General features: G+C 71.4%; 51 protein-coding genes (1 of these 51 running past the window's edge). 24 read left to right on the forward strand and 27 right to left on the reverse strand.

Annotated elements, in window-relative coordinates; translation table 11 throughout:
• Nucleotides 1–417, reverse strand: the 5' portion of a protein-coding gene (locus ACTMVF_RS25310; RefSeq protein WP_441273402.1) for a methyltransferase. 378 nt of this gene lie to the left of the window's left edge; 417 of the gene's 795 nt are visible here — the first part of the coding sequence; its start codon is at nucleotides 415–417; the stop codon falls past the left edge of the window.
• 314 nt (nucleotides 418–731) lie between these two features.
• Between ACTMVF_RS25310 and corA the strand changes: the two genes are divergently transcribed.
• Entirely contained in the window at nucleotides 732–1,859 is a 1,128-nt protein-coding gene (corA, locus tag ACTMVF_RS25315) for a magnesium/cobalt transporter CorA (RefSeq protein ID WP_441273403.1), read from the forward strand.
• A 99-nt stretch (nucleotides 1,860–1,958) separates the two neighbouring features.
• Here corA and ACTMVF_RS25320 read toward each other — a convergent pair whose 3' ends face one another.
• From ACTMVF_RS25320 to ACTMVF_RS25330, 3 genes are all read right to left on the reverse strand, one after another.
• Nucleotides 1,959–2,396 (reverse strand): CBS domain-containing protein, encoded by a 438-nt coding sequence (locus ACTMVF_RS25320; RefSeq protein ID WP_441273404.1) that lies wholly within the window; start codon nucleotides 2,394–2,396, stop codon nucleotides 1,959–1,961.
• Nucleotides 2,397–2,530: 134 nt separating this feature from the next.
• On the reverse strand, nucleotides 2,531–2,944 hold the full coding sequence (locus tag ACTMVF_RS25325; RefSeq protein ID WP_441273405.1) for a PPOX class F420-dependent oxidoreductase: 414 nt from the start codon (nucleotides 2,942–2,944) through the stop codon (nucleotides 2,531–2,533).
• 127 nt (nucleotides 2,945–3,071) lie between these two features.
• On the reverse strand, nucleotides 3,072–3,713 hold the full coding sequence (locus tag ACTMVF_RS25330; RefSeq protein ID WP_441273406.1) for a uridine kinase: 642 nt from the start codon (nucleotides 3,711–3,713) through the stop codon (nucleotides 3,072–3,074).
• 66 nt (nucleotides 3,714–3,779) lie between these two features.
• Here ACTMVF_RS25330 and ACTMVF_RS25335 point away from each other — a divergent pair, with 66 nt between their 5' ends.
• The 4 genes from ACTMVF_RS25335 (at nucleotide 3,780) to ACTMVF_RS25350 (ending at nucleotide 7,448) form a co-directional block, all read left to right on the forward strand.
• Nucleotides 3,780–4,022 carry a hypothetical protein gene (locus ACTMVF_RS25335; protein ID WP_441273407.1) on the forward strand — a complete coding sequence of 81 codons (243 nt, stop codon included), beginning with the start codon at nucleotides 3,780–3,782 and terminating at the stop codon, nucleotides 4,020–4,022.
• Nucleotides 4,023–4,087: 65 nt separating this feature from the next.
• On the forward strand, nucleotides 4,088–4,783 hold the full coding sequence (locus ACTMVF_RS25340; protein WP_441273408.1) for a DUF2293 domain-containing protein: 696 nt from the start codon (nucleotides 4,088–4,090) through the stop codon (nucleotides 4,781–4,783).
• A gap of 553 nt (nucleotides 4,784–5,336) precedes the next feature.
• A complete protein-coding gene (locus ACTMVF_RS25345) occupies nucleotides 5,337–5,816 on the forward strand; it encodes an anthrone oxygenase family protein (RefSeq protein ID WP_441273409.1) in 480 nt (159 codons plus the stop codon).
• A gap of 144 nt (nucleotides 5,817–5,960) precedes the next feature.
• Entirely contained in the window at nucleotides 5,961–7,448 is a 1,488-nt protein-coding gene (locus tag ACTMVF_RS25350) for a glutamate synthase subunit beta (protein WP_441273410.1), read from the forward strand.
• A gap of 30 nt (nucleotides 7,449–7,478) precedes the next feature.
• On the opposite strand, the gene ACTMVF_RS25355 is transcribed toward ACTMVF_RS25350, so the two are convergent.
• Nucleotides 7,479–8,000, reverse strand: a complete 522-nt coding sequence (locus ACTMVF_RS25355; RefSeq protein ID WP_441273411.1) for a carboxymuconolactone decarboxylase family protein — start codon at nucleotides 7,998–8,000, stop codon at nucleotides 7,479–7,481.
• A gap of 47 nt (nucleotides 8,001–8,047) precedes the next feature.
• Between ACTMVF_RS25355 and pdxR the strand changes: the two genes are divergently transcribed.
• From pdxR to ACTMVF_RS25375, 4 genes are all read left to right on the forward strand, one after another.
• Entirely contained in the window at nucleotides 8,048–9,541 is a 1,494-nt protein-coding gene (gene pdxR, locus ACTMVF_RS25360) for a MocR-like pyridoxine biosynthesis transcription factor PdxR (protein WP_441273412.1), read from the forward strand.
• A gap of 243 nt (nucleotides 9,542–9,784) precedes the next feature.
• Complete coding sequence (locus ACTMVF_RS25365; protein WP_441273413.1) at nucleotides 9,785–12,148, forward strand: PEP/pyruvate-binding domain-containing protein; 2,364 nt, start codon at nucleotides 9,785–9,787, stop codon at nucleotides 12,146–12,148.
• Entirely contained in the window at nucleotides 12,145–13,062 is a 918-nt protein-coding gene (locus tag ACTMVF_RS25370) for a hypothetical protein (RefSeq protein ID WP_441273414.1), read from the forward strand. The genes ACTMVF_RS25365 and ACTMVF_RS25370 overlap by 4 nt, the downstream gene beginning before the upstream one ends.
• A gap of 125 nt (nucleotides 13,063–13,187) precedes the next feature.
• Complete coding sequence (locus ACTMVF_RS25375; RefSeq protein ID WP_441273415.1) at nucleotides 13,188–13,892, forward strand: fused DSP-PTPase phosphatase/NAD kinase-like protein; 705 nt, start codon at nucleotides 13,188–13,190, stop codon at nucleotides 13,890–13,892.
• A gap of 96 nt (nucleotides 13,893–13,988) precedes the next feature.
• Here ACTMVF_RS25375 and ACTMVF_RS25380 read toward each other — a convergent pair whose 3' ends face one another.
• The 3 genes from ACTMVF_RS25380 to ACTMVF_RS25390 form a co-directional block, all read right to left on the reverse strand.
• A complete protein-coding gene (locus ACTMVF_RS25380) occupies nucleotides 13,989–14,777 on the reverse strand; it encodes an SAM-dependent methyltransferase (protein ID WP_441273416.1) in 789 nt (262 codons plus the stop codon).
• A gap of 130 nt (nucleotides 14,778–14,907) precedes the next feature.
• Complete coding sequence (locus tag ACTMVF_RS25385) at nucleotides 14,908–15,162, reverse strand: DUF397 domain-containing protein (RefSeq protein WP_403327012.1); 255 nt, start codon at nucleotides 15,160–15,162, stop codon at nucleotides 14,908–14,910.
• Nucleotides 15,163–16,023, reverse strand: coding sequence for a helix-turn-helix domain-containing protein (locus ACTMVF_RS25390; RefSeq protein WP_441273417.1), 861 nt, complete (start codon nucleotides 16,021–16,023; stop codon nucleotides 15,163–15,165).
• Between the two features lie 243 nt (nucleotides 16,024–16,266).
• Here ACTMVF_RS25390 and ACTMVF_RS25395 point away from each other — a divergent pair, with 243 nt between their 5' ends.
• The 3 genes from ACTMVF_RS25395 (at nucleotide 16,267) to ACTMVF_RS25405 (ending at nucleotide 19,551) form a co-directional block, all read left to right on the forward strand.
• Nucleotides 16,267–16,902 (forward strand): ATP-binding protein, encoded by a 636-nt coding sequence (locus ACTMVF_RS25395; protein WP_441273418.1) that lies wholly within the window; start codon nucleotides 16,267–16,269, stop codon nucleotides 16,900–16,902.
• The gene (locus ACTMVF_RS25400) at nucleotides 16,893–17,327 is read left to right on the forward strand and encodes a hypothetical protein (RefSeq protein ID WP_441273419.1); all 435 of its coding nucleotides are present in this window, start codon (nucleotides 16,893–16,895) and stop codon (nucleotides 17,325–17,327) included. Before ACTMVF_RS25395 ends, ACTMVF_RS25400 begins: the two co-directional genes overlap by 10 nt.
• Before the next feature lie 280 nt (nucleotides 17,328–17,607).
• Nucleotides 17,608–19,551, forward strand: coding sequence for an ABC transporter ATP-binding protein (locus ACTMVF_RS25405; RefSeq protein WP_441273420.1), 1,944 nt, complete (start codon nucleotides 17,608–17,610; stop codon nucleotides 19,549–19,551).
• Nucleotides 19,552–19,601: 50 nt separating this feature from the next.
• Here ACTMVF_RS25405 and ACTMVF_RS25410 read toward each other — a convergent pair whose 3' ends face one another.
• The 6 genes from ACTMVF_RS25410 to ACTMVF_RS25435 all read right to left on the reverse strand — a co-directional run bounded on the left by ACTMVF_RS25410 (nucleotide 19,602) and on the right by ACTMVF_RS25435 (nucleotide 27,538).
• Nucleotides 19,602–19,787 carry a hypothetical protein gene (locus tag ACTMVF_RS25410; protein ID WP_274238163.1) on the reverse strand — a complete coding sequence of 62 codons (186 nt, stop codon included), beginning with the start codon at nucleotides 19,785–19,787 and terminating at the stop codon, nucleotides 19,602–19,604.
• A gap of 154 nt (nucleotides 19,788–19,941) precedes the next feature.
• Entirely contained in the window at nucleotides 19,942–20,631 is a 690-nt protein-coding gene (locus ACTMVF_RS25415) for a DUF899 domain-containing protein (protein ID WP_441273421.1), read from the reverse strand.
• A 394-nt stretch (nucleotides 20,632–21,025) separates the two neighbouring features.
• The gene (locus tag ACTMVF_RS25420) at nucleotides 21,026–22,390 is read right to left on the reverse strand and encodes an amidohydrolase (protein WP_441273422.1); all 1,365 of its coding nucleotides are present in this window, start codon (nucleotides 22,388–22,390) and stop codon (nucleotides 21,026–21,028) included.
• 91 nt (nucleotides 22,391–22,481) lie between these two features.
• Nucleotides 22,482–24,437: an FUSC family protein gene (locus tag ACTMVF_RS25425; protein ID WP_441273423.1), complete on the reverse strand. Its 1,956-nt coding sequence runs from the start codon at nucleotides 24,435–24,437 to the stop codon at nucleotides 22,482–22,484.
• Between the two features lie 245 nt (nucleotides 24,438–24,682).
• A complete protein-coding gene (locus tag ACTMVF_RS25430) occupies nucleotides 24,683–25,477 on the reverse strand; it encodes a nucleotidyltransferase domain-containing protein (protein ID WP_441273424.1) in 795 nt (264 codons plus the stop codon).
• An 84-nt stretch (nucleotides 25,478–25,561) separates the two neighbouring features.
• Nucleotides 25,562–27,538, reverse strand: a complete 1,977-nt coding sequence (locus ACTMVF_RS25435) for a TIR domain-containing protein (protein ID WP_441273425.1) — start codon at nucleotides 27,536–27,538, stop codon at nucleotides 25,562–25,564.
• Nucleotides 27,539–27,576: 38 nt separating this feature from the next.
• Between ACTMVF_RS25435 and ACTMVF_RS25440 the strand changes: the two genes are divergently transcribed.
• From ACTMVF_RS25440 to ACTMVF_RS25455, 4 genes are all read left to right on the forward strand, one after another.
• Entirely contained in the window at nucleotides 27,577–28,206 is a 630-nt protein-coding gene (locus ACTMVF_RS25440) for a hypothetical protein (protein ID WP_441273426.1), read from the forward strand.
• Between the two features lie 160 nt (nucleotides 28,207–28,366).
• The gene (locus ACTMVF_RS25445) at nucleotides 28,367–29,083 is read left to right on the forward strand and encodes a hypothetical protein (RefSeq protein WP_441273427.1); all 717 of its coding nucleotides are present in this window, start codon (nucleotides 28,367–28,369) and stop codon (nucleotides 29,081–29,083) included.
• A gap of 589 nt (nucleotides 29,084–29,672) precedes the next feature.
• Nucleotides 29,673–30,104 (forward strand): RidA family protein, encoded by a 432-nt coding sequence (locus tag ACTMVF_RS25450; RefSeq protein WP_441273428.1) that lies wholly within the window; start codon nucleotides 29,673–29,675, stop codon nucleotides 30,102–30,104.
• Complete coding sequence (locus ACTMVF_RS25455; protein WP_441273429.1) at nucleotides 30,101–30,571, forward strand: GNAT family N-acetyltransferase; 471 nt, start codon at nucleotides 30,101–30,103, stop codon at nucleotides 30,569–30,571. Before ACTMVF_RS25450 ends, ACTMVF_RS25455 begins: the two co-directional genes overlap by 4 nt.
• 7 nt (nucleotides 30,572–30,578) lie before the next feature.
• Here the strand turns inward: ACTMVF_RS25455 and ACTMVF_RS25460 are convergent, their stop codons facing one another.
• Nucleotides 30,579–31,298, reverse strand: coding sequence for an aspartate/glutamate racemase family protein (locus ACTMVF_RS25460; protein WP_441273430.1), 720 nt, complete (start codon nucleotides 31,296–31,298; stop codon nucleotides 30,579–30,581).
• A gap of 5 nt (nucleotides 31,299–31,303) precedes the next feature.
• Nucleotides 31,304–32,791 carry an NCS1 family nucleobase:cation symporter-1 gene (locus tag ACTMVF_RS25465; protein WP_441273431.1) on the reverse strand — a complete coding sequence of 496 codons (1,488 nt, stop codon included), beginning with the start codon at nucleotides 32,789–32,791 and terminating at the stop codon, nucleotides 31,304–31,306.
• Nucleotides 32,792–32,973: 182 nt separating this feature from the next.
• On the opposite strand from ACTMVF_RS25465, the gene ACTMVF_RS25470 reads away from it, so the two are divergent.
• On the forward strand, nucleotides 32,974–33,648 hold the full coding sequence (locus ACTMVF_RS25470) for a GntR family transcriptional regulator (RefSeq protein WP_441273432.1): 675 nt from the start codon (nucleotides 32,974–32,976) through the stop codon (nucleotides 33,646–33,648).
• Nucleotides 33,649–33,681: 33 nt separating this feature from the next.
• Here the strand turns inward: ACTMVF_RS25470 and ACTMVF_RS25475 are convergent, their stop codons facing one another.
• Nucleotides 33,682–34,395, reverse strand: coding sequence for a uracil-DNA glycosylase (locus tag ACTMVF_RS25475; protein ID WP_441273433.1), 714 nt, complete (start codon nucleotides 34,393–34,395; stop codon nucleotides 33,682–33,684).
• Between the two features lie 50 nt (nucleotides 34,396–34,445).
• On the opposite strand from ACTMVF_RS25475, the gene ACTMVF_RS25480 reads away from it, so the two are divergent.
• Nucleotides 34,446–34,973, forward strand: a complete 528-nt coding sequence (locus ACTMVF_RS25480; RefSeq protein WP_441273434.1) for an RNA-binding S4 domain-containing protein — start codon at nucleotides 34,446–34,448, stop codon at nucleotides 34,971–34,973.
• A 106-nt stretch (nucleotides 34,974–35,079) separates the two neighbouring features.
• Here ACTMVF_RS25480 and ACTMVF_RS25485 read toward each other — a convergent pair whose 3' ends face one another.
• The gene (locus ACTMVF_RS25485; protein ID WP_441273435.1) at nucleotides 35,080–35,508 is read right to left on the reverse strand and encodes a DoxX family protein; all 429 of its coding nucleotides are present in this window, start codon (nucleotides 35,506–35,508) and stop codon (nucleotides 35,080–35,082) included.
• An 89-nt stretch (nucleotides 35,509–35,597) separates the two neighbouring features.
• Nucleotides 35,598–36,509 (reverse strand): acyltransferase domain-containing protein, encoded by a 912-nt coding sequence (locus tag ACTMVF_RS25490; protein ID WP_441273436.1) that lies wholly within the window; start codon nucleotides 36,507–36,509, stop codon nucleotides 35,598–35,600.
• A gap of 64 nt (nucleotides 36,510–36,573) precedes the next feature.
• On the opposite strand from ACTMVF_RS25490, the gene ACTMVF_RS25495 reads away from it, so the two are divergent.
• Nucleotides 36,574–36,870, forward strand: coding sequence for a DUF6343 family protein (locus tag ACTMVF_RS25495; protein ID WP_441273600.1), 297 nt, complete (start codon nucleotides 36,574–36,576; stop codon nucleotides 36,868–36,870).
• A gap of 34 nt (nucleotides 36,871–36,904) precedes the next feature.
• Here the strand turns inward: ACTMVF_RS25495 and ACTMVF_RS25500 are convergent, their stop codons facing one another.
• From ACTMVF_RS25500 to rpsA, 4 genes are all read right to left on the reverse strand, one after another.
• Nucleotides 36,905–37,285 (reverse strand): tetratricopeptide repeat protein, encoded by a 381-nt coding sequence (locus ACTMVF_RS25500; protein ID WP_441273437.1) that lies wholly within the window; start codon nucleotides 37,283–37,285, stop codon nucleotides 36,905–36,907.
• A 71-nt stretch (nucleotides 37,286–37,356) separates the two neighbouring features.
• Nucleotides 37,357–37,971 carry a dephospho-CoA kinase gene (gene coaE / locus ACTMVF_RS25505; RefSeq protein WP_403327050.1) on the reverse strand — a complete coding sequence of 205 codons (615 nt, stop codon included), beginning with the start codon at nucleotides 37,969–37,971 and terminating at the stop codon, nucleotides 37,357–37,359.
• A gap of 57 nt (nucleotides 37,972–38,028) precedes the next feature.
• The gene (locus tag ACTMVF_RS25510; RefSeq protein WP_441273438.1) at nucleotides 38,029–38,967 is read right to left on the reverse strand and encodes a PAC2 family protein; all 939 of its coding nucleotides are present in this window, start codon (nucleotides 38,965–38,967) and stop codon (nucleotides 38,029–38,031) included.
• A gap of 261 nt (nucleotides 38,968–39,228) precedes the next feature.
• Entirely contained in the window at nucleotides 39,229–40,728 is a 1,500-nt protein-coding gene (gene rpsA / locus ACTMVF_RS25515) for a 30S ribosomal protein S1 (RefSeq protein WP_441273439.1), read from the reverse strand.
• Nucleotides 40,729–41,104: 376 nt separating this feature from the next.
• Between rpsA and ACTMVF_RS25520 the strand changes: the two genes are divergently transcribed.
• The gene (locus ACTMVF_RS25520) at nucleotides 41,105–41,941 is read left to right on the forward strand and encodes a class I SAM-dependent methyltransferase (protein WP_441273601.1); all 837 of its coding nucleotides are present in this window, start codon (nucleotides 41,105–41,107) and stop codon (nucleotides 41,939–41,941) included.
• Between the two features lie 4 nt (nucleotides 41,942–41,945).
• Nucleotides 41,946–44,423: an ATP-dependent helicase HrpB gene (gene hrpB / locus ACTMVF_RS25525; protein ID WP_441273440.1), complete on the forward strand. Its 2,478-nt coding sequence runs from the start codon at nucleotides 41,946–41,948 to the stop codon at nucleotides 44,421–44,423.
• Here hrpB and ACTMVF_RS25530 read toward each other — a convergent pair.
• The 3 genes from ACTMVF_RS25530 to ACTMVF_RS25540 all read right to left on the reverse strand — a co-directional run bounded on the left by ACTMVF_RS25530 (nucleotide 44,413) and on the right by ACTMVF_RS25540 (nucleotide 47,527).
• On the reverse strand, nucleotides 44,413–45,405 hold the full coding sequence (locus tag ACTMVF_RS25530) for a DUF3068 domain-containing protein (protein ID WP_441273441.1): 993 nt from the start codon (nucleotides 45,403–45,405) through the stop codon (nucleotides 44,413–44,415). The genes hrpB and ACTMVF_RS25530 overlap by 11 nt on opposite strands.
• Nucleotides 45,406–45,445: 40 nt before the next feature.
• Complete coding sequence (locus tag ACTMVF_RS25535) at nucleotides 45,446–45,580, reverse strand: SPW_0924 family protein (RefSeq protein ID WP_441273442.1); 135 nt, start codon at nucleotides 45,578–45,580, stop codon at nucleotides 45,446–45,448.
• A gap of 204 nt (nucleotides 45,581–45,784) precedes the next feature.
• Entirely contained in the window at nucleotides 45,785–47,527 is a 1,743-nt protein-coding gene (locus ACTMVF_RS25540; protein WP_441273443.1) for a lytic transglycosylase domain-containing protein, read from the reverse strand.
• 346 nt (nucleotides 47,528–47,873) lie between these two features.
• Here ACTMVF_RS25540 and ACTMVF_RS25545 point away from each other — a divergent pair, with 346 nt between their 5' ends.
• Nucleotides 47,874–48,740 carry a DUF4184 family protein gene (locus ACTMVF_RS25545; protein ID WP_441273444.1) on the forward strand — a complete coding sequence of 289 codons (867 nt, stop codon included), beginning with the start codon at nucleotides 47,874–47,876 and terminating at the stop codon, nucleotides 48,738–48,740.
• A 643-nt stretch (nucleotides 48,741–49,383) separates the two neighbouring features.
• Here ACTMVF_RS25545 and polA read toward each other — a convergent pair.
• Complete coding sequence (gene polA / locus ACTMVF_RS25550) at nucleotides 49,384–52,110, reverse strand: DNA polymerase I (RefSeq protein ID WP_441273445.1); 2,727 nt, start codon at nucleotides 52,108–52,110, stop codon at nucleotides 49,384–49,386.
• Nucleotides 52,111–53,124: 1,014 nt separating this feature from the next.
• Here polA and ACTMVF_RS25555 point away from each other — a divergent pair.
• Both ACTMVF_RS25555 and ACTMVF_RS25560 read left to right on the forward strand, forming a co-directional pair.
• Entirely contained in the window at nucleotides 53,125–55,428 is a 2,304-nt protein-coding gene (locus tag ACTMVF_RS25555; protein WP_441273446.1) for an FdhF/YdeP family oxidoreductase, read from the forward strand.
• 55 nt (nucleotides 55,429–55,483) lie between these two features.
• Nucleotides 55,484–55,972, forward strand: a complete 489-nt coding sequence (locus tag ACTMVF_RS25560) for a hotdog fold thioesterase (RefSeq protein WP_441273447.1) — start codon at nucleotides 55,484–55,486, stop codon at nucleotides 55,970–55,972.

The following is a 55,972-nucleotide window of genomic DNA, read 5'->3' on the forward strand; positions in this document are numbered from 1 at the left end:
GATCAGGAGCCGGCCGCCGGGGCGCAGGGCACTGATCATCGAGCGCAACGCCCGTTCACGGTCGGGCACATGCACGAGCACGAGCCGGGCGTGCACCAGGTCGAACCCGTCCCCCGGCGGCTCGTCCACACCCACGTCGTGGACGCGGACCTCGACCGGCGGACGGCCGGCCGGGGTGAGCTGTGTGGTGTCGATGTCGGTGGCGACGACACGTCCGGTCGGGCCGACCTTCTTGGCCAGCCAGGCCACCACGGAGGTGCCACCGGCGCCCACCTCCCAGCAGAGCCAGCCGGGCCCGACGCCGAGCCGTTCGAGGTGTCGGAACGTCGTGGGGTCGAAGAGAGTGGCGAAGGCGTCGAAGCGCTCGCCCGCCTCGTCCTGCTGATTACCGAGGAGATACCCGTGGGTTCGCGTCATGATGCGATCATCCCAGTTGCCCGGCTTGTCCGGAGAGGGCGACGCTCGGCAGGGCGGTGCCGAATTCGGCAGGACGGCCCTGAATCCCGTAGGGCCGCCGCTTTCGAGTGGCGACGCCGGGACGGAACCTTCATCCACAGCCGGGAACAAAGCGGAACCACCTGCTCCCACAGGCTTACCCACGTCTCACACCCACCTGGCAAACTGGCGGGCCAGGGCGCACAGATGCGGCGCACCGCGAACGAACCGAAGGGGCTGGAGCGCCCCGGAGGCGAGTCGCACTTCAACGGGGAGATCCACGCAAGGAGATCCAGATGTCCATGGCAGGGAATCTGCGGAAGGTCACGGGCCTCAGCAAAGTCGGCGGCCTCCGCAAGGTGGCACGGCTGACTCGACGGCGCCCTCGCGTCGACCTCAGCCATCCCGCCAGGTCCCCGCTGGGCTCCTCGGTGGTGAACTGCGTGACGTACCGGGACGGCGTACGGGTCCCGGAGAGCGGCGATCTGGTCGACGTCGTGCAAAAGGTACGCAAACGCGGCGCCGGATTCGTCTGGCTCGGCCTCCATGAGCCTACGGACCAGGAGTTCGCGGGCATCGCCGAGCTGTTCTCCCTGCATCCACTCGCCGTCGAGGACGCGGTCGAGGCGCATCAGCGGCCGAAGCTGGAGCGCTACGACGAGACACTGTTCGCGGTGTTCAAGACGGTCTGCTACGTCGAGCACGAGGAACTCACGGCGACGAGCGAGGTCGTGAACACCGGCGAGATCATGGTGTTCGTCGGCCGGGACTTCGTGATCACGGTGCGGCACGGGCGGCACGGCTCGCTGGGCCCGTTGCGCGAGGAGCTGGAGTCGAGCCCCGAGCAGCTCGCCAAAGGTCCCGCCGCGGTGCTGCACGCGATCGCGGACCATGTGGTCGACGACTATCTGAGCGTCACCGACTCGATGCAGGAGGACATCGACCAGGTCGAGACGGATGTATTCGCGGAGAACGGCGCGCGGGCCGACCCGGGCCGGATCTACCAGCTCAAGCGGGAACTCCTCGAGCTGAAGCGAGCCGTGGTTCCGCTGAGCCGCCCGCTCGAGGAACTGGCCACGCGGCCCATCCGGGTGGTCGATCCGGAGATACAGGCCTACTTCCGCGACGTCTCCGACCATCTGCTGCGGGCCAAGGAGCACATAGCCGCCTTCGACGAACTGCTGAACTCGATCCTGCAGGCGCACCTGGCACAGGTCACGGTCGCGCAGAACGAGGACATGCGGAAGATCACGGCCTATGCCGCGATCGTCGCCGTACCGACGATGGTGTGCGGGCTGTACGGGATGAACTTCGACTACATGCCGGAGCTGCGCTGGACGTACGGCTATCCGCTGGTCATAGGCGTGATATCCGTGGCGTGTGTGACGCTGTACCGCGGCTTCCGACGCAACGGATGGCTCTGACGTTCCCCTCGGCCGGCCTCCGGCCGACTGCGGTGCGTCCCCGTCGGGCACGGTCGGCCGGACGGGGACGGCACATCAGGTGAGGGAACGTTCGCCGGGTCAGTGCGTCGTCGGCGCCGTGGTCCTGGCGTAGACGCTCTCGGCCCAGTGGGCGACCTCGTCCTCCGGCAGGTTCCGGGCCAGATCGGCCTCGCTGATCATGCCGACCAGGCGCTTGTTCTCGATGACCGGGAGCCGGCGGATCTGGTGCTCCTTCATCTCCCGGAGCACCTCGCTGATGTCGGCGTTGGCATCGATCCAGCGCGGGGTGCCGTGGGCCATCTCGCCGGCGGTGACCTTGCTCGGGTCGCGCCCCACGGCCACGCAGCCGATGACGATGTCGCGGTCGGTGAGGATGCCGCAGAGCCGCTCGTTTTGGTCGCTGATGGGCAGGGCTCCGACGCCCAGCTCGCGCATGAGCTGGGCGGCGCGGTCCAGGGTCTCGTGGGCCGGGATCCACTGGGCGCCACGGTGCATGATGTCTCCGGCAGTGGTCATGGAATACCTCCCGATGCCGGACGGCCGGCGCGGCGCAGGACGCACCGCTAGTCCCGGCGCCCTTCATTCTTGCCGTGCCACCCGACACCCGCACCTGGAACCGAGCGGTGACGGCCCCCGGCAGCGGGCGGCGATCAGGCCGAGAAGCCCACGATCTTCCGCGGGACGACGCGGATGATCACCCGGGTTTCGTCGTCCTTCTCGGCGGGCGGATCGATGCCCAGGTACTTGTGCGAGAGCTCGAAGGGGAGCCGCTTGGCGTCGTCCGGGAGTATCTCGGCGGTGCCGCGGATCTCGACGGAGGTGTAGGGGTTGGCGAGGTCGTAGACCGAGACGCTGATGCGGGGGTCGCGGCGGAGGTTGCGCACCTTCTGGCGGGCGTCGACGGAGGAGAAGAGCACGGTGTCGCCCTCGCGTTTGATCCAGACCACCGAGTTCTGCGGGGCGCCGTCGGGGCCGAGGGTGGCCACGCTGGCGAAGTTCCTGCCGTCGAGGAGGGAGCGGACGGAGTCGTCGAAGGAGATCGGATCAGCCGGGGAGGTCGTCATGGGTGACAGAGTAATTAAATGCACGTGCATATAGAAGTGGTTTTGCCGACTCGGGCTCAGCTACTCAAAGACTCAGCCACTCACCGCCCAGCCACCCAACCGCCCAGCCACCCAGCCGTCCTACCGCTCAGCCACTCCACGCCGGGTGCCGCGGATCGTCGGCACGCACCAGGACGTCCGCCATACCGGCAGGGTCGGTCTCGTGGTCGTAGCGCTCGAAGGCGGGGAGGGTCCAGTGCTCGGCCTCGGGGGTTCGGCGGCGCAGGGCACCGGGCGAGAGGAGGACATGGACGGTCAGGTCGAAGGGGAACCAGTGACGCAGCAGGAGGGGGCCGTGCAGCAACAGCAAGCCGCCGGGCGGGAGTTGGACGTAGGAACTACGGGTGGCTCGGTCGGTGACCGGGTCCCACAGGTCGGGCAGGACGCGACCGTCGCCGCCGGGTTCGAGAGGGCCGAAGACCTCCCGCCACAGGGCACCGGTGTCGAACCAGCCGTCGTAATAGGCGTCCACGTCCCGGTGGCCGTACTCCAGGCGGATCGAGGCGGGGCGCAGGAAGCCCTCCGTGCCGACGGTGAGCGAGGGGCGGCCGCGTATGCGCAGCGCCTCACCGACGCGCTCGGCGAGGTCTCCCGGACGGGCTGCCGGAGCACCGTCGAAGGCGATGCGCGGCCAAGGGCTGCCATCGGCCGGCTTCAGGTCGAACAGCCGCTCCGCCAGCAGGTCGCCGAGCCGTTCCCAGGTGATCGCTTCGAGTCGCACACGGCCCATGATGCGGCAGGACGCGGTCTGGGTGCGGCGCCCTCCGCGGCCCCATCACCGCCGTCGCTCCCACCCTTGCCCCCGCTCACCCTCACCCCTGCCCTCACCATCACCCTCGTCCAGGCCCTCGACCTCGCCCTCGTCCTGCCCCTCCTCCCCCTCCCCCTCGCCCAGACCATCCCCGAATCCGAGCAGACCGCCTCCTGGCCCGAACCGATCGCCCCCGAACCCGATCAGACCGTCCCGGACCCGACCACGCCGTTCTCCAGACACGCTCGGTCGCGTTCCAGACCCGGTCGGGCCGTCTGCCCGGCCTGATCAGACGGCTTCTTGACCCAGGTCAGGGAGTTCCCCAGGCCTGCCCGGAGGGGAATGAACCCCGTATGGCACCGCTCGCAACTCCCCCGCCCCGAACCGGCCTTCTCGTGATCCAGCCCCTCAAACGGCGGCACTGTGCGGAGTGTCATGCGGGACCGTTGCAGATGCTCGTGCCGGAGGAGGGTGCGCCGCGGTGTCTCGACTGTGCCGACCTCGGACATCTGGTGTTTCTGCCGCGCGGCGACACGGCGTTGACGCGTCGGTCCCGGGAGGAGAGCGCGCTGTCGGCGGTGGTCGTACGGTTCAATCGACGCAGGGGCCGTTATGAGCGGCAGGGCGTCCTCGTCGAGGAGGCGGGGCTCGCCCGCGCCGAGGAGCGGTGCCTGGCGGACGCGGAGGCCCGGCGGCGGCGTCGGGTGCGGGACGCCCGGCGGCGGGCGCGGGAGGACGTGCTGTTCACGGAGGCGTTCGCGGGGGAGATACGGCGGCTATTCCCGGGGTGCCCGGCGGGCCGGGCGCGGGACATCGCCGCGCATGCGTCGGTGCGGGGCAGCGGACGGGTGGGGCGGAGTGCGGCGGGGCGGGCGTTGTCCGAGGCGGCGGTGACGTCGGCGGTCGTGGCGTCCGTACGGCATATGGATACGCCGTACGACCAGCTGCTGATGAGCGGGGTGCCTCGACACGAGGCTCGGCGCCGGATCGCGGCGGCGGTGGAGTCGACGTTGCGGGCGTGGCGGGCGGAGGTGTCGGGGGTCGGCTGAGAGTCCTCCAGAGAGGGGGAGCCGGAGGAAGGCCGTGTCAGGTGCGGTCGTTCGGCACCGCTGGGCAGCACGGTCGCCGTTGGGCGCCGGGCGGATCGATCACCGGCGACCGACGTAGGCAGGAACAGCCGAGCCGATGCCGCTGGCCGCGCGGGGCCGGGACGCGAACCGCCGGGCACGTGAACTGCGGAAAGCGGACCGCGGGCAGCGACCGCCGTCGAAAAGCGAACCGCCGGGGACGTGAACCGCGGAAAGCGAACCGCGGACAGCGACCGCCGAAAAGCGAACCGCCGGAAGGCGAACCACGGGGAAGCGACCCGCCGGAAGGCGAACCACGGGAAGCGACCCGCCGGAAAGCGAATCGGCCCCTGCACGATGCCTGCCGTATCAAGGCCCACCGTTCGCGGCGGCGCCGGTCCTCCGCCGCCCGGCCGGCCGCTCGCGTACGTGCGCGCAACGCTCGGCCATGGTCACGGATCTAGTACAAGGTTTCACTGGTGGTGCTGTAGGGAGCCGGGCAGGATCCCGGCGGGATGCGGGAGTTGACGTTTACATGATTGATGGACCGTACTTCGTACTGATCGTGGTCGGTGTGGTCGGCACCGGTCTCGTGGCCGGGGTCTTCTGTGCCTTCTCGACCTTCGTGATGCGTGGGCTCGCCGCGCTGCCGCCCGCGCAGGGCGTGGCCGCGATGAAGGCGATCAATGTGGCGGCGTTGTTGCCGGCGTTCATGCTGGTGTTCATAGGGTCGACGGTGCTGTGCGCGGTGATCGCCGTGGTGACGTTCGTGCTCTGGCCGGACGAGGCGACGGTGGAGTTGCTGCTGGGCAGTGCGCTGTATCTGTTCGGCTCGTTCGGGGTGACCATGGTGGCGAACGTGCCGCGCAACGAGGCGCTGCTCAAGCTCGACGCGGGTACTCCGGAGGCGGCCGCCTACTGGCCGACGTACGTGCGCGAGTGGACGGTGTGGAACCACGTCCGCGCGGTCGCCTCGGCCGCCGCGACGGTGTCCTACGTGCTGGCCCTCAGCTGACCCGCCCCGCGTCACCGGGGAGAAAGCGCTGTCCCGCCACTCTGCGCCCGCGGCCCGTGGGACGTATCGTGGCCGGAAGAGTGCCGCCCGATGACGCACGGCTCCAACACGTCACACGCGCACGCGCACGCAAGGAAGACGGCCATGGCCGATCCCAAGGGTTTCATGACCACCCCCCGCCAGGAGTGGCCGCGCCGGCCCGTCGAGGAGCGGGTCAAGGACTGGGACGAGGTGTACGTCCCCGGGGCGCTGCTGCCCATCATCAGCAAGCAGGCCGACCGCTGCATGGACTGCGGCATACCCTTCTGCCACGACGCCTGCCCGCTCGGCAATCTGATCCCCGAGTGGAACGACCTGGTGTCACGGGAGGACTGGCGGGCGGCCGCCGACCGGCTGCACGCGACGAACAACTTCCCCGAGTTCACGGGGCGGTTGTGTCCGGCGCCGTGCGAGGCGGGGTGCGTGCTGGCGATCAACCAGCCGGCCGTCACGATCAAGAACGTCGAGTGCGCGATCGCCGACCGCGCCTGGGAAGAGGGGTTCGCGCCGCCGAGCCCGCCGGACCGGCTGTCCGGGCGTACGGTCGCGGTGATCGGGTCGGGGCCCACCGGGCTCGCCGCGGCGCAGCAACTGACCCGGGCGGGGCACACGGTCGCCGTGTACGAGAAGGACGACCGGATCGGCGGGCTGATGCGGTACGGCATCCCCGAGTTCAAGATGGAGAAGCACCATCTGGAGCGCCGGATCGAGCAGATGCGGGCCGAGGGGACCAAGTTCCGTACGTCGACGGTGGTCGGGCGGGACATCGGGGCCGCCGAGCTGCGGTCGCGCTACGACGCCGTGGTGATCGCCACGGGGGCCACGGCCTGGCGTGAACTTCCCCTACCCGGGCGGGAGTTGAGCGGCATCCATCAGGCGATGGAGTATCTGCCGCTGGCCAACCGGGTGTGCGAGGGCGATCTGGAGACCTCCCCCATGTCCGCCGCCGGAAAGCATGTCGTCATCGTCGGCGGCGGGGACACGGGGGCCGACTGTCTCGGCACCGCCGTTCGGGAGGGCGCCGCCTCCGTGACCCAGCTCGACATCTACGCCCAGCCGGGTGCCGAGCGGGACGAGGACGCCGAGCCCTGGCCGACGTACCCGAAGATCTACCGTCTGTCGGCCGCGCACGAGGAGGCGCGCGATCTGCGGACGGCACCCGCGGCGGACGCGGACGCGCGACTGTTCGCGGCGTCCACGCTCCGCTTCACGGGTGACGCCGACGGACAGGTACGGTCGCTGCACCTGACCGAGGTGGACGCGCGGCGCAGCCCGCTGGCGGGCACCGAGCGGACGCTGCCCGCCGACCTCGTCCTGCTCGCCCTCGGCTTCTCCGGGCCCGACCGGGGAGACGGGCTGATCGACCAGTTGGGGCTGGAGCTGGAGCCTCGCGGCACGATCACCCGGGATGCCGGGTTCGCCACGAACGTCCCCGGCGTGTTCGCCGCGGGGGATGCCGCCCGGGGGCAGTCGCTCATCGTGTGGGCGATCGCGGAGGGGCGGGCGGTGGCGGCGGCCGTGGACCGTTATCTGACGGGGAGTTCGCGGCTGCCGGCGCCGATCTCGCCGTACGACCGCCCCATGTCCGTCTGACGGGCAGTGCTCGCGGGCGCGAGAAACGGCTCACCGGCGTATCTGACGCCGCTCGTCCGTCCCCGCCACCTTTGCCGTCGCCAGCGCCACCCTGTTCCACGTGTTGATCGTGAGGATCAGGGCCAGTACCTGTGCCAGTTCCGCCTCGTCGAAGTGGGCCGCGGCCTGGGCGTAGACGTCGTCGGGGACCCCACCGTCGGCCACCAGGGTCACCGCTTCCGTCAGGGCCAGGGCGGCCTGTTCCTTCTCGGTGAAGAAGTGGCGGGCCTCGCGCCAGACGGCGACCATGTGCAGCCGGTCCTCGCTCTCGCCGGCCTTGCGGGCGTCGGCCGTGTGCATGTGGAGGCAGTAGGCGCAGTGATTGAGGTGCGAGGCGCGGATCTGGATCAGTTCGACGAGTGCCGGGTCCAGGCCCTCGCGGGCGGCCGCGTCGAAGCCGACGATGGCGCGGAAGACCTTCGGGGCGGACTTCGCGAAGTCGAGGCGGGTGCGGGCGGCCTCGGCCTCGTTGATGGACTCGGCGAGCTTGGTGTCGATCGTGTTCGTCGTCATGTGGATCAACCTACGGGCCGAAAAGACCGGCGGTAGGGTGCATTTCCATGGCAGAATCGTGGGTCAATTTCGCGGAGCGGATCGGTGCCGACCTGCATTTGGACCTGTCCGAGTCGCCCGAGGCATCCGGATCCCCCGCGCCGGGCGGGCGGCGGGCCGCGTTGACCCGTGCGCTGCGTGAGGCGGTACGCGAGGGGCGGCTCGCGCCCGGTACCCGACTGCCGCCGTACCGTTCGCTCGCCGCCGACTTGGGCATCGCCCGAAACACCGTGGCCGACGCGTACGCGGAGCTGGTGGCCGAGGGCTGGCTCACCGCCCGCCAGGGGTCCGGGACGAGGGTGGCCGAGCGCGCCGAGCCCCTGCGACGCGGCGAGCGAGTGCCCCGTAAGGCGCCTCCACGCGCGCGTGGGCCTCGGCACGACCTGCGGCAGGGCACCCCGGACGCGTCGGCGTTCCCACGTGCGGCCTGGCTGGTCTCCTATCGGCGGGCCCTCCAGCAGGCACCGAACGAGGTCTTCGGGCCCGGCGATCCCGCCGGACGCGTGGAACTGCGGGAGGCGCTCACCGAGTACTTGGCACGCGCGCGTGGCGTGCGTACGGAGCCGGGCCGGATCGTGATCTGCTCCGGCTTCGCGCACGCCCTGCGGCTGCTGTTCGGCCAGGACGGAGGCCCAGGCGCAGGCGGCGGCGCAGGCGGCGGCGTGCTGCGCGGCCCGCTGGCCGTGGAGGCGTACGGGCTGGGCTTCCACCGCGAACTCCTCGCCGCCGCGGGCGTACGGACCGTACCGCTCCCCCTCGACGAGGACGGCGCACGCGTCGACCGGCTGGGACGCGAACGGGCCGTACTGCTCACGCCCGCGCACCAGTTCCCGACCGGCGGCCCGCTGCACCCCGAGCGGCGTGCCGCCGTGATCGACTGGGCACGCGCGCGTGGGGGCGTGATCCTGGAGGACGACTACGACGGGGAGTTCCGCTACGACCGTAAACCCGTCGGCGCCGTCCAGGGGCTCGATCCCGAGCGAGTGATCTTCATCGGCTCGGTCAGCAAGAGCCTGTCGCCGGCGGTGCGGCTCGGGTGGATGGTGCTGCCGGAGCGGTACGTCGACGACGTACTCGTGGCCAAGGGCGAGCGGGAGGCGTGGGCGAGCGTCCTCGATCAGCTGAGCCTCGCCGACTTCATCGTCTCCGGGGCGTACGACCGTCATGTACGGCGGATGCGGCAGCGGTACCGGAGCCGCCGCGACCGCCTCGTCACGGCGCTCGCAACGCACGCGCCGCACATCGAGGTCACCGGTGTCGCCGCCGGACTGCACGCAGTGCTGCGGCTGCCGCCCGGCACCGAACGCTCCACGGTCAAGGCCGCCACCTGGCAGGGCATCGCCCTGGACGGCCTCGCCGAGTTCCGGCACCCGGACGCCGTGGAGACGGCCATGCCGGTCCGCGACGGCATCGTCGTCGGATACGCGACGCCCTCGGAGCACGCGTACGGGGCGGCGCTGGAGGCGCTGTGCGGGGCGCTGCCGCCCGGTAAGGGCCGCTAAGGGTGGATAAATCACGCATTCCCGGCATACCGTCGCATTCGGATTTGTTCTCGCATGTGTCCGAAAGGTGACTTCCGGGCTACATGGATCCGAACAGGAGTGGGATCATCGGAGCAGGAGGTGTGCTGACGTCGTACCCGGCCCGGGACGGCAGCAGCTCGCCCCCATCCTTCGTTCCGTCGTCAGGCGCAGGGCCATCCCAGCGCGTCCCCCCTGTTGGCGGTCGGTCCTGGAGGGTGTTCGATGACGACGCTCGATGAACGTCACGGAGAAGGCGCGCGCGACGGGGATGAACTGCGGGGCGACGTCACGCCGGCCAAGATCGAGACGTACGGCCCAGCCGTCGTCCCGCTGGACCTGCCCGGCACCGGCACCGCGCTCCCCCGGCTGATGGGATCCAAGGCCGCGAACCTCGCCCGCGCGGCCCGCGCCGGACTGCCCGTGCTTCCCGGTTTCGTGATACCGCACCAGGCAGTGCGCGACACGGTCGCCCTGCGGCGCGCCTGGGACGCCCTCTCCGACGGCGGCGCCCGCCCGCTCGTCGTCCGGTCCTCCTCGCCCCAGGAGGACACCGAGGAGTCGTCCCTGGCGGGCCAGTTCACCTCGGTGCTCGACGTACGCGGCTGGCGGGACTTTCGTACGGCCGTACAGACCGTGCTCGACTCGGCGCACCGGTCCGACGGCTCCACGGCACCGATGGCGGTGCTGGTGCAGCCCATGCTCACGGCTCGGGTCGGCGGGGTGATGTTCGGTGCCGACCCGGTCGCGGGGCGGGCCGACAGACTGCTGGTCAGCGCGGTGCGCGGCGGACCGGACAGCCTGGTCAGCGGGGCGCGGGCGGGCACCGACTACTGGCTGAGCGGGCACGGACGGCTCCTGCGGACGGAGTCTTCGGAGGTCCCGACGGAGCCCTCCGGCTCATTGCTCACGCGCGTCGAGCTGTTCCGGCTGGCGCGGCTGGCGCGGCAGGTCCGTCGGGTCTTCGGCGGACCGCAGGACGTCGAGTTCGGGTTCGACGCGGACGGGCGGCTGTGGCTGTTCCAGAGTCGGCCGATCACCGCGATGACGGCGCGACCGGCGCGCGGTGCGCGACTGCTCGGGCCCGGCCCGGTGGCGGAGACGCTGCCGGAGCAGCTGACGCCGCTGGAGGAGGACCTGTGGGTGGCGCCGATGGCCCGTGGGCTCGCCGCCGCGCTCGACATCGGGGGCACCGCGCCGCGTCGGCTGCTGAACTCGGTGCCCGTGGTCACGACGGTCGCCGGTCGCGCCGCCGGCGATCTGCGGCTCCTCGGCGCCGTGCCACCCCGGCACCGGTGGCTCGCGCTGCTCAACCCGGCACCCGGAGCGCGCCGGCTCACCGCGGCCTGGCGAGTGGGTCGCCTCGCGTCCGCCCTGCCCGGCCTTGCCACCGACCTCGCCGCGGACGTCGACCGCCACCTCGCCGGGATCCCGTCGCCCACGCGGCTCTCCGGGTCGGCCCTGGCCGCGGAGCTCCGCTGGGCCCGCCGGGTCCTGGTCTCCCTGCACGCCCAGGAGGCCCTCGCGGGAGCCCTCCTCGACGAACCGCCCAAGAGCCGCACGGCGGCCGGCACGGCCCTGGCCGTCCTGGCCGAGGCCCGCGCCCTGGGCATCCCGGACGACCAGGTGATCGCCACGAACCCGGTGATCCTGGCCCTCACCGCCCCGAACCTGCGCGGACGGCGGCAACTGCCGGGCGCCACGGCGACGCCGTCACCGCCGACGAACGACTCCGGCCAGGCCGCTCCGCAGGCCACGGATACGCACCGAACGTGGGCGACAGTGATCGCCCAGGAACCGGCGCCGGACGCCGCCACACGGGTGCGGACCACCCACGCCGCACCCACCCCGAACGGCAGCCGCCCGCCCGCTCCGCGCCCGCCTTCCACGAGCGCGGCCTTCGCCATCTACGCCACCCCACACACCGGCATCACACGGGCCACCTCGCACGCGGAGGCCTTTCCGTCCCCTACGCCCGCAGACGCCACGCCCCCCCACCACTCCCTCACCCCCCTCCCACCCCGCGAAGCCCTCCGCCTCCGCATCCGCTGGGTGCAGGAACTGCAGGTGCGGCTCGTGCGCGAGGTGGCTCGCCGGCTGGGGATCGGCCTGGAGCGTGTCGGGCTGTTGCGGTGGGCGGAGCTGGCCGCCGTACTGGACGGCGGAGCCCTGCCCGGCGATCTCCACGCGCGCGTGCCGCAGGCCGACTCGCCGCCGTTGCCGGATGCCTTCCGGCTCGCGGACGGTCAGGTCGTCGTCGCCGAGCGGGGAGGCAGCCGGGGCGACGGCGTACGGGGCGTGTCCGCGGGGCGCGTCGTCGGCACCGTGTGGGACGGGACGGGTCCCCGGCCGAGGGACGCCGTGCTGGTCGTGCGCACCCTGGACCCCGCGCTCGCCCCGCTGCTGCCAGGCCTCACCGGCCTGGTCGCCCAGACCGGCAGCGCGTTGTCCCACCTGGCAGTCCTGGCAAGGGAGTTCGGACTCCCCGCGGTCGTCGGCGCCACCGACGCCGTACGCCGGTTCCCGCCCGGCTCCCGGCTGACCGTCGACGGCACGGCAGGTGACGTACGACTGGGGGACGCGTCATGAGGAAGATCGCGTACGTCTTCGGAGCGCTGGTCGCCGCCGGCGCGGGCACCTACCTCGTCGTCTACCTGTACCGCTGGCAGTGGCAGCGGGCGATGATCTGCGGCGTCCTGCTGCTGGTCGTCGAGGTGTTGCTGCTCGGCCTGGTGACACTGGGGCGGCTGAACCGGATCGAGGAGCGGCTGCGCGACACCGACCGGCGGCAGCGGGAGCTGGACGCCCGCCAGGAGGACATACTGACGCGGCTGCGCGAGCCGGCCGCGGCGCACGAGGAGACGCGGTTCCGGTGGCTGGAGGACCCCGCGGAGCGGACGTACGTCTTTGTGCCGGTCCTCATGGTCGCCGGTGTCCTGCTGTCCGGGCTCGCCTGGGTGGTGCAGCGGGTCGCGTCGGCCACGGCGAAGCCCGCCGAGCGGCGCCTGGCCGGGCGGCTGGCCGTGCTCGCCGCACCCGACCCGGCGGCCTCCGACGACCTGGAGGACCTGCCACCGCTGGGCGGCGGACCCTCCCGGGGCCGTACCGCCCGTCTCGCCACCGTCGCCCTCGTCTGCGCCGCCCTGCTCGCCGCCCTGGTCGTGGGGCTCGCCGACCTCACCCAGACCCGGAAGGAGGAGGCCAACGAGAACGAGGCGACCTCCGTGGTCGTCCAGATCGAGTTGCGGGGCGTGGACATGTCGCCCGACGGGAGGGCGCTGGCAGCACAGCAGATCTGGGAGAGCTGTCGGCACTCCACGGCCGCACCGCTGCTCCACGCCACGCTGGGTGACCTGGGGGACGGCACGTTCGCCGGGGTCATACGGCCCGCGCTCACCGACCACGACCTCATGCGGCTGCGCGGCTGCCTGGAGGACGCGACCCTGGACCGCGCGCATCTCACGGTGGTCGGCGTCGGCGACGCGGAGGCGGACGAGGGCTGAACGTGCCCGCCCGCACGAACATGACAACTGAGACTAATCGCACAAAACGGACGTATCGCACAGTTGATCACATACCGCAGGTTACGATTCCAAGGACCCTCGTCCCCTAGCCCTCCGGGTCGTCCATGGCTGTCCTTACCGCAACCCTGCCCTCCCCCGCTCTGCGCAAGCGCCCGCTGTCCCGGCGCGCGCTGCGGATCCTCCTCGGCCTCGTCATCGGTTACATCGCCCTGTGGGCCGCCGGCGCCGGCAGCATCCTGGGCCTGTCGTTCCTGGCCCGCGAGGAGACTCCGGCGCCTACCGGTACGCGGTCCGTGCAGGGCGTGAACCACTTCCAGCCGGTGGACACCGACGGCCGGCTGTGGCGCGGCTCCGCCCCCTCCCCGGCCGGTTACCGGGCGCTGGCGAGCATGGGCATCACCACCGTCGTCGACCTGCGCGCCGAGGACCTGAGCGCGGCTGAGCTGGCCGAACCGCGTGAGGCCGGGCTGAAGGCCGTGCGCATGCCGATCCGTGACGGGCAGACGCCGTCGCCCCAGCAGGTGCAGCGCTTCCTCGACGTCGTCTCGTCGGCGTCCGGCCCGGTGTTCGTCCACTGCGGCGCGGGTGTCGGCCGTACGGGCGCGATGGTCGCGGCGTACCTCGTGAAGACCGGTGAGGAGTCGCCGTCGCAGGCTGTCCGGCGCAACCTCGCGGTCGGCCCGCCCTCGATCGAGCAGATCTACTACGGGCTGAACCTCAGCCCGGCCAAGGTGGAGCAGCCCCCGCTGCCGGTGGTGGTCCTCAGCCGCCTGGTGGACGCTCCGCGGCGCATGATGTCGTACCTGTAAGGAGAGCGTCGTACCTGCAAGGAGAACTACGGCTCGCCCGTAGGGCGACCTGCAGCTTGCCCGTGGGGGGGAACTACGGCTTGCCCGTGGGGGGAACTACGGCTTGCGCCCCACCGCCCCGTACCCGGGGATGACCCCGTCATCCTGTCCGGGTACGGGCTCACCCAGTTCGGGGTGCCAGTGGTGCGGCACCTCGACGCCGGGCTCTACGAGTTCGAGGCCGGCGAAGAAGCGGGCGAACTCCTCACGGGAGCGCAGGGCCAGGGTGACGCCGGCCGCCTTGAGCTTCTCGGTCGCCGCTTTCGACTCCTCCGGAGTGAAGTCGGCGGTCGCGTGCGTCACCACCAGGTAGCTGCCGGAAGGGAGTTCGGCCAGCAGCCGGGACACCAGCTCGTGCGCGCCGTCCTCGTCGGAGACGAAGTGCAGCAGCGCGATGAGGGAAAGGGCCACCGGGCGGCTGAAGTCCAGGACCTTCTTCGCCCCCTCGACGATCGCCTCGGGGCTGCGCACATCGGCCTGCAGGTACTCGGTCGCGCCTTCGTCCGTGCCGCGCAGCAGGGCCGCCGCGTGGGCCAGCACGATGGGGTCGTTGTCGCAGTAGACGACGCGCGCGTCGGGGACGACCCTCTGGGCGACCTGATGGAGGTTCGGCTCGGTGGGGATACCGGTGCCGACGTCCAGGAACTGACGTACGCCGTGCTCGGCGAGCCAGCGTGTGGCCCGGTGCATGAAGGCGCGGTTGACCCGCGCCATCACCGGGACGCGCGGGTCGAGGGCGAGCATCTGCTTCCCCATGGCCTCGTCGACGGGGTAGTTGTCCTTGCCGCCGAGATACCAGTCGTACATCCGCGCGGGATGCGGCTTGCTGGTGTCGATCTCGATCATGAGGCGCTCCGTAGGACGCAATGAATTATCAACTGGGCACCCAGTAAAGGAAGTTGTACGAGAGACGGGCAAGTGACTCAGTGACTCAAGTGCCTCAAGGAGTGCAAGGAGTGCAAGGAGTGCAAGGAGCTCACGAGAGGAGGAAGTCCGCCTCCCCCGCCTTCGCCCCCTCGATGAACGCCGTCATCTCGTCCGTGGTGTAGATCAGCGCCGGCCCGTCCGGGTCGGTCGACTGACGGACGGCGATCCGACCGTCGGCGAGCTTCATCGCCTCCAGGCAGTTGCCGCCGTTGCCGCCGCTCCACGGCTTGTGCCAGCCCTCGGTGCCCAAGTCCCGCGCGGGCATGCCGTTGTAGACGTGTATGCGCGGCTTGATGCGATCCATTCACAGCTCCTTGCGGAGATCCCGGAGGATCCCCTTCGTGCGATGTGCCGTAGCGGCCTGCGCCGCCATGCGGTCCATGACCTCGAGATGGGTCGCCACCTCGGTGCGCGCGTCGAGGTAGACGGCGCCGGTCAGGTACTCGCTGTAGACCATGTCCGGCAGTTCTGACATGGCAAATCGGAACAGCACGAAGGGCCCGTACGTGCCGGGGTGCGGCCCGTTCGCGAACGGGGCCACCTGCAGCGTCACGTGGGGCAGCTTCGTGGCCTCGAGCAGCCGGTCGACCTGGGCACGCATCACCTCCGGGCCACCGACCCGGCGGCGCAGCACGGTTTCGTCCATCACGACCCACAGCCGGGGCGCGTCCTCACGGGTGAGCAGTTGCTGGCGTTGCATGCGCAAGGCGACATGGCGCTCGATGTCATCGGGGCTGGTCCGGCCGATGGCCCCCGACCTCAGCACCGCACGCGCGTAGTCCTCGGTCTGCAACAGGCCGGGCACGAAGTGGGGTTCGTACGACCGGATGAGGCTCGCCGCGCCCTCCAGGCTGACGTACATCGAGAACCAGCCCGGCAGGATGTCGTGGAACCGCTGCCACCAGCCGGGTTTGTTGGCCTCCTCGGCCAGTTGCACAAAGCCGTCGGCCTCTTCGTCGGAGATGCCGTAGGCCTTCAGGAGCAGTTGGAGGTACGGGATCTTGAGCGCGACCTCGGCCATCTCCATACGGCGGACCGTGGCGGGGGCGACGCGGAGGATGCGGGCGGCCTCCTCACGCTTGAGCCCGGCGCGTTCGCGCAGGTCCAGCAGGCGTCGGCCGAGGACGACCTGACCGACCGTCGGCGCGGACCGCGGCTCGCTCACGCTCCACCTCCACGAATGAGTCCCGACAGGCCGGCTGAGTCCCGACATGAATCCCGACAGGCCGACGGCGCCATTCGAAGACCTATTCGAAGATCGCCGGTGAGAACCGGCGGATCCTCGGCGATCCCAACTGGCGCCGCTCGACATGCTGTTGCGAGCAGTGTGCCACGGCCTTCCACCGCGTCACACAGCACTCTGCAATTTCCAGAGTGACACTTGCCAAGTGTTCACGGCGGGGCGATAGTGGCAAGCGTGATTCCGTCCCCACCCTTAGGAACAGACGCCGCTGCCCCCCACGGCTTCGGCGCCGCCACGGGAGTCGGCCCCCAGCGGGGCGCCGCTGCCCAGCGCCGGTTCCGCTTCGAACTGGCCGCGCATCCGGGTTCTCCCGCGCAGGCCAGACGCCTGACCCGGGCTCGGCTGAACGGCTGGGCGGTGTGCGAGGACACCTGCGACACGGCGGCTCTGGTCGTGTCCGAGCTGGTCACCAACGCGATCGTGCACACCGCGAGCGAGCACATCGTCTGTGAGCTGCGCGACGGTGCCGAGCTGGTGCGCATAGCCGTGCGCGACGAAGGGTGTGCGCCGGGTGAGCCGCATCCGTTGGCCGCGCGGCCCGAGGAGGAGCACGGGAGAGGACTGCTTCTCATCGACGCCCTCTGCCACGCGTGGGGGACCCGGGAGCAGGAGTCCGGGCTCGTCGTCTGGGCGGATCTGCCGCGCGCGGCCGGGTTCCGGGACGCCTTCCCCGTGGACCCCGGGCCGTACAACGACCTCGGGTGGGGGTCCCGGCCCAAGCCGGGTCCGTCCGGGGGTTCGGGCGACGAGGACGAGGCGCAGGCGCGGCACGGCGGGGGACCGGGGCCCGCATGGCTGTGAGCGGCGCGTCCGGCGGCGGTCAGGTGCTGAGCCTGGACTCGCTGGTTCGGCTCCGCCGCGGCCTGCGTTCCGCTGCGGCTCCTCGGCGGCTGCTCGTTCCCGACGGGATGACGGCACCCCTGGGCTGCGACGCGGTGGCGGTGCCCGCCCGCTTCGGGCCTCTGGTCCTGGCTCGGCTGCCTCGTGTGGGGTGCGTGTACGCCGACGAGACGCACTGGTGGTGGATCGTGCCGGCCGACTCCGACTATGCGCTGGAGTGGCCGGCGGTGGTGCGGTACACGACGGGGGCGGTGGTGCCGGATACGCCTCGGCTGATTCATCGGCCGGACGGGACGGTTCCTTATACGCCGCCGATTCCGTTGTATTTGGTGTTGTGCCGGGTGACAGGGACGACGCCTGCGTGGTCTCGGCACATCAGCGCGTGAGGCTCCGCCGGTGGGGCGGTTTTCTCTCGCCCCGCCGCCCCTACCCGTCCCATCCTGAAGGGGCTCCGCCCCTGCGACCCGCTGAGGGCTGCCGCCCCTAGACCCCCGCTTCGGCCCTGAATGGGCCTCGTCCTCAAACTCCCCCAAGGGGGCACCTCAGACGGGCTGAAAGGGCGTACGCCCGCGCGTACCCCTCATCCCCCACTCGCGCTCTCCCCCCCAGCCCGCCCGCCCCGCCATAGTGGCCCTCCGTCAGAGGGCGGTCGGGGGAGGGGCTGGGGTGGGGAAGAAGCGCGGTGCTGGTGCAGCTGAGGTGTCCGAGTCGGAGCGGCTGCTCTTCGGGGGGCCTCTGCGGTACGACATGGGGTGGAATCAGCATCGGGACGCCTTTCTGGAGCTGAGCTTCCGGGCCATGGTGACGCGGCTGCCGTCGCTGTTGGCGTCGAGTTTCCGGCTCGCCTGGCAGGCCGATCGGCGGGCCGCGCGGACCGTGCTGGTGGCCGAGGTGGTGCGGGGGCTGGCTCAGGCGGTCGGGCTGCTTGCCGTGAACAGTGTGCTGGGGCGGCTGATCGGGGGCGGGGCGCTGGAGGAGCGGTTACGGGGTGCCGTTCCCGCGCTCGTCGCCATGGCCGTCGTGATGGTGGTCTCCACGTTGCTGCGGGCCGCTTCGACGTACGCCACCGGGCGGCTCGAGCCCAAGGTCGAGCGGGTGGCGACCGAGCTGTATCTGGAGCGGGCGGCGGCCGTGGAGCTGGCCGCGATCGAGGACCACGCCTTCCACAAGCTCCTGGACACCGCGCAGTACGGCGCCGCCTCCGCCCGCCGCATGATCTCGTACAGCACACGGGTCGTGAACGCGGGCATCTCGCTGATCGCCGCGGCCGGCGTGCTCACCGTGCTGCACCCCGCCCTGCTCCCCCTCCTCGCCACCATGACGCTGCCCAGCGCGTGGAGCGCCCTGACCAACGCGCGGCGCCGTTACGAGTCCTTCCACACCTGGGTGCAGCACTCCCGGGCCGGCCATCTGATCAGCGGGCTGCTCACCGAGCCCGCTGCCGCGCCCGAGATCCGTGTTCATGGTGTGGGGCCCTTCCTGCTGCGCCACTACCGGGCGATGTCGGAGACGGCGGAGGCGGAGCAGGCGCGGCTGGCCCGGCTGGCGGCGCGTACGGGGCTCATCGCGGCGGCGTGGACGGGGCTCGCGACCGTCGCGACGTACGCCACGCTGGGCGGACTGCTGCTCGCCGGCGCGATGGCGCTCTCCGTGGCGGGTACGGCCGTCATCGCGATCCGCACCGGCTCTTCGAGCCTCGACACCCTCGTCCTGGAGGTCAACGCCCTCCACGAGGAGGCCCTCTTCGTGGGCGACCTTCAGCGGCTGTACGTCGAGGCGGCCGAACGGGCGATTCCGGTCGGTGGGGCCGCCCTGCCCGAGGACCCACAGGAGGTCCGCTTCGAGAACGTCAGCTTCTCCTACCCCGGCGAATCCGCGCGCCCCGCCCTCGACGACGTCACGCTCACCCTCCCCCTCGGCCGGATCGTCGCCCTGGTCGGCGAGAACGGCTCCGGGAAGACCACTCTGGTGAAGCTGCTGGCGGGTCTCTACACCCCGGACCGGGGCCGCATCCTCTGGGACGGCGTCGACGCGGCCACCGCCGACCGGCACCAACTCGCCGAGCGCATCGCGATGGTGGCCCAGGACTTCAAGCGCTGGCCGTTCACCGCGCGGGTCAATGTGGCCGTGGGCCGCTCCTCCGCGCCCCTCACCGAGGAACGTCTGGCCGCCTCGCTCGCCGAAGCCGGCGCCGAGGACGTGGTGGCCGATCTGCCGCGCGGCCTGGACACCCTGCTGGCCCGGCACTTCAGCGGCGGGCACGAGCTGTCCGGCGGCCAGTGGCAGCGGCTGGGGATCGCGCGGGCCGCCTACCGGCGCGGCCACATCCTGATCGTGGACGAGCCGACCGCGGCCCTGGACGCACGGGCCGAGCTGGAGGTCTTCGAGAAGATCCGCGCGCTGGCCTCCGCCGGGCAGACGGTCGTCCTCATCACCCACCGGCTGGCATCCGTACGCCACGCCGATCTGGTGCATGTCCTCGACCAGGGGCGGCTCGTGGAGTCCGGCACGCCCGACGAACTGCTGGCCACCGGCGGTGTCTACGCCGAGCTGTACTCGCTCCAAGCGGAGCAGTTCACGACCCGGGTGCCCGCCCCGAAGGCCGGCTGATCAGCACGAGGACCCGACGGGGAGCGTGCCGGCCCGCCCCCGCCCTCATGTCACGCGGCGGCGTCAGCCGCGAGGTCACCGCGGACGATCACCAGGAACGCGTCCGTCGCGAGGTCCATGACGACCTCGGCGTCCAGACCCTCCATGCGCCGCGCGTGTGCGAACTCCTCCGCCGGCCACGACCCTCGCGGCCCGCCCGCGGGAAAGCGTTCGAGCACTGTTCGCCCGTTCACCATCCTGCACCTCCAGAAAGCGTCGTACTTGTAGGAGTTAACGCCTGCCGGAGGTGAAACGCCTCGCCCAGTGACGGGACTGAGACGTAGTTGACACTCGTTCACCGCGATGCGTGAGCGCCCGCTCACTCTCGATGATCCACCACTACGCCCCGTGTCACTCGTCGTACTCATCGTGATAACGGACGCGCTCACTACCCGCAGGCGCCCCAAGAGCCGACGCGCGCCCCTTGGGCTCCTCCCACTCCTCCTGCCGGCCCAGTGCGGTGAGGTCCAGGAAGCCGGTGGTCGAGCCCAGCCCGTCGAGGCCGCGCTCATACGTCGAGTAGGTGTGGAAGACGCTGTCCCGGTCCCGCAGGAAGCAGCTGACACCGGGCCGTTCCACCAGCTCGCCCTCGTGCTCCAGGGTCACCTCGAAGTCGTGGTTGAAGTCGCTGCCGTACGACGAGTACCAGGGCACCGTCCAGCCCATGCGCGCCTTGAACGGCAGGATCTTCGTGTACGGCGCCCTGGAGACGGCGACAAGGGTCGTCCCACGCGCCTTGAGGTGCGCCAGATGCCCGATCTGGTCGAGGAACCCAGAGCAGCTGCGGCAGCCGGCGTCCCATTCGGGGGCGAACATGAAGTGGTAGACGACGAGTTGCTGCCGCCCCTCGAACAGGTCGAGCAGGGTGGCCTTGCCGTCGCCGCCCTCGAAGACGTACTCCTCCTCGACCTCGACCATGGGCAGCCTGCGCCGCTCGGCGTTGAGCGCGTCACGCGCGCGCGTGGCGGCCTTCTCCTTGACCAGCAGTTCCTCGCGTGCCGCGCGCCACTGCTCGCGCGAGACGATCTCCGGAAGCGACATGGGGCACCCCTCCTGTGCAACGGTCCGTTCTGAGTGGTGACCGGGACGAGGGGCCGAACTCATCGCGGGAACCGGGGGATTTCAGGAGATCTCTTCGGAGTACGCCACCGGTGGCGCGAGCGGGCCACGCGCGCGGGGAGCGACGCCGGAGGTCCTCGTTTGCGAGGCCGCGCCGGGGAGATCAGGGGCTGCCCGACTGCGTCACGCCTTGGGCGAGCCGGCCGACCACGTCCAGGACTCCCTGTCCGAAGGCGGTCGGAGCGACCAGGATGCCGAACACCAACACGATGGCTACGGTGGTACGTTTCCGGCTTTCATGTGTAGCGTGAAACCACCCTGGGAGGCCGATCAACTACCGGCAGTTGGCGCCAAAACGCTTCTGTGAGGCCGGTTTTCAGGTGTTGTAATCCTGGATCCGCTCGCCATGGCTCCGGTCGAGAAGTGCGGGCATGCGCTCCCCCAACTCCCTTACGACGGCGGGCACATCGAGGGTGAGCAGTTCACGGTCCCGCATCAGAAACCGTCCGTCGACGATGGTCGTGCGGACGTCGGAGGAGCGGGCGCTGTGCACCAGGGTGGCGGCGAGGTCGTGGACGGGCTGGGTGTGCGGGCCGGTGAGGTCGACCAGGATGATGTCGGCGCGCCGGCCGGGTGCGATGCTGCCGACCACGTCACCGAGTCCGACGGCGCGGGCGCTCTGCAGGGTGGCGTGGTGCAGCGCCTGACGGGACGTCAGCCAGCGTGGATCGCCGGTGGCCGACTTCTGGATGAGGGCGGTGAGGGCCATCGACTCCCATACGTCGAGGGAGTTGTTGGAGGCGGCGCCGTCGGTGGCGAGGCCGACGGGGATGCCGATGTCGTGCAGGGCGCGTACGGGTGTGGTGGTGGGCCAGGCGAACTTCAGGTAGCCGCGAGGGGCGCTGGCGACGGCCGTACGCCCGCGGGCGTCGCGCAGGACCGGCAGGTCGCGGTCGAGGATGCCGGTGCCGTGGGCGATGAGGACGTCGACGTCGAGGATTCCGGTGCGCTTCAGGACCTCGATGGGGGTGACGCCATGGCGGGCGAGGCTGGTCTCGGCCTGGTCCCGGTTCTCGGAGGCGTGGAGGTGGACGGGGAGGCCGTGGTCGCGGGCGAGTTCGGCGGTGGCGGCCAGGTCGGCGTCGTCGACGGTGTAGGGGGCGTGCGGGGCGAGGGCGGTGGTGATACGGCCGTCGGCGCCGCCGCGCTGCCGTAGCGCGAACTCCGCCGATTTCTCCCGCCCTTGAGGCCCCTGGGAGGAGAAGAAGGCCTCGCCGAGGTGGGCCCGCATCCCGCACTCGGCGACGACTCCGGCCACGACGTCCATCGCGAAGTAGTGGTCGGCGAAGCAGGTGACGCCGCCCCGGATCATCTCGGCGCAGGCGAGCCGCGCCCCCAACTCCACGTCCCTCTCGGTGAGGTTGGACTCGACGGGCCAGACGACGTCGTTGAACCACTCCTCGGTGGGCAGGTCCTCGGCGACTCCGCGCAGGGCGACCATCGGGGCGTGGGTGTGGCAGTTGACGAGGCCGGGGAGGGCGACTTGACCGGGCGCGTCCAAGCGCTCGACGGCGGGTCGGTCGCGCACGGCGTCGGCAGTCGTGACGGCCTCGACGACCCCGCCCCGTACGACGATCGCGGCATTCTCCTCGAACCCGATCCGCTCTTGGTCGTCGTGCACGAGGACGGTGCATCCGGTGATGATGAGGTCGGCGGGAGCTTCTGCGGGAGAAGGCGTCATCACGCCAACGTACGACGCGGTCGCGGGGGCACGTGAGGTGAACCGCGCATCGGGGAGCAACCCGGTCCGCGTGCGGGCCACCGCGCCGACGTCAGCCGGCGAGCGGCACGTCGGGGGCCTCGGGGCCGCGTAGGCCGACCCGGTCGCGCTCCCGCGCGAGCTCATCGAGCAACTCGGCGAGGTGGGCGGTGTGCCAGGACGTGAGCCGGCCCGAGTCGTCGAGGTGCACGGCGCACGCGGTGGTCGTGTCCACGAGCTGTTCGAGGGTGGCGACGACGTCGTCCGCGCCCTCAGTGTGCCGGGCGAGGGCGGGGAGTTCCGCGGCGGCGAGCGCGATGGCGGTGCGGGCCTCGGCGAGCGTGCGGTAGGCCTCGCGGCGAAGCGTCCAGCGCAGGGCACGGTCGCCGGAACGGGCGGGTTCACGGCCGTCGGACGGGAGCGGGGTACGGGCGTCGGAGTCGCGCAGTGCCTGGGCGTCGGACTCCCGCAACACATGCGTGAGGTAGGCATGCGCGGCCCGGTTGGCCGCGGTGAGCCGTGCCCGTACTCCCCCACCCCGCTGCCCCGGCATCGGCAGATGCCCCACGACGAGGACGATCGCACAGGCCAGCAGAGTCTCCCCGATCCGGCTCGCGGAGGCCTGCGGCTCGCCGCCCACCATCACCAGGGCGAGGACGAGGACGGTCACGACGGCGGTCTGGGCGGCGAAGTGCCGAGTGGCCACGGGAATGAGGGCGCCACTGAGAGCCACGAGCGCGATGAGCCCTTCCGGCCGGGGCAGCACGGCCGCGAACCCGGCGAAGAGGAGGGCACCCAGCACCGTGCCGGCGGCCCGGCACAGCACCCGGGACGCGAGCGGCCCGAGATCGGGCTTGACGAGGAAGACGGCGGTGGCCGGGAGCCAGTACCAGTGCTCGTGCTGCCCGTACCACTGGGCGTGGTGCAGGGCCTGGGCGATGGCGGCGCTGGCCCCGAAGCAGAGGGCGACGCGCAGTCCGTACTCCCGCCCGCCGGCCCCGAACACGGCACGGACCAGGTCCTTGGGCGTACGACGCCGGGTGTGCAGGTCGCGGTTGCCCTTGCCCCGGTCGAAGGCCTCGGCGGCGTGCAGCAGGGCGTCGTCGAGGGCGCGCAGCGCGGGCGCGGACCGGGAGGGAGCGGGCAGGGGGCCGGTGTGCGTGTTGCCGCGTACGGCGGCGGCGAGGCGTCGGGGGCCTTCGGAGGCCCGGGCGGGCACGGGTTCCCCGGCCCAGGCGAGCGCGGTGGCGGCCTCGGCGAGGGGAAGGGCCGCCGCGTACTGCGCGTGCAACCGCCGCTCGGTGGACGAGGAGGCGTACCGCCGCAGCCGGGGCCCCGCGAGGGCGTCCTGCGCGTGATCGAGGGCGGCGGTGAGCGCCACGCGCCGGGCGGTGGCCTGCTCGGTGCCCGCGGCGTCGAGGAGTCCACCGACGGCGTCGTACACGGCGGCGACGGCGTCCCGCTCCCCGTCGAACCGGAAGTCGCCGGCGAGGGAACCGGGCGTGGGCAGCACCAGCCGCAACGCGAGCAGCCATACGGCACCGGCGAGATAGGCGAGCGCCCGCTGCCACCCGGCCTCCGGCAACGGCATCCCGGCCCCGATGGCGGAGGCGACGAGCAATTGCGTGCCGGCGCCGGAGGCGACGGGCCCGACCGCGCTGATGCCGCCGGCGAAGAGCCCGAGGCCGGTGAGGAGGAGGGTGAGCGGGACGGCTCCGACATGGTCCCCGGCGTACGTCCCGACGAACAGCCCGGCCGCCCCTGCCAGCGCGGGCACCCCGAGGCGCTTGACGGAGGCGCGGCGACTGCCGGGGCGGTCGTTGATGCCGGCGAGCATGGCCGCGATCGCGGCTACGACGCCGAGGGAGACGCGGTCGGCGAGGACCGCGGCGAGCAGCAGGGGGCCGGCGGCCAACGCCCCTCGCGTGACCGCACTCCAGGGAACGGGTCCGCGCTGGGTGCGCAGGGTGTGGGCGAGCCAGGGCGGCAGGGTGAGGGCCGGGACTGCGGGGCGTGCGGGGCGGGACACGTGGCTCCTGTCGTCTCGTCGAGGGCGGGGGTGAGCCTTCGGGCGACGGTGGCCGGGCTTGGGGCTGTGGTGTCCACGGTAGGGCGGGTTCTTGGAGGCGATGGGACGCGGGTGTTTCGGGGATGTGACGATACGTGGAAACGCCACGTTCTTTATGAACGCAACTGTGGGAGCCCGCGTGGAGAAGGGCGGGGTGTCAGTCCGGGACGGCGAAGCCGAGGACGCGGGAAGCGTACGCGGTGCCCTCAGCCCATGGCCCGCTCGAACAGCGCCTCCGCTTCCGCGACGGCTCCGCCCAACTGGTCAGGACGCGCACCCACCGACGCGATGACGCCGTCAACGCCCCGCAGCCCCGCCCGCTCCAGCAACCGCTTCTCATTCGTCACCCACTCCCCCCTCCCCGCCAGCACCGCATGCCCCATCTGCACGGCAGCCGTGGCGATCGCCCCCGCGACCTCGGTGAGGCGGCCCGCCGGGGCATGGTTGGCCTGCGCGTACCCGAGGGTGGCCCGGGCGGTGTCGTACCAACGCTCGCTCGCCGTGCGACGCAGCTTCTGCGGATAGCCGGCCGGGCGCGGCAGCGCACCCCGCAGCACCTGGTTGATCGCCAGCTCCGCGACGACCAAGTAGCTGGGAATCCCCGCGAGATGGAACAGCAACGGCTCCACCCGGAACCGTCCCTCCTCCGCCTCCGCCAACTCCCGCTCCACGACGTCGAGATCGCGGTAATGGACGTCGACGCGCCGCCCGGCGATCGTCAGCCACGCACCCCCGTTGAAGACACCACCGCCCCAGCCGCCGACCTCGGAGACCTCGCCCTCCCAGCCGACCGCGCGCAGGTCCGCGGGATCGAAGGCGCCCCGGTAGTAGATCGCCAGGTCCCAGTCGCTGTCGGGCGTGTGGGTGCCCTGGGCCCGCGAGCCGCCGAGGGCGACGGCCCGGACGGCGGGGAGGGCGGCGAGGCGGTCGGCGGTGGCGTCGAGGAAGGCGGCGTCGGAGGCAGGGTCGGGGAGGGATGCGGGGCCAGGGAGGGAGGGCATACGCGCAGCGTACGTAGGCCTGCCACCGCGTCTCCAGGCAATTGCGCCCTGCCACCACGCCTCACGCCATCACGCCCGGCGGCCTCACCCCGTGGCCGCCACCCCGAAGTCCGCCCCGGAGATGCCGCCCAGCCCCTCCGCGATCCGCACCAACGGCTCCCGCAGGGCGGCCAGTTCGGCCCGCATCGCCTCCGCCTGCGGCCACGCCGCCTCGTGATCGAGCGGGGCCGTGCCCGTCGGGCAGCGGGCCTCGTAGGCGGCGAGGCGTGGGTGCCAGGTGCTGGTGAAGGGGCGAATCGTCTCGTTGATCAGGGCGTACGCGAGGCTCTGGACCGTCGGCGCACCGGTTTCCGAGCCGCGCTCCAGGCTCACGCTGTACGTGTGCAGCGTCGCGCGCGTGAAGTCGATCAGCGACTTCAGGGAGGTGAGCGCCTCCCGCAGGCTCCCCGTCCCCGGTGCCAGCTCCTGCACCCCGATCCGGGTGACCAGCTCGACCTGGATGTCGTAGGCGGCCATCCGTTCCGACTCGCTGGGCGCTGCCATGGGTGCCTCCCTCCGGGTACCGGGGAAGGCCAGCGTAACCGGGTCACGGGGGTCGCGGCGGCCGTACAGGGCGCGCAGGGCGGCGTGGCGGAGGGCCTCCGTGCGGGCGGGGGCCGGGTCGTGGTGGTGCCAGGCGTGCTGGGTCACGGGGTGCAGGGACCAGCGTTCGTCGGCCGCGGGGGTCAGCAGGCTGCGGGCGCGCAGCTCGCGGACGCCGTTGGCCGCGCGGCGGCGGGCGACGATCCGGGGGACGCCGTCGGCGGCGGCGAGGACGTGTGCCGCGTCGTCGGTGGTGAGGGGCAGCGGGTGGAGGGCGGCGGCGCAGCGCAGGACGTCGGCGGCGTCCGTCGTGTCCACGTCGCGTACGACGGCGCCCGTGACGTCCTCGTCGGCGAGGGCGTCGAGGAGGGACCGGCCCCGGGCGTGCAACCGGTCGTACAGCGCGGCCGGGTGGTGGCCGGCGCGGACGGCACGGCCCAGCAGGCCCAGCGCGAGCGGATGGCCGTCGACCGCGTCGGCGAGTGCCTCGTCACCGCCGGCCAGCACGCGCGCGTGGGGAGCGTCGAGCGGTCCCAGGTCGACCGGGGTGCCGAGGGTGTCGTAGGCGCGGCTGCGCAGGGTGAACAGGGTGTGGCCGAGGGGGTGGGGTGCCGCCATCGCCGCGATGGCGCGGACGGGGAGCCGGTCGGCGGGGGCGGCGTCGACGATCCACAGGAACGGTTCGCCGATGGCGTCGAAGTAGGCGAAGAGGCCACCTGGCCCGGCGATACCTGTCCCGCCGACACCCGTCCCGCCGACACCTGCGCCTGCGTCGCCGAGGGCGCGCACGGAATCCTCGTACGCCTCCCCGTCCACCCAGCACACGCCGCCGGGGTAGGCCGCCTCGAAGCGCAGGGCGTACTCCTGGGCCAGCAGGGTCTTGCCGATGCCCGCCATGCCGCGGATCTGCACGGCGTGTGCGGCGGCGCGGCCGGTGACGAGGGGTGCCGTGTGGGCGTGCAGGGCGGAGTGCACCTGCCAGAGCTCCGAGAGGCGGCCCAGGAAGTCGGGGCGTGGCCGAGGGGTGCCCAGCAGCCAGTGCCGTACGCCGGGTTCCGCGATCGTCATCGGGCCGTCGAGGCGGGTCACGTGCGCGCGTACGTCGGCCACGAGGGCGGGGAGGTCGTCGGGCGCGGCGTGTCTGGCGTCACGCAGTTCCACGGGCTGGATGTGATGCGCCGTCCGCTCCGGGTTGACCACCATGACCCGGCGCCGCGGATCGCCCTCCCAAAGTCCCGCCAGATAGGCGGTGGTCAGCTCCCACTGGCAGGCCTCGCGCTCCGGGTAGCCGGTGGAGTAGAAGGCCAGCAGCGCCTTGGAACGGCCCAGTTCGCGCCGGATGGTGGCACTGATGCCGGCGAAGGACTCGACGCCGGTCTCGTCCGTGAACACCTCGAGCCCGCCGTCGCGCAGCGCCCGCGCGAGCGGACGGACCCGCTCCACGTCACCGCGGCTGTAGCTGAGGAAGACGTCCCACACGGCGACTTACCCTACTGTGGGTACCGGGGAGGGCGATCATGGGACACAGGCAGCACAGGCGACGTCGAGCGAGCGGTCCGTCGCAGATCACGGCCAAGCTGACGATTCCGTTCGTCGGCGAGATATCCGGCATGTGGGAGCCGGCCGACGCGGAGCGCAGCGCGGCCTGGGAGCTGTACCTGGAACTGGTCACGCGCGTGTCGGTCGAGGAGCTCGACCCCGAGGAGGGCTTCCTGCGCGAGGCGCTCTCCTCCCTCTACACCTTCTTCAACACCACCCGCGAGATCCTCCGCCGCTACGGCCCCGACGTCGCCCCGCCCCTCGCCCCGGGCCACGTCAGCTTCGGCGTCCTCGCCGTCACCGTCCTCAACCGCGTGCTGCGTCCGCTCCTCGCCCAGTGGCATCCCCGCCTGACCGCGTACGAGTCCCAGCGGCCGGCGGGGCGCGATCCCGTGGTCTACGAACGCGAATGGGAGCACGCCGAGACCCTGCGCCGCGAGATCGCCGCCGTACGGGAGACGCTGGTGTCGCTGGCGCGCACCTTGCAGGAGGTGGCGAACGTCAGCGACCTGATCGACCTTCCGGCGCCACGGGCTCCGCGGTCGCCGCGCTCTCCCGAGGCGGGGGCGGATTGGGGTACCCCCCCCCGCAGGTCAGAGGGATCCTGACGGCCGGAGGGACTGAATCGAGCCGACGGTTCGTACGGGTTGCACGGGTTGCGTGAGCCACGCCGCGCCGTGGCGGTCGGGCGCCTTCGCCGGTGATTGTCAGTGGTGCGCGTTATCAATGGAGTCGTCACTCAGCGTAATGACGACGGGGGAAGCATTGATGACGACGCACGAGAAGATCCCAGAGAGCCAGAACCAAAGCCAGAGCCAGAACCGAAGCCAGAACCAAAGCCAGGAGCAGCCGCAGCCGCCCCGCACCCACCTCTCCGCCGCCGGCCTACGAGCTCGTGGATGGACCCCCGGCATGGTGCGTCAACTGCTCGGCGAACCCGACCTGCTGCGCGCCAACCCGCACTTCCGGGCCGCCCCACAGACCCGCCTCTACAGCATCGAGCGCGTGGAAGCCGCCGAGCGGAGCGAGGAGTTCCGGGCCGCTTCCGCGGTCGCCGCGCGCCGATCCGCTGCGGCACGGGCTGCCGCGCTGGGCAGGCGGCGGGAGGTGCTGGCGCGGATTGCCGCGGAGCCCATCGACGTGCCTCGGCTCGCTCCGGACAGGCTGGCGGCGCTGGCGGTCGAGCACCGCAATCGGCTGGACGAGGAGCGGGCGTTGTGGCGCTGGAGGCATGTGGCGACTCCCACCACGGTCGACGGTGCCGAGCCCTGCGCGCTCGACCGCTGGAAGGTCGACTACCTGCGCCACCGGCTGGCTCGCTACGACGAGATCCTCGACGAGCTGTACGGACGCACCGGACGCGCGGCCGCCGAGGAACTGCTGCGGCGTCGGATCTACGCGACCATCTCCAAGGCGTACCCGGACCTTGCACAGGAGTGCGAACGCCAGTTGCGTGAACGGAAGTGTGGTCCGTCGCCGGGATGACATCCCGCGGTGGGGCTCCCGAGACGGCGAGTCGACACGCGGTCGATGATCAAGTCGCCCGGGCACACGAACGCCTCGCGGCCCGCACCGAGGGCGCCCTCGGTGAGTGCGTCGACCGGATTCGCTCACCGTGTCGAGCGAGAAGCGGTGGCGGGTCCGACTGGGCTCGGACGGGCGGGAGTGCCGACGCGACGGCGGCTTTCGCAGGCGCTATTGGATTCGCTCCCCGGGAAGCCGTAGCGGGAGCGGGCCCGTGGGGACCATCGCAGTCGCCCCCACCATCCCGTCGCCCGTCGGCAAGGAGTCGCCTCCGCCGCACTGGACATGGTGTACGACGCCTGCCGTGCCGAAGGGCTGCACGGGTTCCGCCTGGACAAGCACTGGACCTGGTGGCCGGCGCCGACGGGGAGCCGCTTCTCGTCGCCGGGCACGACGGCGGGCGGTTGCGGCTGCGGGAGACCGAGCAGTACCGGCGCCCAGGAAGGCAGGACGGCAGGAAATTCGGATGCGGGCGTGGGCCAGGGCTCGGATGATCGGCGAGTTGTCCGCCGTACAGCTCAAGAACTCTCAGGCAGACCCAGGAGCTCCCATGATCCGTCGCATCACCGCCCCCACCCTCTTCCCACCCCCCACCTACTCCCACGCCTCCGTCGTCGAGGCCGGCACGAAGCTCGCCTTCCTCGCCGGTTCCGTGCCTCTCGACGCCGACGGGAAGCTCGTCGGCGAAGGAGACCCCGTACGACAGGCCGAGCAGGTGATCGCCAATCTGGAGGAGCAACTGCGCGCGGTCGGCAGTGACTTGGGGCATGTGCTGTCGAGCGATGTGTATGTGGTGAGCAGTGAGACGGCTGTGCTGTCGGCCGTCTGGGAGGTCGTGGAGGCGTCGGGACTGAGCGCCGGTCCTCACTCGTCGACGCTGCTGGGGGTCGCCTGTCTCGGATACACGGGGCAGTTGGTGGAGATCACGGCCACGGCCGTCGTTCCGGAGGGGACACAGTCACCGGAGGGGACACAGTCATGAGCCGTGTCGCCCTCCGCCGCGCCACCGCGACCGACGCCGGTGCCGCCGCCGACGTCTGGCTGCGGTCGTTCGCCGCCGCCCTGCCGACCGTCGTCCGGCCCCGCTCGGACGACGACGTGCGGACGTACTTCCGGGAGGTCGTGGTCCTGCTCCGGGAGACCTGGGTGGCCGAGGCCGCCGACCGCGTCGTCGGTCTCATGGTGCTCGACGGCGACCACCTCTCCCAGCTCTATCTCGACCCCGACTGGCGCGGCTGTGGCATCGGCGACCGCTTCGTGGACCTCGCCAAACAACGCAGACCGCACGGACTGACCCTGTGGACCTTCCAGGTCAACTGGCCCGCCCACCGGTTCTACGAGCGGCACGGCTTCGTCGCGGTCGAGTACACGGACGGCAGCGGGAACGAGGAGCAGGAGCCGGACGTGCGGTACGTCTGGCATCCCGGCGGGCGGCAGACGCAGGCGTAACGGCGGATCACTGCTGCGTCCGCCCCCACGCCCGCCGCTTCGGCAACGGCTTCGCATAGCTCCCGGCCCGGCTCGTCGTCAGCCCCAACGCGACCAGCGACTCGGCGAGTTTGACGGCCGCTCCCACCCCGTCGACCACCGGAACCCCCAGCTTCTCCCCCACGGTCCGCTGCAACCCGGTCATCCCGGCGCATCCCAGCACCAGGACCTCGGCACCCGCGTCCCGCGCGCGTTCGGCGGCTGCCAGAAAGGCGGACTCCGTGCGCTCGCCGTCCTCCAGCTCCAGCACCCCGAGCCCGGTGCCGATCACGGCGACGCAGTTGCGGCCCACCCCGGCGGTCTCGAGGCTGTCCTCGATCTGCCCGCACGACCGCTCCAGCGTGGTCACCACGCCGTACCGCCGCCCGAGCAGACAGGCCAGATGCGCGGCCGCCTCCGTGATGTCGACGACCGGTACGTCCACCAGTTCCCGGACGCCTTCTCGCCCGTGCTCCCCGAAGCCGGCCATGACGACCGCGTCGTACGCGGGACCCTCGTACGTCCGCAGCGCGTCCATGACCGCCGCCGCCGAGAGGTAGCTGTCGAGCCAGCCCTCCGCGGACTCGGGCCCCCAGGCGGGGGTCAGCCCGAGCACGGTGGTGCCCGGGCCTGCCGCGGCCCGGGCACCTCGTACGATCTCCTCGGTCATCTCCTGCGTGGTGTTGCAGTTGGTGACGACGATCCGCACGTCCGTCAGACCTCCTGCGTCCTGGACTCGGCGGCGTCGGTCCCGCCGGCGGACTCGGCGCGCTCATCGCGGCACAGCACCAGGTACAGCCCTGCCGCCATCGCCGTCCCGATGAACCACGAGTACGGCGCCACATCGCTGAACGTCTTCACCAGCGCCAGCACCGCCGCGACACCGGCCGCCGGCAGGAACGCCCACAGCGCCTTGGGGTTGACGCCCTTGCGGTAGTAGTAGCGCGAGCCCGGCTCGGCGGAGAACAGCTCGTCCACGTCCACGCGGCCGCGCTTGACCAGGTAGTAGTCGACCATGATCACGCCGAACAGCGGGCCCAGGAAGGCGCCCAGGCCGCCCAGGAAGTAGTTCACGACCGTCGGGTTCGAGAAGAGGTTCCAGGGGGTCACCACGAGCGCCGCCACGGTGCTGATCATGCCGCCGACCTTGAAGGTGATCTTCTGCGGCCAGACGTTGGCCAGGTCGTACGCCGGTGAGACGAAGTTGGCGACGATATTGACGCCCATGGTGGCGATGGCGAACGTCAGGGCGGCCAGGACCAGGATCCAGGTGTTGCCGACCTTGGCCACGAGCTCCGCCGGATCCGTGATGGCCTCGCCGAACACCTCCAGCGAACCGGCCGTGACGATCACCGAAACGACCACGAACGCCGTCGAGTTGATGGGCAGACCCCAGAAGTTGCCGCGCTTGACGGTCTTGTAGTCGGGCGAGAAGCGCGAGAAGTCGCAGAAGTTCAGCATCAGCGTGCCGTACGTGGCGAGGATCAGGCCGATCGCGCCGAACCACTGCCGCCACTGCTCACCGACGGAGACCGGGTGCGGGGTGCTCGTGAGCGAGATCGTCCAGCCCGCCTTGGCGAAGATCCAGACCGCCAGCGCGATCATCACCACCCAGATCGCCGGACCGCAGAAGTCCTGGAACTTCCGCACCGACTCCATGCCCTGGCTGATGATCAACGCCTGGATGAGCCAGAGGGAGAGGAAGGAGACCCAGCCGAGCGCGTGCAGGCCCAGGAAGGAGCTGTGCGTCCAGGACTCCAGGCCGGGCCAGGCCGCCAGCAGCATCACGTTCACGGCGACGGACGCGAGATAGGTCTGGATGCCGTACCACATGATGGCGATCACGGCCCTGATCAGCGCCGGGATGTTGGCACCCCAGACGCCGAAGCTGATGCGGCTGACCACGGGGAACGGGACGCCGTGGCGCTGGCCGATCTTCCCCATCCAGTTCATGCCGACGTAGATGAGCACGAAGCCGACGAGCAGGGAGGTGAAGACCTGCCACACGTTCATGCCGAGGACCAGCAGACCGGCCGCGAACGTGTAGTTGCCGAGGTTGTGGACATCGGACATCCACAGCGCGAAGAGGTCGAAGACCTTCCAGTTGCGCTTGCCGGCGGGCGCGAGGTCTTCGTTGGTGAGCCTGGGATCGGGGACGAACGCTGGTGTGCCGGTGACTTCGGTGCGGTCGGCGAGGGACACGGGGCCTCCAGGAGCCGGGGGACGGAGGACTGCTTATGGAGGGGACTGCTCGTAAGGGACTGCTCGCGGGGGGGTGTTTGGTATACCAAACTGCGGACATAGTCCTCCCGTCAACAGTTCCGACCGATGTCGCTCTTGTTAACGCTCCGTAAAACACACCCTGAGTCGGCCAAAATGGCCCCATGAGCTCCCCGACGAAGATCGAACCCCTCGGCGCGGTACGGGAACGCGTCCTGGCGACCCTGCGGCAGGACATCATCGTGGGTCGCCTCCGGCCCGGCGACCGGCTCGTCGAGCGGGAGCTGGCCGAGCGCCTCGGGGTCTCGCGCGTGCCGGTCCGCGAGGCGATCCGGGCCCTGGTCGCCGAGGGCTTCGTCCACTTCGAGTCGGCGCGCCGCACGGTCGTACGCCGGCTGACCCCGGCCGACGTCAAGGAACTCTTCGAACTGCGTGAGGCCTTGGAGGTGTACGCGGCGGGACTGGCCGCGTCCCGTGCGACACCGGAGGACCTCGCCGAGGTCGAGCGGCTCCTCGACCAGGCGGCCACCGCGACCGAGGCGGGCGACGCGGAGACCATCACGGACGTCAACAGCCGGCTGCACGACCGCATCGTGGCCATGGCGGACAACAAACTGCTCATCGAGGCCCTGGAGCCGGTCGCGGGCCGCCTGCGCTGGATGACCCGACGGAACGAGGAGTGGCCCCAACTCCTGGTGGAGCACCGGGAGTTGTACGAGGCGATCGCCTCCGGAGACCCGAACCGCGCCCGCGCGCACGCGCTCACCCACGTACAGACCAACTACCGCTCGACGGTACGGCAACTGTTCGGCGAGAAGGCGGCCGAGGACCTGCCCTAGGACCGGCCGGACAGGCCCTGGCGCACCCCGCGCCTACGGCGTCCCTGGCAGCCCCGCCGCCTCCGCCGCTGTACGCAGCACCTCCCGCAGCATCGCCGGTGTCAGCCTGCCGGTGAAGGTGTTGCGCTGGCTGACGTGGAAGCACCCGAAGAGTTCGAGGCCGTCGAGGCCGCCCACCCCGTCGAGCGCGACCCGCGCCCCATGTGTGAAGGCGGGGCGCGGCCGGGGCACGTTCCAACCCGCCTCCGCCAGCACGGGCAGCGTGGCCTGCCAGCCGAAGGCGCCGAGTACGACGACCGCCCGCACGGTCGGCCGCAGCAGCCTCAGCTCCTGCACGAGCCAGGCCCGGCAGGTCTCCCGCTCCCCCGGGGTGGGCTTGTTCGCGGGCGGGGCGCAGTGCACGGGGGCCGTGACGCGTACGCCGTACAGCTCCAGGCCGTCGTTGACGGCGACCGACGTGGGCTGCGAGGCGAGGCCGACGTCGTACAGCGCCTGGTACAGCACGTCCCCTGAGCGATCCCCGGTGAACATCCGGCCGGTGCGGTTGCCGCCGTGCGCCGCCGGGGCGAGCCCGACGATCAGCAGCCGGGCGTCCGGCGGCCCGAAGCCGGGCACCGGGCGGCCCCAGTACGTCTGGTCGGCGAAGGCGGCGCGCTTGGTGCGGGCCACCTCCTCCCGCCAGTCGACCAGCCGCGGGCAGGCCCGGCAGCCCGCGATCCGCCGGTCCAGATCAGCGAGGGCATCCACAGCTCCACCGTAAAGCCGTCCCGGCCCCGTACGGGGACTAAGGTCGAGGCATGGCTTCCGAGGACGACGAGGAGATCAGCGGCCGCACGGCCGACGGCCCGCCGGATGCGACGAACGCCGAGCCGGCCGTCGATGCGAAGATCGCCGCAGCCGTGGCCGCAGCCGAGGCCGCCGGCCCGGCCGGCGGCGAGCCCGTGCGGATCGACAGCTGGATCTGGGCCGTACGCCTGGTCAAGACCCGCTCCCTGGGCGCCGCCGCCTGCAAGGGCGGGCACGTGCGCGTGAACGGCCAGAACGTGAAACCCGCCCACTCGCTGCGCGTCGGCGACGAGGTGCGCCTGCGTCAGGAGAACCGGGAGCGGATCGTCATCGTCAAGCGGCTCATCCGCAAGCGGGTCGGCGCACCGGTGGCGGTCCAGTGCTACGTCGACAACTCGCCCCCTCCCCCGCCGCGCGAGGCCGTCGCCCCGGCCGGCATCCGCGACCGCGGCACGGGCCGGCCGACCAAGCGGGACCGGCGCGAGCTGGAACGGCTGCGCGGGCTCATGGGCGGACCGAAGCGTCCGGACGGCCGGTAGACCGTACGGCAGTGGCGTAGACCGTACGGCAGTGGCGTCCGGTAAGGCCTGGAAGGCCCACGCCGGACGCCACCGCCGCATTGGCCTCGCATGCCTCACGCACACGTCACGCCCGTCGTCGCAGCAGCAGCAGCTCCGCGTTGGAGTCGCGCCGCGCCCACGCGATCAGGGCGAACGGCACGATCAGGATGAGCGGTGTCGCGGCGTACTGCGCGTCGAAGGCGGCGATCTGGACGACGAACGCGCCCACCATCAGTGCGATGAACGCCATGGCGGCCACCGACTGGAGCACCGGGATCAACAGCGCGACGGCTCCGGCGAGTTCGAGGACACCGATGGTGTACATTCCCGCGCTGCCCCAGCCGAGTTCGTCGAACATGTCTGCCGCGGAGGAGTGCGCGATCAGCTTGGGCACGGCACTCGCGATGCCCATGAAGAGCGCGAGCAGCACCTGCAGGCCGCGCAGGGCGATACGGGCCCGGCGGCCGCGTGCGGTCGTGGACTCGGCGATGACGGAGGCAGTGGTCTCGGACATGGGGGGGGCTCCCGTGTGAAGCGGCCGGTTGTGCTGTCACAGAGGTAGACCGGGGCTCACCGCGGAACTCATCGCCGTACGAACGGAATTCATCCATCCCCGCCGAGCGGCAGCCACCCGTGCCCGATGTACCAGTGACCGCCCGCCCGCAGATGGTCCCCGACGGCCCGCTCCACGGCCGTGCGGCGCGGCAGGCTCTCCGCGGGCAACTCCGGGTCTCCGAAGACGAATCGGACCGGCTCGGCGTCGGCCGGCTCCATGTCCTCGCGGGCGACGCCGAAACGCTCCTGGAAACGGACGATGTTGGAGTCCCCGGGAAGGTATTTCCTGAGCTGCGTGTCCAGCAGCCAGGAGTGGCAGGTCACCGTCCGGTACCGCTCCTCGGGAAAGTGGCGGGCGAAGAACTCCCGGGCCAGGGCCAGGGACCGGTCCACGGCGGCCGGGGACAGCGGCCCGCAGAAGTCGGGGATGTGCAGGTTGAGGCAGAGCGAGTCCGGACCCACGTCGAGCCCGGCCGCCGCGAGCCGCGTCCCCGTCCGCTGCCCGAGCCGCGCCCGCTCGAACTGCAACCGCCCCAGCTGGTACAGCTCGCCGCGGAAGTGGTGGGTGAGCCACCGGGGAGCCTGCACGCCCGTCCGGCCGTGCCGCCTGCGGTGCGCGGCCATGTTCCGCCCGAGGTCGACGAGGGTGCGCCGGGAGACGTCGGCCGGGATGCCGCGCTCGCGGTGGTACGCGCGCGTGTACGGCAGCGCGGCGAGGAAGACGTACACGGGGAAGCAGCGCTGCAGGGCGCCCGAGGCCCAGTCGAGGTCGGGCAGGTCGACCGGTCGGCCGACCTCCCCCATCCCCTGGACGAGCTCGCCGACGGACCGCTCCAGAACCTGCCGCAGCTCGGGGTCGTCCGTGACCCGCCGGCCCATTCGTACGAGGTCGTTGATGTCCTCGTGGGGTACGCCGAGATCGAGCAGCGCTTCGGCCAGTTCATCGGTGTCCGGCAGCACAAGGCCCCCTGCGAGGAGTACGAGGCGTACGAGGAGTACGTTTCAAGGAGGAGTGGTGAGCCGGATGCGTACGGGCAGTGAGCCCACGACAGCGCGCAGTGCACTGCGGGCCCGCTTCTGGCTGTGCGTGTGGGGCCTGGTCTGGGCGGTCTTCGGCACCGCCGCGTTCGCGCTCGCCGGCCGTCCCGGCTGGGCGGCGGCCTGCGGGGTGCTGTGGCTGGTGATCACGATCGACATGGCCATGATCCTCAGGCACATCCGCCAGGGCCCGCACTACCAGCCGGGCCGCGACATTCCGCCGTACCGCCCGCCCGAGAACCGCCCCTACCGGCCGCCCCCGCCGGAGAACCGCCACCCCTAGGCGCGCCGGCCGACCCGCCACCCCCGGTCGCCGCTCACGCCTCGAACCGTGCCGCCTTGAGGTAATCGGGGTTCGGATCGAGCGCGGCCGCGAGCCGGAAGTGACGCTTGGCCTGGTCGGGCCGCCCCTGGCGCTCATATGTCCGGGCGAGCGCGAAGTGCGCGAACGCGTTGTCCGGCTCGCGCTCCAGGACGATGGTGAACTCCAGCTCCGCGGGCCGCAGTTGCGCGGCGGCGAAGAAGGCACGCGCGCGCAGCAGCCGGGCCGCGGTGTTCTCCGGGTGCATGGCGATGACCCCGTCGAGCAGCTTCACCGCACCCCGCGGGTCCCGCGCGGCGAGCAGTTGCTCGGCGGCACGGAAGTCGATGACATGCGTCTCCGGAGTACGTCCGGTCGAACCGCTGGTCTCGGGCACGGCAAAGTCCTTCCCTCGCTGGAGGACTTCAACGCGCGAACGACGTGCCCCTATTCCTGCGGGGACCGGGGCTACCGGCTCCCCTGTGCCCCGTGGGCCCGGCGCACCAGCTCGTCCCATACGTCCTTCACACGCCGCTGAAGCTCCTCCAGCGGTACGTCGTTGTCGATGACGATGTCCGCGATCTCCCGGCGCTTCTCCCGCGTCGCCTGCGCGGCCATACGCGCGCGTGCGTCCTCCTCGGTCATGCCGCGCAGCCGGACGAGCCTGTCGAGCTGCGTCTCGGGACCGGCGTCGACGACGACCACGACGTCGTACAGCGGCGCCAGACCGTTCTCCGTGAGGAGCGGGACGTCATGGACGACGACGGCGTCCTCGGCGGCGGCCTCTTCGAGTTCGCGGGAGCGGGCGCCGACGAGGGGGTGCACGATCGAGTTCAGTACGGCGAGCCGCTCGGGGTCGGCGAAGACGATCGAGCCCAGCTTGGGCCGGTCCAGGCTGCCGTCCTCGGTGAGCACCTCCTCGCCGAACGCCTCCACGACGGCGGCAAGCCCGGGCGTACCGGGCGCGACCACCTCGCGCGCGATACGGTCCGCGTCGATCAGCACGGCCCCGCACTCGACGAGCAGCCGCGACACCTCGCTCTTACCGGCTCCGATACCCCCGGTCAGGCCCACCTTCAGCATGACCGGAAGCCTAAACGCTCCGCTTGGGGAACGGTGCGGAAGGTGCAGGCCGGTCGATCAGTTCTCGCCCTCCCGCTCCGCCAGGAACCGCTCGAACTCCCGTCCGATCTCGTCGGCCGACGGGATGTCCACCGGCTCGGCGAGCATGTTGCCGCGGGTCTCGGCGCCGGCGATCGCGTCGTACTGGTGCTCCAGGCCCTCGACGAGGTTGGTGAGCTCCTCGTCGCCCTCGCGGATCTGGCGGTCGATCTCGTTCTGCGTGCGGTGGGCCTCCGTGCGCAGAGTGTGCGCGATGCCCGGCAGAACCAGACCGGTCGCGGCCGTGACGGCCTCCAGCACGGTCAGGGCCGCGTCCGGGTAGGCGGAACGGGCGATGTAGTGCGGGACGTGCGCGGCGACGCCGAGCACCTCGTGCCCGGCCTCCATGAGCCGGTACTCGATCAAGGCCTCGGCACTGCCGGGCACCTGCGCCTCGTCGAAGGGGCTGCGGTGGCCCGGGACGAGGTCGGTGCGGTTGCCGTGCGGGGTGACGCCGACCGGGCGCGTGTGCGGGACGCCCATGGGGATGCCGTGGAAGTTCACCGACAGGCGCACCCCGAGCCGCTCCACGATCTGCTGGACGGCCGCGGCGAAGCGCTCCCACTCCACGTCCGGCTCGGGCCCGGACAGCAGCAGGAAGGGCGCCCCGGTGGCGTCCTGGACGAGCCGCACCTCGATGGCGGGCACTTCGTACGCGGCCCAGCGGTCGCGCTTGAACGTCAGCAGCGGGCGGCGGGCGCGGTAGTCCACCAGCCGGTCGTGGTCGAACCGGGCGACGAGTTGGTGGGGCAGCGAGTCCAGGAGCCCGTCGACGATCTGGTCGCCGGTCTCACCCGCGTCGATGTATCCGTCGAAGTGGTAGAGCATGACAAGGCCGGCCGAGTCCTGGGCGAGCGCCATGTCGACGACAGCCAGGCCCTTCGGCTCCCATGCGTACAAACCCTGCGGATCAAGCACTGTGACCGCTCCTCCTTGTGTCCGTACGTCACAACGCCCTTACGGGCGTGGGCATTCCCGGAGGAGGGACCCATGATCTTGAGCATGGCGCGGACAACGCCCCCTAAGGGGCGCGGGGCTGTATCAATATGCGGCTCCGCCGCGTGGGCGCGACAAGCCCCCACCCGACCCGCGGCCAAAAGACGACCGCGAACGCCTGAGGGGCCGCACCTCGAAAGGTACGGCCCCTCAGTCAAGAGCTAGTGCTCAGTGAGCGTCAGCTCAGCTCTGACCTCCGGCCAGCTTCTCGCGCAGAGCGGCCAGCGCCTCGTCCGAGGCCAGCGCGCCGGAGTTGTCCGGGCCCTCGGAGGAGTACGAACCGCCACCGCCCGCAGCCGGAGCCGCACCCGCAGCGTCGCCGCCCTCGGCCGCAGCAGCGGCGTCGGCCTCGCGGGACTTGATGACCTGCTGCTGGTGCTGCTCGAAGCGGGTCTGCGCCTCGGCGTACTGGCGCTCCCACTCCTCGCGCTGCTTCTCGTAGCCCTCGAGCCAGTCGTTGGTCTCGGGGTCGAAGCCCTCGGGGTAGATGTAGTTGCCCTGGTCGTCGTACGACGCGGCCATGCCGTACAGGGTCGGGTCGAACTCGACCGAGGCCGGGTCGGCACCGAAGGACTCGTTGGCCTGCTTCAGCGAGAGGCTGATGCGACGACGCTCGAGGTCGATGTCGATGACCTTGACGAAGATCTCGTCGTTGACCTGGACAACCTGCTCCGGGATCTCCACGTGGCGCTCGGCCAGCTCGGAGATGTGGACCAGACCCTCGATGCCCTCGTCCACGCGGACGAACGCACCGAACGGAACCAGCTTCGTGACCTTGCCGGGCACGACCTGGCCGATCTGGTGGGTGCGGGCGAACTGCTGCCACGGGTCTTCCTGGGTCGCCTTCAGCGACAGGGAGACACGCTCGCGGTCCATGTCGACGTCGAGAACCTCGACGGTGACTTCCTGGCCGACCTCGACAACCTCGGACGGGTGGTCGATGTGCTTCCAGGACAGCTCGGAGACGTGGACCAGACCGTCGACGCCACCCAGGTCCACGAAGGCACCGAAGTTGACGATCGAGGAGACGACGCCGGAACGGACCTGACCCTTCTGGAGGGTGGTGAGGAACGTCTGGCGGACCTCGGACTGGGTCTGCTCCAGCCAGGCACGGCGGGACAGGACCACGTTGTTGCGGTTCTTGTCCAGCTCGATGATCTTCGCCTCGAGCTCCTTGCCCACGTAGGGCTGGAGGTCGCGAACGCGGCGCATCTCGACCAGGGAGGCCGGGAGGAAGCCACGGAGGCCGATGTCGAGGATGAGACCACCCTTGACGACCTCGATGACGGTACCGGTGACGATCCCGTCCTCTTCCTTGATCTTCTCGATGGTGCCCCAGGCACGCTCGTACTGGGCGCGCTTCTTCGAGAGGATCAGGCGGCCTTCCTTGTCCTCCTTCTGGAGAACAAGGGCTTCGATCTCGTCACCGACGGCGACGACCTCGTTGGGGTCGACGTCGTGCTTGATCGAGAGCTCACGGCTCGGGATAACGCCTTCGGTCTTGTAACCGATGTCGAGCAGGACCTCGTCCCGGTCGACCTTCACGATGACGCCGTCGACGATGTCGCCGTCGTTGAAGTACTTGATCGTCTCGTCGATCGCGGCGAGGAAGGCTTCCTCGTTACCGATGTCGTTGACCGCTACCTGCGGGGTGGTGGCGGTGGTCTCGGTGCTGCTCGTCATGTGGGAAAGGGCTCCGGTACGGACATTGAAGTCGTAGGTACTGCTACGCCGGGAGCCCGTATCGCTCTGAAGAAGCCGGACAGCCAAGGAAGCGCCTCACCAACGCTGGTGATGCGCCTCGACAACCGAGGGGACATACAACAGATGCGAGCGCAGCCTGCTACGTCTGAGGTGCGCAGGCCCGCAGCGCAACTTGTAGCATACGGGGGCAGCCGGGCAGGGTCAATGCGCGAAGCCGCACACCCGGGGCGGATCGCCGCATACCCGGCACAAAACCTGTCCCTTGAGGCCACGCAGGCCTTGGGAGGCCTCTTGTGTGACACCACCGGGAGGGGCCGCGCCATTCAGGTGACGGAAGAGTACGACGAGGGAGCCGATCATCCAAGAGCCCGTATCGCCCGAGATCGCGTCCGACGCCTCCGTCGAACCGGAGGCCACCCGGCGCGACGCCGGTGTCGCGGAGAGCTCCCGCGCCAACCGGGGCTGGTGGGACCGCAACGCCGACGAGTACCAGATCGAGCACGGCACGTTCCTCGGCGACGACCGCTTCGTGTGGGGCCCCGAGGGCCTGGACGAGGTGGAGGCCGAGCTGCTCGGCCCGCCGGAGGACCTCAAGGGCAAGGACGTCCTGGAGATCGGCGCCGGAGCGGCCCAGTGCTCGCGCTGGCTGGCCGCCCAGGGGGCCCGCCCGGTCGCCCTGGACCTCTCCCACCGCCAGTTGCAGCACGCCCTGCGCATCGGCGGCGCGTTCCCCCTGGTCTGCGCCGACGCGGGCGCCCTTCCCTTCGCCGACGGCTCCTTCGACCTGGCCTGCTCGGCGTACGGGGCGCTGCCCTTCGTCGCCGACCCGGTGCTCGTGCTGCGGGAGGTGCGGCGGGTACTGCGGCCGGGCGGACGCTTCGTCTTCTCCGTCACCCACCCCATCCGCTGGGCCTTCCCCGACGAGCCGGGTCCCGAGGGCCTGTCCGTCGCCGCGTCCTACTTCGACCGCACGCCGTACGTGGAGCAGGACGACGAGGGCCGAGCGGTGTACGTCGAGCATCACCGCACGGTCGGCGACCGGGTGCGGGACGTCGTGGCGGCGGACTTCCGGCTGGTGGACCTGGTGGAGCCGGAGTGGCCGGCCTGGAACTCCTCGGAGTGGGGCGGCTGGTCGCCGCTGCGCGGGAACCTGATCCCGGGGACGGCGATCTTCGTGTGCGTACGAGACTGAGAGCGTGATCCGTTACGACGCCCTGGACGCGCTGCCCGTACGCGGTGCCCTGCCCGGCCTGACCGACGCGCTGGACGCGCACGGCACCGCGGTGCTCGTCGCGCCGCCCGGCACCGGCAAGACGACTCTGGTGCCGCTGGCCCTGGCGGGGCTCCTCGGCGAGGGACCGGCGCGGCGGGTCGTCGTCGCCGAGCCGCGGCGGATCGCGGCCCGGGCCGCCGCGCGGCGGATGGCGTGGCTGCTGGGCGAGAAGGTCGGCGAGAGCGTCGGGTACACCGTGCGCGGGGAGCGGGTCGTCGGGCGGCACGCGCGCGTGGAGGTCGTCACGACCGGTGTGCTGCTCCAGCGGTTGCAGCGCGACCAGGAGCTGGCGGGCGTGGACGTGGTGGTGCTCGACGAGTGCCACGAGCGGCATCTGGACGCGGACACGGTGGCGGCGTTCCTGTGGGACGTACGGCAGACCCTGCGGCCGGAGCTGCGGCTGCTGGCCGCGTCGGCGACGACGGACGCGCAGGGATGGGCGCGGCTGCTGGGTGACGCGCCCGTGGTCGAGGCCGAGGGGGCGTCGCATCCGGTGGAGGTGGTCTGGGCGCCGCCGACGAGTCCCGTACGGCCGCCGCACGGCATGCGGGTCGACCCGGCGCTGCTGACGCACGTGGCGTCGCTGGTGCGGCGGGCGCTCGCCGAGCGGGCCGGGGATGTGCTGTGTTTCCTGCCGGGTGTGGGCGAGATCGCGCGGGTGGCTGGGCAGCTGGGAGCGCTCGGGGACATCGAGGTGCTCCAGGTGCACGGGCGGGCTCCGGCGGCCGTGCAGGACGCCGTGCTGGCGGGCGGGGAGCGGCGCCGGGTGGTGCTGGCGACGTCCGTTGCGGAGTCGTCGCTGACGGTTCCTGGTGTGCGGGTCGTCGTGGACTCGGGGCTGGCGCGGGAGCCGCGTGTGGACCACGCGCGCGGGCTGAGCGCCCTGACGACGGTACGGGCCTCGCAGGCGGCCGGGCGGCAGCGGGCGGGGCGGGCCGGGCGTGAGGCGCCGGGAGCGGTGTACCGCTGCTGGGCGGAGGCCGAGGACGCGCGGCTGCCGCGGTTCCCGTCGCCGGAGATCAAGGTGGCCGACCTGACGGCGTTCGCGTTGCAGGCGGCGTGCTGGGGTGATCCGGAGGCCGCGGGGCTGGCGTTGCTGGATCCGCCGCCGGGTGGGGCGATGGCGGCGGCGAGAAGCGTACTGACGGCCATCGGGGCGGTGGACCGCGACGGGCGCGCCACGGCTCGGGGCACTGAGCTGGCCCGGCTGGGGCTGCATCCCCGCTTGGGGAGGGCACTGCTGGACACACCCGGTGCCGGTGCCGAGGTGGTCGCCCTGCTGAGCGAGGAGGCCCCGAGGGAGTACGGGGACGATCTGGCTGCCGCTCTGCGCGCGGCTCGGCGAGGCGGTGACGCCTATGCGGGGCGGTGGCGTACGGAGGTGCGGCGGTTGCAGGCGGGCAGCGGCAGCGCGTCGGCGCACCGCGCGGACGACCGCACCGCGGGCCTCGTCGCCGCCCTCGCCTTCCCCGAGCGCGTCGCAAGAGCCGAGGGCGGTTCCTACCTCATGGTCTCCGGCACGCGCGCCGAACTCGCTGACGGCAGCCCCCTGCGCGGTGCCCCGTGGATCGCCGTGGCCGTCGCGGACCGGCCCGTCGGCAAGGGGCACGCACGCGTGCAGCTCGCCGCCGCGGTGGACGAGGACTTGGCCCGGTCGGCGGCGGCCACGCTGTACTCCGCGAGCCAGGAGGTCCACTGGGCCGACGGGGACGTCGTCGCCCGGCGGGTCGAGCGGCTCGGGGCGATCGAGCTCGCGCAGCGGCCCTTGGCGGACGCCGATCCCGTACTCGTACGCGAGGCGCTGCTCGAAGGTCTACGGCAGGAAGGGCTCGGCCTGTTGCGCTGGTCCCCCGACGCCGACGTGCTGCGGCAGCGGCTCGCCTTTCTGTATCGGCATCTCGGTGCGCCCTGGCCCGACGTCTGCGACGACGCGCTGCACGCGCGCGTGGACGAGTGGTTGGAGCCCGAGCTGAGCCGGGCCCGGCGGCGGGCCGACCTGGCGCGGATCGACGCGGGGGCGGCGCTGGCGCGGCTGCTGCCGTGGGCCTCCGGGGAGGCCGGGCGGCTCGACGAGCTGGCGCCGGAGCGGATCGCCGTACCCAGTGGGTCCAGGATCCGGATCGACTACGGCAATCCCGAACAGCCGGTCCTGGCCGTGAAGTTGCAGGAGATGTTCGGGCTGCACGAGTCGCCCTCCGTGGCCGGGGTGCCGCTGCTGGTCCATCTGCTCTCCCCCGCCGGGCGTCCCGCGGCCGTCACCGCCGACCTCGCCTCCTTCTGGAAGGACGGCTACAAGGGCGTACGGGCGGAGCTGCGCGGCCGCTATCCGAAGCATCCGTGGCCCGAGGACCCCGCCGGCGCCGAGCCGACCCGGCACACCAACGCCCGGCTCAGGCGCTGACCGGTTCCGGGTCGGCGTTCCTCGTCGGCTCCGGGTCGCCGGGGCGGCGGCCGCGCGCCTCCAGGTAGAGGGAGAGCGACAGGAGCAGCAGTCCCAGGATCAGGAAGCCCCAGGGGAGATACGACGTCATCAGCAGGACCAGCGTGCGGTTGGACTTGACCAGGTCCACCGTGGAGTCGATGTAGTCCTCGCGCATCTTCACGTGACCCGCGAACGCCGTCACCTTCTCGCGGCCGCCGAGCAGGGTGCCGCCGCGCAGTTCCTCCTTGTGGATCTCCTCGCCGTAGACGGGGGCGCCGGTGAGGGGTTCGACCCAGAACTTGCGGACCGTGGTGTACCAGCGGGTCGTGCCGGTCCTGGCCACCGACTCCGGGGTGATGCCCTTGACCGGCATGGTCCTGGGGAACTTCACCTTGGTCCACGGGATGGTCTGCTCGAAGTAGTAGACCTCGACGCCACGGAAGTTCTGCGTCCCCTTGTAGTGGATGGGGGCCGTCACCCGCGCCTGTGCGTCGAAGTACTCGTAGTCCCGCTTCTCCGTCAGGAAGGGCCACTTGAACTCGATGCCCTGCCGTTTCACCGGGTCACCGTCGACCATCTCTCCGGTGGCGTGGACGGGTTCCTGGGTGTGGGCGTCGAAGATGTAGCGCTCGGGGATCTTGGAGACCATCTTGCCGTCGGGGCCGACGACATAGGACAGGCCGTCCCAGACGACGACGTCCTTCCCGGCCGTTGCCTCGATCTTCTCCGAGGCTTCGACGTTGCCCTTGAGCGTCTGCACGATGGTCACCTTGGAGACCTTGCGGGCCTTCATCGTGCCGTAGTCGAGGAGGGTCGCGTCCTTCGCCTCCAGGACCATGTCCTGGTACTGGTTCGCCGGGATCTTGGCCAGGCGGGGGAAGGCGTACCAGCGCACCAGCGGGGACAGCGCCGCGAAGAACACGGCGAGGGCGAGCAGGATCAGGCCGGCCTTGCGGCGCATCTCGGCCTCCCTCCCGGACGGGCGTTACACGGACGGGCGGTTACGGGTGTGCGGGGACCGTCGTCAGCAGCGGCTTCGGCGACGTCTCGCCGGTCGGTGCGCCCATGGCCGTGATCGCGAGGACCAGGGCGAGCGCGACGGTGAGACCGGTCGCGGCGGCGATCAGGGCGCGCATACGGGCCTCCCGGAACCCCGGTGCGGGATGTATCTGATACATCGTCAGGTTCGGCACCGTAGCAACGGGCGGGCGAGATGAGAACACGTTGCACAGCGAACGAGTTGTGCGGACGGCCGCGGGCGGCCGTGGACGGCCGTGGACGGACGAAGGGCGCCCTGTCCGCCGTAGCGGAAGAGCGCCCTTCGTCGGGTCGTGCGGTGTTTACGCGGTCGGGCTCGCCGACGCCGACGGGGAGCCGGACGTCGACTCCGAGGGGGTCGGGGAGGGCGATGTCTCGGCCGCCGCCACCTTCAGCTCGACGGTCAGGGTCGCGCCGCCCGCGGTGTTGATGCGGAGCAGGAACGTGCCGGTGGTGTCGTCGGCGTACAGCTTCGGCAGCTTGAGCAGGCCGTTCGCGTCCGTCGTCAGGCCGGTCAGGGTGCGTACGGTCTTGCCGTCGGCGTCCTTGAAGTAAGGGCCCTTGTCGTTCTCGGTCGGGTCGTCGGCCGACTTGATGAGCGTGGCGGTGGCCGCGACCTTGTCCGCCACGGCACCCTTGTAGGTCGCCTTCACCTCGACCTGGTCGGCGAACTCGCCGCCAGGGGTGCAGGTCAGCGCGGTGTCGCTGGTGCGGGTCAGGGTGTCGGCGGCGCGCTCGGTGACGGTGGCCGTGTAGTCCAGGCCGGGGATCGAACGGCCGACGACGGTGGCGCGGACGACGAACTCGCCCGTGTCCTCGCCCGCCTTGAGTGCCGGCGCGACCGCTTCACCGGCGCTGTTGGTCACGACGGCCGCGTACTTCTCGCCGCCGGTGAAGGTGGCGTCGGTCCGGCCGACGATCGTGAAACGGATCCGGACCTTGGCGACGCCCTTGCCGGCCTCGGTCTCGGCGCGGGCACTGATCTTCTCGGTGAAGGTGTCGCCCGCCATCGCGGTGAGCTTCGCGGTGCCCGCGTCCTGAAGGTGGTCCACCGTGTCGGTGGGGGTGGGAGGCGTCGTGCTCGGCGGGGTGGTGCTCGGCGGCGGGGTCGGCTTCGGGCTCGTGGAGCCGCCGTTGCCGCCGGGCTTGACGGGAGGGCTGGGCGTCGTCGGCGTCCTGGGCGGTGTGGGCGACGGCGAGGGGCCGGCTCCGGCGTTGTCGTCGCTGCGGTCGGCCGGGAGGGCGCCGGTGCCGTCCGGGATCTCGTGCGTGCCCTTGCGGTAGTACTCCAGCCACTTCAGGACCAGGTTCAGATAGTCCTGCGAGTTGTTGTAGCTGAGGATCGCGCTGCTGAGGTCGCTCTGGGTGGACAGGTCCCAGCCGAAGCGGCACAGGTAGTGGCCGGCGGCCAGCGCGGCGTCGTAGACGTTGTTGGGGTCCTTCTTGCCGTCGCCGTTGCCGTCGCGGCCGGCCCACTCCCAGGTGGAGGGGATGAACTGCATGGGGCCGACGGCACGGTCGTACGAGGCGTCCCCGTCGTAGGCGCCGTTGTCGGTGTCGCTGATGTTCGCGAAGCCGTTGCCGTTGAGCTGCGGGCCGAGGATCGGGGTGATCGTGGTGCCGTCCGCGGTGACGCGGCCGCCGCGGGCCTGGCCCGACTCGACCTTGCCGATGGCGGCCAGCAGTTGCCATTCCAGGTTGCAGCCGGGCTTGGCGTCCTGGAGCGCGGTCGCGGCCTTCTTGTAGGCGTCGAGGACGGTCGCGGGGATGCCCGCCTCGGAGGCGCCCGGGGTGACGGGGGTGCTGGGCGAGGGCGAGGGATTGGGGCTGTTGAGCGGCGGCAGGTCCGTGTAGTACGGCGAGTTGCCGGTCGCGCTGTCCTCGGCGGGCGTGTCCGCCGAGGGCTGGGTTCCGGTGGTGACCCTTCTGCCGGCGTCGTCGGTCGTCACTCCGGGAGCCTGGGACGCGGCCAGTGCCGCGACCACGACCGCGGCCACCGTGGTGTTCACCGCCCCCTTGCGCAGCCTGCCGAATTCCGCCGCCATAGAGCGAACCCCTCCCGTGGACGCCCGAGCGCCCGTCTCTGTCTGCCGGGCCCGCCATGCCGGGCCCGCCCCTGTTGTGACGATCGACTCGCCGCGACAGTTGCCCCCGCGGCGCGATTTCATGCGCCGTTCGCGCGTTCGACCGCACGCCCCGGCACGGTGACCCAGGCGACCCTACGACAACTTCCTTTGCACGGGGACCCGTTGGCGCCCGATTTTTACCAGTTGGGCGCCTGCGGTCCGTCTGGCGGACGTCCCGCATACTGGCCGTCGTACGTCCCCGACACCGGCTTCGCCGACGACCGGGGCGGACCTGCCCCGTCAACCTCCCATGCAAGGAGCCCCGTTGCCGTTCACGCTGAGCCATGCGGCGGCCGTACTGCCCGCCGTACGCACCGACGGAACCGGCCGCGCCGCGCTCGTACCGGCCATGTTGGTGGCGGGCTCCTTCTCGCCCGACATGACCTATTACGCGGCGAGTGTCCTGTCCGGGGCGATGGAGTTCGGCGATGTCACGCACTCGTTCGCAGGCGTGTTCACCATCGACGTGGTGATCGCCTGGGCGCTGGTGGGCCTGTGGCTGCTGCTGCGCGAGCCGCTGGTGGCGTTGCTGCCGATGCGGCGACAGGCGCGGGTGGCCACGCTGTTGCGCTGCGGGGCGCCACGCGCGCGGGTAGGGCCGTCGCTGGCGCTGCGCTGGTATGTCTCGGCCGCGCTCGGTGCGCTGACGCATGTCGTGTGGGATGCGTTCACGCATCTCGACCGCTGGGGGATGCGGCTGTTTCCCGTCCTGGGTGAGGAGATCGCGGGCTCGCCGCTGTACTGGTATCTGCAGTACGGCGGTTCGGCTCTCGCCGCGGTCGTCATCGCCGCGTTCGTGTTCGTGGCGCTACGGCGGACGCCCGCGGCCGCGCCGGTCGGGGTGCCGGTGCTTTCGGTACGGGACCGGTGGCTGGCCGGCGCGGTGATCGGCGGGATCGCCGCGGTGGCCGCTTTGCAGCGGGCGTCGCGCTGGTGGGCCTATTGGGGCTCGACCGCGAAGTACTGGGAGCTGATTCCGACGGTGTGCTTCGGCGCGGGCGCCGGGCTCGCCCTGGGGCTGCTGCTGTACGCCGCGGGCGTCAGGGTGTGGCGTCCGGTCCCGGGCCCTGGCCCTGGCAGCGCGGGTGCGGGTGAGGCCGGTAAGGAGCCGAGCCGTCCGGTGGCTCGGTGAGGGAGCCGACGGGGGCGACGAACACGGTGACGGTTCCTGCGGGGCGGGACCGTGGGAGCAGCGTGACGGCGAGGGCCAGGTAGCTGCGGGTGAGCTCGGCCCATCCTTGTGCCCGGTGGGCCAGGCTGCGGCGGGCGATCGTCGCCGTGTTCCGCAGGGTGCCCATCAGGTCGGCGGGGATGCGGGCGGTGCTTGCGCCGGGGGCGAAGGGTGGGAGCGACGGGTGCGCTTCGGACGGGGCCTTCTCGGCGTTCGCTTGCGCCGGTGCCGGGGATGGCCGGCGGTGGAGCGTGCGTATACCCATGTCCGCATCCTTACGGGCGGCGGGTGTGGGGGGCGCTTTTGCGGGGGCCACGCGAGTGACGGGTCCCTCCGGGGGTGGGGCGGGGCCGGGGCCGCTGCGGGTGCCGGATTGCGGTGGATTTCGGGGCTGCGGGTCGGGGTGAGTGCCTGAGCGTCTGCCTGGTTGCGGTGGTTTTGGAGGTGCGGGTTCGTTGTGGCTGGTCGCGCAGTTCCCCGCGCCCTTGACGGGACGCGGCAGTACCGCCGGCTATGGGCTGAACCGACGGAACGGCGGAGCTGCCACCGGGCCGGGCCGGTCCGAGGACTGGCCCGGCATCGAGACGTGGCTCTGCCGTCGGAGCTAGTGGGCTGCTGACTCCCAGTCGGGGCCCACGCCTACCGAGACGCCCAGGGGGACGTTGAGGTGGACGGCGTTGGACATTTCGCGGCGGACCAGTTCTTCCGCGGCCTCGCGTTCGCCGGGGGCGATTTCCAGGACGATTTCGTCGTGGACCTGGAGGAGCATGCGGGAGGTGAGGTTCGCCTCGCGCAGGGCCCGGTCCACGTTGAGCATGGCGATCTTGACGATGTCCGCCGCCGTGCCCTGGATGGGGGCGTTGAGGGCCATGCGCTCGGCCGCCTCGCGGCGCTGGCGGTTGTCGCTGTTGAGGTCGGGGAGGTAGCGGCGGCGGCCGAAGAGCGTCGCCGTGTACCCCGTCGCCCGGGCCTCGTCGACCGCGCGGCGCAGATAGTCCCGTACACCGCCGAAGCGCTCGAAGTAGGCGTCCATCAGCGCGCGGGCCTCACCCGCGTCGATGTTCAGCTGCTGGGAGAGGCCGAAGGCCGACAGGCCGTAGGCGAGGCCGTACGACATCGCCTTGATCTTGCGGCGCATCTCCGCGTCCACCGCGGCCGGTTCCACCGCGAACACCTGCGAGGCGGCCGTGGTGTGCAGGTCCTCGCCCGAGGTGAACGCCTCGATCAGGCCCTCGTCCTCGGACAGGTGGGCCATCACGCGCAGTTCGATCTGGCTGTAGTCCGCGGTCATCAGGGACTCGAAGCCCTCGCCGACCACGAAGCCCCGGCGGATCGCCCGGCCCTCGTCCGTGCGGACCGGGATGTTCTGCAGGTTCGGGTCCGTGGAGGAGAGGCGGCCGGTCGCCGCGACCGTCTGGTTGAACGTCGTGTGGATACGGCCGTCCGTCGCGATGGTCTTGATCAGGCCCTCGACGGTGACGCGGAGCTTCGCCTGCTCGCGGTGGCGGAGCATGATGACCGGCAGTTCGTTGTCGGTCTGGGTGGCGAGCCAGGCCAGGGCGTCGGCGTCCGTGGTGTAGCCCGTCTTCGTCTTCTTCGTCCTGGGCAGGGCGAGCTCGCCGAAGAGGACCTCCTGGAGCTGCTTGGGCGAGCCCAGGTTGAACTCGTGCCCGGCCGCTGCGTGCGCCTCCTTCACGGCCTGCTGCACGGCCCCGGCGAACATCTGCTCCATGGCCTCCAGGTGGGCCCGGTCGGCCGCGATGCCGTGTCGCTCCATGCGGGCCAGCAGGATGGAGGTCGGCAGCTCCATGTCACGCAGGAGGTCCGCCGCGCCGACCTCCTGGAGCTTGCCCTCGAAGGCTTCGCCCAGGTCGAGGACGGCACGGGCCTGGATCATCAGCGCCTCGGCCTCGGCGCCGTCGTCCGCACCGAAGGCCAGCTGGCCGTCGGCCGCGGCGGCGGGGGCCAGCTCGCGGTGGAGGTACTCCAGGGACAGCGCGTCCAGGTCGAAGGAGCGGCGGCCCGGCTTGACCAGGTAGGCGGCGAGCGCGGTGTCCATGCGCACGCCGGCGATGCTCCAGCCGTGCTCGGCGAAGACCCGCATCGCGCCCTTGGCGTTGTGGAAGACCTTCGGCTTGTCGGCGTCGGCCAGCCAGGCCGCGAACGCCTTCTCGTCGGACTCGTCCAGCTCCGCCGGGTCGAACCAGCCGGCCGCGCCGTCGCCGGCCGCGAGCGCGACCTCGGCGACCGAGCCGGTGCCCAGCGCCCAGGTGTCGACGGTGGCCACACCGAGCAGCTCGCCGCCGTGCTCCGCCAGCCAGGGGGCCAGCTCGCTGGTGCCGAGCACCGAGCCGTCCAGCTCCACGCCATCGGTGGAGATCGGCGTGGTCTCGGCCTCCTCGGCTCCGGGGTCGACACCGAAGAGCCGCTCGCGCAGGGAGGGGTTACGGATCTCCAGGGTGTCCAGGATCATCGCGACGGCCTTGCGGTCGTACGGCACGCGCGCGACGTCGGCGACGGTCTTGGGCAGCTCGACGCCCCGCTCCAGCTCGGTCAGCCGACGGTTGAGCTTGACGGCCTCCAGGTGGTCGCGGAGGTTCTGGCCGGCCTTGCCCTTGACCTCCTCGACCCGCTCGACCAGCTCGGCGAACGAGCCGAACTGGTTGATCCACTTCGCAGCGGTCTTCTCGCCGACGCCAGGGATGCCCGGCAGGTTGTCGGACGGGTCGCCGCGCAGGGCTGCGAAGTCGGGGTACTGGGCGGGCGTCAATCCGTACTTCTCGAAGACCTTCTCCGGGGTGAAGCGGGTCAGCTCGGAGACGCCCTTCGTCGGATACAGCACCGTGGTGTGCTCGCTGACCAGCTGGAAGGAGTCACGGTCGCCGGTGACGATCAGCACCTCGAAGCCGTCGGCCTCGGCCTGGGTGGCGAGGGTGGCGATCACGTCGTCGGCCTCGAAGCCGTCGATCGCGAACCGGGAGACGTGCATCGCGTCGAGCAGCTCGCCGATCAGCTCGACCTGGCCCTTGAACTCGTCCGGGGTCTTGGAGCGGTTCGCCTTGTACTCCGTGAACTCCGCGGAGCGCCAGGTCTTGCGGGACACGTCGAAGGCCACGGCGAAGTGGGTGGGCGCCTCGTCGCGCAGCGTGTTGGCCAGCATCGACGCGAAGCCGTAGATCGCGTTCGTCGGCTGGCCCGTCGCGGTCGTGAAGTTCTCCGCGGGCAGCGCGAAGAACGCGCGGTAGGCCAGCGAGTGCCCATCCATGAGCATCAGGCGGGGCCGGCTGCCCCTGGGGTCGTTTTCGGTCTGCTTCGATGCTGTCTCTGCCACGCCCCCGATCCTGCCACGCCCCACTGACAGTCGGTCCCCACCGGGGGTCCCGGCCGGTCCGGCAGAGCCGGGCTCCGATGTTGTGTCGATCTCCGTCGCGAGGGCGAGGATGCGCCGGGGGGAGAGTGCGGTGGGGTGGAGCAGCAGTGCCGGAGCCACGGCCACGCCAGCGCCGAGGGCCACGGCAACGCGGCGGGAGCGGGGCAGGGGAGGGCCGGGAGGCGGCTGCTGGGCGGAGGTGAGCGAGTCGCGGGGAGAAAAGGGGAACGGCCGGGGGGAAGAGGGGCGGACCACGGGGAGCAGGGAAGCAGACCGTGGGACGAAGAGGGGCGGCGCGGACAGGAGCAGCGGCGTAGACGAGGAGTCGGACGGCCGGGCGGGATGACGCGTCCGGAGCGCACACGCCCGAGAGCGGCTCAGGAGGAACAGCACGAGAGCGGCTCAGGAGCAGTGGTGCCGGCGTGGGAGGCGACCGGACCCGAGCAGACGGTGCGGGCGGACCGCCCACGGAAGGCAGCAGGCAGCCGCACAGCCGTCTGCGAGCGGCGGAGACGGCCAGCCCCGGCGGAGCTGGGCAGCCCGTCAGTCCGCCGCCGGGACGTCCATGGGGAGCCCCGCAAACCGCGCGAGCCCTGCGGAGGCGGCAGAGGTGACCGACCCGGCGGTGCCACGCAACGCGTCCGGGCGATCAGGGCGTGGAACCGGAGGAAGCAGAGCAGCGCAGGTCGGCATGGGCCGAGCCGAGCACAATGCGGTGCGGCCCGCCCAGCGGAAGGTCCAGTGCGTGCCCCCGGCCCCCTCTGTCGGCTCCAGCGCCCGCAGAACGCCCGTCACGCAGCGCTCGCCCGCATCACGACCGCCGGTTCCCCCTCCCCAGGCCCACCCCCCGCATTGTCAGTCCCCCGTGCGAGGATCGGAGACGTACCTCACACGTGTACACAGCCGGTGACCCGCAGGAGCGCGGGCGTCGGCGAGGCGTTCCCGTGGTGAACGAGAAGACAGGGAGAGTGCGCGATGGCCACCAAGCCGCCCAAGGGTGATCCGGTTCAGGACGCGCCCCAGGTCGCGGAGCCGAAGCACGCGGCGGCGGGGCTGCCGGCCATCGGGCACACCTTGCGCATCGCGCAGCAGCAGATGGGCGTGAAGCGCACCGCGCTGACGTTGCTGCGGGTCAACCAGAAGGACGGCTTCGACTGCCCGGGGTGCGCATGGCCGGAGCCGGAGCACCGGCACAAGGCGGAGTTCTGTGAGAACGGCGCGAAGGCGGTGGCCGAGGAGGCGACCCTGCGCCGGGTCACCCCGGAGTTCTTCGCCGCGCACTCCGTCGCCGATCTCGCGACCAGGAGTGGTTACTGGCTGGGACAGCAGGGGCGGCTCACCCACCCCATGTTCCTCCCCGAAGGGGGCACCCACTACGAGCCGGTGACGTGGGAGCGCGCCTTCGACATCATCGGCGAGGAGATCACCGCCCTCGGCTCCCCCGACGAGGCCGTCTTCTACACCTCGGGGCGCACCAGCAACGAGGCCGCGTTCCTCTACCAGCTCTTCGCGCGCGAGCTCGGCACGAACAACCTGCCGGACTGCTCCAACATGTGCCACGAGTCGTCCGGATCGGCGCTCTCCGAGACCATCGGCATCGGCAAGGGCAGCGTCCTGCTCGAGGACCTCTACAAGGCCGACCTGATCATCGTCGCCGGGCAGAACCCGGGTACGAACCACCCGCGCATGCTCTCCGCCCTGGAGAAGGCCAAGGAGAACGGCGCGAAGATCGTCAGCGTCAACCCGCTGCCCGAGGCCGGTCTGGAGCGGTTCAAGAACCCGCAGACCCCCCAGGGCATGCTCAGGGGCGCCGCCCTCACCGACCTGTTCCTGCAGATCCGCATCGGCGGCGACCAGGCCCTCTTCCGCCTCCTCAACAAGCTGATCCTGGCTGAATCCGATAGCGCCTCCGGCGCGGGCTCGGGCGCCGTCGACGAGGAGTTCGTCCGCGAACACACTCACGGCTACGAGGAGTTCGCCGCGGCGGCCCGCGCGGCCGACTGGGACGAGACGCTGACGGCGACCGGCCTCACCCGCGCGGACATCGACCAGGTCATGGGCATGGTCCTCGCCTCGCAGCGCACCATCGTGTGCTGGGCCATGGGCCTCACCCAGCACAAGCACTCCGTGCCGACCATCCGCGAGGTCGTCAACTTCCTTCTGCTGCGCGGCAACATCGGCCGCCCGGGCGCGGGCGTGTGCCCGGTGCGCGGTCACTCGAACGTGCAGGGCGACCGCACGATGGGCATCTTCGAGCGGCCCGCCCCGGCCTTCCTGGACGCCCTGGAGAAGGAGTTCGGCTTCGCGCCGCCGCGTGAGCACGGCTACGACGTCGTACGGGCCATCCGGGCGCTGCGCGACGGTGAGGCGAAGGTCTTCTTCGCGATGGGCGGCAACTTCGTGGCGGCCACGCCGGACACGGACGTCACCGAGGCGGCGATGCGGCGTGCCCGGCTGACCGTGCACGTGTCGACGAAGCTCAACCGCAGCCACGCCGTCACGGGCGCGCGTGCGCTGATCCTGCCGACGCTGGGCCGCACCGAGCGCGACCTGCAGGGCAGCGGCGAGCAGTTCGTGACGGTCGAGGACTCCATGGGCATGGTGCACGCCTCCCGTGGCCGGCTGGAGCCCGCGAGCGCGCATCTGCTGTCCGAGCCGGCGATCGTGTGCCGGCTAGCCCGCCGGGTCCTGGGCGAGGACAGCAGGGTCCCGTGGGAGGAGTTCGAGAAGGACTACGCGACGATCCGGGACCGTATCGCGCGCGTGATCCCCGGCTTCGAGGACTTCAACGCGCGCGTGGCCCGCCCCGGCGGCTTCACGCTCCCCCACGCCCCGCGCGACGAGCGCCGCTTCCCGACGGCGACCGGCAAGGCCAACTTCACGGCGGCTCCGGTCGAGTATCCGAAGGTTCCCGAGGGGCGGCTGCTGCTGCAGACCCTGCGCTCCCACGACCAGTACAACACCACGATCTACGGCCTCGACGACCGCTACCGGGGGATCAAGAACGGCCGCCGGGTCGTCATGATCAACCCTGAGGACGCGCAGCGGCTGAACATCGCCGACGGGACGTACGTCGACCTGGTCGGCGAGTGGAAGGACGGCGTCGAGCGGCGGGCGCCCGGCTTCCGGGTGGTGCTGTATCCGACGGCCCGGGGCTGCGCGGCCGCCTACTACCCGGAGACCAATGTCCTCGTGCCGCTGGACGCCACCGCGGACACCAGCAATACCCCGGCCAGCAAGTCCGTGGTCGTACGTCTGGAACAATCGGCGACCGACTGAGCGTTTGCTCAGTCGACCTGAAACGCGCCTGAGCACGACGAACGGAGCCGGACCCATGGGCGAGCAGCAGCACGTGACGTTCCCACAGGAGGTCATCGACGAGTACGCCGCGCTCGGCGTCGACCTGCCGGCCCTGTTCTCCGCCGGGCACCTCGGGTCGCGCATGGGCGTCGAGATCGTGGAGGCGTCCGCCGAGCGGGTCGTCGGCACCATGCCGGTGGAGGGGAACACCCAGCCGTACGGACTGCTGCACGGCGGCGCCTCCGCGGTGCTCGCCGAGACGCTCGGGTCGGTGGGGTCGATGCTGCATGCCGGCAGCTCCAAGATCGCGGTCGGTGTCGACCTCAACTGCACCCACCACCGCGGCGTCCGCTCCGGCCTCGTCACCGGCGTGGCCACGCCCCTGCACCGGGGCCGCTCGACGGCGACGTACGAGATCGTGATCAGCGACGAGGCGGGCCGGCGGGTGTGCAGCGCGCGGCTGACCTGCATGCTGCGGGACGTGAACCCGGGCGACGGGGAGCACATCCGGGCGGCGAACTGA

The sequence above is a fragment of the Streptomyces sp. SD31 genome, from assembly GCF_052068475.1.
GTDB lineage: Bacteria > Actinomycetota > Actinomycetes > Streptomycetales > Streptomycetaceae > Streptomyces.

What these genes read in the sequence shown, in the direction of transcription:
- ACTMVF_RS25560 (WP_441273447.1), top strand. Translation starts at nt 55,484, where the DNA reads ATGGGCGAGCAGCAGCACGTGACGTTCCCACAGGAGGTCATCGACGAG.
- ACTMVF_RS25365 (WP_441273413.1), top strand. Translation starts at nt 9,785, where the DNA reads ATGACGACGCTCGATGAACGTCACGGAGAAGGCGCGCGCGACGGGGAT.
- ACTMVF_RS25450 (WP_441273428.1), top strand. Translation starts at nt 29,673, where the DNA reads ATGATCCGTCGCATCACCGCCCCCACCCTCTTCCCACCCCCCACCTAC.
- ACTMVF_RS25530 (WP_441273441.1), bottom strand. Translation starts at nt 45,405, where the DNA reads ATGCGCCGCAAGGCCGGCCTGATCCTGCTCGCCCTCGCCGTGTTCTTC.
- coaE (WP_403327050.1), bottom strand. Translation starts at nt 37,971, where the DNA reads ATGCTGAAGGTGGGCCTGACCGGGGGTATCGGAGCCGGTAAGAGCGAG.
- ACTMVF_RS25540 (WP_441273443.1), bottom strand. Translation starts at nt 47,527, where the DNA reads ATGGCGGCGGAATTCGGCAGGCTGCGCAAGGGGGCGGTGAACACCACG.
- ACTMVF_RS25370 (WP_441273414.1), top strand. Translation starts at nt 12,145, where the DNA reads ATGAGGAAGATCGCGTACGTCTTCGGAGCGCTGGTCGCCGCCGGCGCG.
- ACTMVF_RS25345 (WP_441273409.1), top strand. Translation starts at nt 5,337, where the DNA reads ATGATTGATGGACCGTACTTCGTACTGATCGTGGTCGGTGTGGTCGGC.
- pdxR (WP_441273412.1), top strand. Translation starts at nt 8,048, where the DNA reads ATGGCAGAATCGTGGGTCAATTTCGCGGAGCGGATCGGTGCCGACCTG.
- ACTMVF_RS25375 (WP_441273415.1), top strand. Translation starts at nt 13,188, where the DNA reads ATGGCTGTCCTTACCGCAACCCTGCCCTCCCCCGCTCTGCGCAAGCGC.
- ACTMVF_RS25380 (WP_441273416.1), bottom strand. Translation starts at nt 14,777, where the DNA reads ATGATCGAGATCGACACCAGCAAGCCGCATCCCGCGCGGATGTACGAC.
- ACTMVF_RS25495 (WP_441273600.1), top strand. Translation starts at nt 36,574, where the DNA reads ATGCGTACGGGCAGTGAGCCCACGACAGCGCGCAGTGCACTGCGGGCC.
- ACTMVF_RS25535 (WP_441273442.1), bottom strand. Translation starts at nt 45,580, where the DNA reads ATGCGCGCCCTGATCGCCGCCGCGACCGGTCTCACCGTCGCGCTCGCC.
- ACTMVF_RS25385 (WP_403327012.1), bottom strand. Translation starts at nt 15,162, where the DNA reads ATGGATCGCATCAAGCCGCGCATACACGTCTACAACGGCATGCCCGCG.
- ACTMVF_RS25350 (WP_441273410.1), top strand. Translation starts at nt 5,961, where the DNA reads ATGGCCGATCCCAAGGGTTTCATGACCACCCCCCGCCAGGAGTGGCCG.
- ACTMVF_RS25485 (WP_441273435.1), bottom strand. Translation starts at nt 35,508, where the DNA reads ATGTCCGAGACCACTGCCTCCGTCATCGCCGAGTCCACGACCGCACGC.
- corA (WP_441273403.1), top strand. Translation starts at nt 732, where the DNA reads ATGTCCATGGCAGGGAATCTGCGGAAGGTCACGGGCCTCAGCAAAGTC.
- ACTMVF_RS25415 (WP_441273421.1), bottom strand. Translation starts at nt 20,631, where the DNA reads ATGTCGCTTCCGGAGATCGTCTCGCGCGAGCAGTGGCGCGCGGCACGC.
- ACTMVF_RS25470 (WP_441273432.1), top strand. Translation starts at nt 32,974, where the DNA reads ATGAGCTCCCCGACGAAGATCGAACCCCTCGGCGCGGTACGGGAACGC.
- ACTMVF_RS25330 (WP_441273406.1), bottom strand. Translation starts at nt 3,713, where the DNA reads ATGGGCCGTGTGCGACTCGAAGCGATCACCTGGGAACGGCTCGGCGAC.
- ACTMVF_RS25340 (WP_441273408.1), top strand. Translation starts at nt 4,088, where the DNA reads ATGGCACCGCTCGCAACTCCCCCGCCCCGAACCGGCCTTCTCGTGATC.
- ACTMVF_RS25430 (WP_441273424.1), bottom strand. Translation starts at nt 25,477, where the DNA reads ATGCCCTCCCTCCCTGGCCCCGCATCCCTCCCCGACCCTGCCTCCGAC.
- ACTMVF_RS25320 (WP_441273404.1), bottom strand. Translation starts at nt 2,396, where the DNA reads ATGACCACTGCCGGAGACATCATGCACCGTGGCGCCCAGTGGATCCCG.
- ACTMVF_RS25445 (WP_441273427.1), top strand. Translation starts at nt 28,367, where the DNA reads ATGACGACGCACGAGAAGATCCCAGAGAGCCAGAACCAAAGCCAGAGC.
- ACTMVF_RS25355 (WP_441273411.1), bottom strand. Translation starts at nt 8,000, where the DNA reads ATGACGACGAACACGATCGACACCAAGCTCGCCGAGTCCATCAACGAG.
- ACTMVF_RS25420 (WP_441273422.1), bottom strand. Translation starts at nt 22,390, where the DNA reads ATGACGCCTTCTCCCGCAGAAGCTCCCGCCGACCTCATCATCACCGGA.
- ACTMVF_RS25455 (WP_441273429.1), top strand. Translation starts at nt 30,101, where the DNA reads ATGAGCCGTGTCGCCCTCCGCCGCGCCACCGCGACCGACGCCGGTGCC.
- ACTMVF_RS25400 (WP_441273419.1), top strand. Translation starts at nt 16,893, where the DNA reads ATGGCTGTGAGCGGCGCGTCCGGCGGCGGTCAGGTGCTGAGCCTGGAC.
- ACTMVF_RS25555 (WP_441273446.1), top strand. Translation starts at nt 53,125, where the DNA reads ATGGCCACCAAGCCGCCCAAGGGTGATCCGGTTCAGGACGCGCCCCAG.
- ACTMVF_RS25440 (WP_441273426.1), top strand. Translation starts at nt 27,577, where the DNA reads ATGGGACACAGGCAGCACAGGCGACGTCGAGCGAGCGGTCCGTCGCAG.
- rpsA (WP_441273439.1), bottom strand. Translation starts at nt 40,728, where the DNA reads ATGACGAGCAGCACCGAGACCACCGCCACCACCCCGCAGGTAGCGGTC.
- ACTMVF_RS25480 (WP_441273434.1), top strand. Translation starts at nt 34,446, where the DNA reads ATGGCTTCCGAGGACGACGAGGAGATCAGCGGCCGCACGGCCGACGGC.
- ACTMVF_RS25410 (WP_274238163.1), bottom strand. Translation starts at nt 19,787, where the DNA reads ATGGTGAACGGGCGAACAGTGCTCGAACGCTTTCCCGCGGGCGGGCCG.
- ACTMVF_RS25325 (WP_441273405.1), bottom strand. Translation starts at nt 2,944, where the DNA reads ATGACGACCTCCCCGGCTGATCCGATCTCCTTCGACGACTCCGTCCGC.